The organism is Rhodococcus sp. IEGM 1318 (genome assembly GCF_033142465.1).
GTDB lineage: Bacteria > Actinomycetota > Actinomycetes > Mycobacteriales > Mycobacteriaceae > Rhodococcus_F > Rhodococcus_F qingshengii_B.
The window spans coordinates 1-57,426 of record NZ_JAWLSC010000007.1 but is presented as its reverse complement, the minus strand read 5'-3'; the positions used below and the strand labels follow the sequence as shown (position 1 = coordinate 57,426).

At 62.3% G+C, this 57,426-nt stretch carries 52 protein-coding genes (1 of these 52 only partly in view); 22 read left to right on the top strand and 30 right to left on the bottom strand.

Annotated elements, in window-relative coordinates; translation table 11 throughout:
* Positions 1-417, bottom strand: the 5' portion of a protein-coding gene (locus tag R4P65_RS17465) for a MarR family winged helix-turn-helix transcriptional regulator (protein WP_317827459.1). It extends 30 nt beyond the left edge of the window; 417 of the gene's 447 nt are visible here — the first part of the coding sequence; its start codon is at positions 415-417; the stop codon falls past the left edge of the window.
* Positions 418-560: 143 nt separating this feature from the next.
* Between R4P65_RS17465 and R4P65_RS17460 the strand changes: the two genes are divergently transcribed.
* Entirely contained in the window at positions 561-1,757 is a 1,197-nt protein-coding gene (locus R4P65_RS17460; protein WP_317827458.1) for an MFS transporter, read from the top strand.
* 16 nt (positions 1,758-1,773) lie between these two features.
* Here the strand turns inward: R4P65_RS17460 and R4P65_RS17455 are convergent, their stop codons facing one another.
* The 3 genes from R4P65_RS17455 to R4P65_RS17445 form a co-directional block, all read right to left on the bottom strand.
* Entirely contained in the window at positions 1,774-3,831 is a 2,058-nt protein-coding gene (locus R4P65_RS17455) for a neutral/alkaline ceramidase (protein WP_317827457.1), read from the bottom strand.
* Between the two features lie 95 nt (positions 3,832-3,926).
* Positions 3,927-4,655 (bottom strand): acetoacetate decarboxylase family protein, encoded by a 729-nt coding sequence (locus R4P65_RS17450; protein WP_007734116.1) that lies wholly within the window; start codon positions 4,653-4,655, stop codon positions 3,927-3,929.
* Positions 4,652-5,512 (bottom strand): SDR family oxidoreductase, encoded by an 861-nt coding sequence (locus tag R4P65_RS17445; protein WP_317827455.1) that lies wholly within the window; start codon positions 5,510-5,512, stop codon positions 4,652-4,654. The genes R4P65_RS17450 and R4P65_RS17445 overlap by 4 nt, the downstream gene beginning before the upstream one ends.
* Positions 5,513-5,651: 139 nt before the next feature.
* On the opposite strand from R4P65_RS17445, the gene R4P65_RS17440 reads away from it, so the two are divergent.
* Positions 5,652-6,857, top strand: a complete 1,206-nt coding sequence (locus R4P65_RS17440) for a cytochrome P450 (RefSeq protein ID WP_317827454.1) — start codon at positions 5,652-5,654, stop codon at positions 6,855-6,857.
* Here the strand turns inward: R4P65_RS17440 and R4P65_RS17435 are convergent.
* Complete coding sequence (locus R4P65_RS17435) at positions 6,846-7,280, bottom strand: cupin (RefSeq protein WP_317827453.1); 435 nt, start codon at positions 7,278-7,280, stop codon at positions 6,846-6,848. The genes R4P65_RS17440 and R4P65_RS17435 overlap by 12 nt on opposite strands.
* A 125-nt stretch (positions 7,281-7,405) precedes the next feature.
* Here R4P65_RS17435 and R4P65_RS17430 point away from each other — a divergent pair, with 125 nt between their 5' ends.
* Complete coding sequence (locus R4P65_RS17430) at positions 7,406-7,762, top strand: hypothetical protein (protein WP_317827452.1); 357 nt, start codon at positions 7,406-7,408, stop codon at positions 7,760-7,762.
* 17 nt (positions 7,763-7,779) lie between these two features.
* Here R4P65_RS17430 and R4P65_RS17425 read toward each other — a convergent pair whose 3' ends face one another.
* Positions 7,780-8,727 (bottom strand): alpha/beta hydrolase family protein, encoded by a 948-nt coding sequence (locus tag R4P65_RS17425; protein WP_317827451.1) that lies wholly within the window; start codon positions 8,725-8,727, stop codon positions 7,780-7,782.
* Between the two features lie 118 nt (positions 8,728-8,845).
* On the opposite strand from R4P65_RS17425, the gene R4P65_RS17420 reads away from it, so the two are divergent.
* On the top strand, positions 8,846-9,445 hold the full coding sequence (locus R4P65_RS17420; RefSeq protein WP_317827450.1) for a TetR/AcrR family transcriptional regulator: 600 nt from the start codon (positions 8,846-8,848) through the stop codon (positions 9,443-9,445).
* Positions 9,446-9,457: 12 nt separating this feature from the next.
* Here R4P65_RS17420 and R4P65_RS17415 read toward each other — a convergent pair whose 3' ends face one another.
* The 4 genes from R4P65_RS17415 to R4P65_RS17400 all read right to left on the bottom strand — a co-directional run bounded on the left by R4P65_RS17415 (position 9,458) and on the right by R4P65_RS17400 (position 13,073).
* Positions 9,458-10,540, bottom strand: a complete 1,083-nt coding sequence (locus tag R4P65_RS17415; RefSeq protein WP_317827449.1) for an ABC transporter substrate-binding protein — start codon at positions 10,538-10,540, stop codon at positions 9,458-9,460.
* Between the two features lie 78 nt (positions 10,541-10,618).
* The gene (locus R4P65_RS17410) at positions 10,619-11,416 is read right to left on the bottom strand and encodes an ABC transporter permease (protein WP_317827448.1); all 798 of its coding nucleotides are present in this window, start codon (positions 11,414-11,416) and stop codon (positions 10,619-10,621) included.
* Positions 11,413-12,243 (bottom strand): ABC transporter permease, encoded by an 831-nt coding sequence (locus R4P65_RS17405; protein ID WP_317827447.1) that lies wholly within the window; start codon positions 12,241-12,243, stop codon positions 11,413-11,415. Before R4P65_RS17405 ends, R4P65_RS17410 begins: the two co-directional genes overlap by 4 nt.
* Positions 12,240-13,073, bottom strand: a complete 834-nt coding sequence (locus R4P65_RS17400) for an ABC transporter ATP-binding protein (RefSeq protein WP_020906250.1) — start codon at positions 13,071-13,073, stop codon at positions 12,240-12,242. The genes R4P65_RS17405 and R4P65_RS17400 overlap by 4 nt, the downstream gene beginning before the upstream one ends.
* Positions 13,074-13,170: 97 nt before the next feature.
* Here R4P65_RS17400 and recC point away from each other — a divergent pair, with 97 nt between their 5' ends.
* Genes recC through recD form a run of 3 tightly spaced genes read left to right on the top strand, consistent with a single transcriptional unit; the run spans position 13,171 to position 21,638 of the window.
* Positions 13,171-16,452, top strand: a complete 3,282-nt coding sequence (gene recC / locus R4P65_RS17395) for an exodeoxyribonuclease V subunit gamma (RefSeq protein WP_317827446.1) — start codon at positions 13,171-13,173, stop codon at positions 16,450-16,452.
* A gap of 3 nt (positions 16,453-16,455) precedes the next feature.
* The gene (locus R4P65_RS17390) at positions 16,456-19,773 is read left to right on the top strand and encodes a UvrD-helicase domain-containing protein (RefSeq protein ID WP_317827445.1); all 3,318 of its coding nucleotides are present in this window, start codon (positions 16,456-16,458) and stop codon (positions 19,771-19,773) included.
* On the top strand, positions 19,770-21,638 hold the full coding sequence (gene recD / locus R4P65_RS17385) for an exodeoxyribonuclease V subunit alpha (protein WP_317827444.1): 1,869 nt from the start codon (positions 19,770-19,772) through the stop codon (positions 21,636-21,638). The genes R4P65_RS17390 and recD overlap by 4 nt, the downstream gene beginning before the upstream one ends.
* Positions 21,639-21,664: 26 nt before the next feature.
* Here the strand turns inward: recD and R4P65_RS17380 are convergent, their stop codons facing one another.
* Both R4P65_RS17380 and R4P65_RS17375 read right to left on the bottom strand, forming a co-directional pair.
* Complete coding sequence (locus R4P65_RS17380; RefSeq protein WP_317827443.1) at positions 21,665-22,033, bottom strand: cupin domain-containing protein; 369 nt, start codon at positions 22,031-22,033, stop codon at positions 21,665-21,667.
* 251 nt (positions 22,034-22,284) lie between these two features.
* Complete coding sequence (locus tag R4P65_RS17375) at positions 22,285-22,848, bottom strand: TetR/AcrR family transcriptional regulator (protein ID WP_317827442.1); 564 nt, start codon at positions 22,846-22,848, stop codon at positions 22,285-22,287.
* A 97-nt stretch (positions 22,849-22,945) separates the two neighbouring features.
* Between R4P65_RS17375 and R4P65_RS17370 the strand changes: the two genes are divergently transcribed.
* Together R4P65_RS17370 and R4P65_RS17365 are read left to right on the top strand one after the other, a co-directional pair.
* Entirely contained in the window at positions 22,946-24,172 is a 1,227-nt protein-coding gene (locus R4P65_RS17370; RefSeq protein WP_317827441.1) for an amidohydrolase family protein, read from the top strand.
* Positions 24,169-25,041: an alpha/beta hydrolase gene (locus R4P65_RS17365; RefSeq protein WP_317827440.1), complete on the top strand. Its 873-nt coding sequence runs from the start codon at positions 24,169-24,171 to the stop codon at positions 25,039-25,041. The genes R4P65_RS17370 and R4P65_RS17365 overlap by 4 nt, the downstream gene beginning before the upstream one ends.
* Positions 25,042-25,206: 165 nt before the next feature.
* Here R4P65_RS17365 and R4P65_RS17360 read toward each other — a convergent pair whose 3' ends face one another.
* Entirely contained in the window at positions 25,207-26,517 is a 1,311-nt protein-coding gene (locus tag R4P65_RS17360) for an FAD-dependent oxidoreductase (RefSeq protein WP_317827439.1), read from the bottom strand.
* A gap of 257 nt (positions 26,518-26,774) precedes the next feature.
* Positions 26,775-28,115 carry an MFS transporter gene (locus R4P65_RS17355; protein WP_317827438.1) on the bottom strand — a complete coding sequence of 447 codons (1,341 nt, stop codon included), beginning with the start codon at positions 28,113-28,115 and terminating at the stop codon, positions 26,775-26,777.
* Positions 28,116-28,539: 424 nt separating this feature from the next.
* Between R4P65_RS17355 and R4P65_RS17350 the strand changes: the two genes are divergently transcribed.
* Positions 28,540-29,757 carry a PucR family transcriptional regulator gene (locus tag R4P65_RS17350; RefSeq protein WP_317827437.1) on the top strand — a complete coding sequence of 406 codons (1,218 nt, stop codon included), beginning with the start codon at positions 28,540-28,542 and terminating at the stop codon, positions 29,755-29,757.
* 642 nt (positions 29,758-30,399) lie between these two features.
* Here the strand turns inward: R4P65_RS17350 and R4P65_RS17345 are convergent.
* Complete coding sequence (locus tag R4P65_RS17345; protein ID WP_230814815.1) at positions 30,400-31,824, bottom strand: PQQ-binding-like beta-propeller repeat protein; 1,425 nt, start codon at positions 31,822-31,824, stop codon at positions 30,400-30,402.
* Between the two features lie 251 nt (positions 31,825-32,075).
* On the opposite strand from R4P65_RS17345, the gene R4P65_RS17340 reads away from it, so the two are divergent.
* Positions 32,076-32,675 carry a sigma-70 family RNA polymerase sigma factor gene (locus tag R4P65_RS17340; RefSeq protein ID WP_317827436.1) on the top strand — a complete coding sequence of 200 codons (600 nt, stop codon included), beginning with the start codon at positions 32,076-32,078 and terminating at the stop codon, positions 32,673-32,675.
* The gene (locus R4P65_RS17335) at positions 32,675-33,796 is read left to right on the top strand and encodes a CU044_5270 family protein (RefSeq protein ID WP_317827435.1); all 1,122 of its coding nucleotides are present in this window, start codon (positions 32,675-32,677) and stop codon (positions 33,794-33,796) included. Before R4P65_RS17340 ends, R4P65_RS17335 begins: the two co-directional genes overlap by 1 nt.
* Positions 33,797-33,860: 64 nt before the next feature.
* Here R4P65_RS17335 and R4P65_RS17330 read toward each other — a convergent pair whose 3' ends face one another.
* Positions 33,861-35,162, bottom strand: coding sequence for a TrpB-like pyridoxal phosphate-dependent enzyme (locus R4P65_RS17330; protein WP_230814818.1), 1,302 nt, complete (start codon positions 35,160-35,162; stop codon positions 33,861-33,863).
* 257 nt (positions 35,163-35,419) lie between these two features.
* On the bottom strand, positions 35,420-35,878 hold the full coding sequence (locus R4P65_RS17325) for a PaaI family thioesterase (RefSeq protein ID WP_317827434.1): 459 nt from the start codon (positions 35,876-35,878) through the stop codon (positions 35,420-35,422).
* An 85-nt stretch (positions 35,879-35,963) separates the two neighbouring features.
* Between R4P65_RS17325 and R4P65_RS17320 the strand changes: the two genes are divergently transcribed.
* The 3 genes from R4P65_RS17320 to R4P65_RS17310 all read left to right on the top strand — a co-directional run bounded on the left by R4P65_RS17320 (position 35,964) and on the right by R4P65_RS17310 (position 38,397).
* The gene (locus tag R4P65_RS17320) at positions 35,964-36,539 is read left to right on the top strand and encodes a TetR/AcrR family transcriptional regulator (RefSeq protein WP_317827433.1); all 576 of its coding nucleotides are present in this window, start codon (positions 35,964-35,966) and stop codon (positions 36,537-36,539) included.
* A 72-nt stretch (positions 36,540-36,611) separates the two neighbouring features.
* A complete protein-coding gene (locus R4P65_RS17315) occupies positions 36,612-37,115 on the top strand; it encodes an SRPBCC family protein (RefSeq protein WP_317827432.1) in 504 nt (167 codons plus the stop codon).
* A 31-nt stretch (positions 37,116-37,146) separates the two neighbouring features.
* The gene (locus tag R4P65_RS17310; RefSeq protein WP_317827431.1) at positions 37,147-38,397 is read left to right on the top strand and encodes an NADH:flavin oxidoreductase/NADH oxidase family protein; all 1,251 of its coding nucleotides are present in this window, start codon (positions 37,147-37,149) and stop codon (positions 38,395-38,397) included.
* Here R4P65_RS17310 and R4P65_RS17305 read toward each other — a convergent pair whose 3' ends face one another.
* Together R4P65_RS17305 and ald are read right to left on the bottom strand one after the other, a co-directional pair.
* Positions 38,398-39,273, bottom strand: coding sequence for an aldo/keto reductase (locus R4P65_RS17305; protein WP_317827430.1), 876 nt, complete (start codon positions 39,271-39,273; stop codon positions 38,398-38,400).
* Positions 39,274-39,326: 53 nt separating this feature from the next.
* Positions 39,327-40,427 (bottom strand): alanine dehydrogenase, encoded by a 1,101-nt coding sequence (ald, locus tag R4P65_RS17300; protein WP_230814823.1) that lies wholly within the window; start codon positions 40,425-40,427, stop codon positions 39,327-39,329.
* A 109-nt stretch (positions 40,428-40,536) separates the two neighbouring features.
* On the opposite strand from ald, the gene R4P65_RS17295 reads away from it, so the two are divergent.
* Positions 40,537-41,058, top strand: a complete 522-nt coding sequence (locus R4P65_RS17295; RefSeq protein WP_230814824.1) for an Lrp/AsnC family transcriptional regulator — start codon at positions 40,537-40,539, stop codon at positions 41,056-41,058.
* A 7-nt stretch (positions 41,059-41,065) separates the two neighbouring features.
* Here the strand turns inward: R4P65_RS17295 and R4P65_RS17290 are convergent, their stop codons facing one another.
* From R4P65_RS17290 to R4P65_RS17280, 3 genes are read right to left on the bottom strand one after another with little or no spacing between them, the layout of a single operon-like run.
* Positions 41,066-42,130: a maleylacetate reductase gene (locus R4P65_RS17290; RefSeq protein ID WP_317827429.1), complete on the bottom strand. Its 1,065-nt coding sequence runs from the start codon at positions 42,128-42,130 to the stop codon at positions 41,066-41,068.
* Between the two features lies 1 nt (position 42,131).
* Entirely contained in the window at positions 42,132-42,920 is a 789-nt protein-coding gene (locus tag R4P65_RS17285) for a pirin family protein (RefSeq protein ID WP_317827428.1), read from the bottom strand.
* 37 nt (positions 42,921-42,957) lie between these two features.
* Positions 42,958-43,455 (bottom strand): VOC family protein, encoded by a 498-nt coding sequence (locus R4P65_RS17280; protein ID WP_317827427.1) that lies wholly within the window; start codon positions 43,453-43,455, stop codon positions 42,958-42,960.
* A gap of 111 nt (positions 43,456-43,566) precedes the next feature.
* On the opposite strand from R4P65_RS17280, the gene R4P65_RS17275 reads away from it, so the two are divergent.
* Both R4P65_RS17275 and R4P65_RS17270 read left to right on the top strand, forming a co-directional pair.
* The gene (locus R4P65_RS17275; protein ID WP_317827426.1) at positions 43,567-44,037 is read left to right on the top strand and encodes a MarR family winged helix-turn-helix transcriptional regulator; all 471 of its coding nucleotides are present in this window, start codon (positions 43,567-43,569) and stop codon (positions 44,035-44,037) included.
* A 62-nt stretch (positions 44,038-44,099) separates the two neighbouring features.
* Entirely contained in the window at positions 44,100-44,918 is an 819-nt protein-coding gene (locus R4P65_RS17270; RefSeq protein ID WP_317827425.1) for an HAD family hydrolase, read from the top strand.
* A gap of 1 nt (position 44,919) precedes the next feature.
* Here R4P65_RS17270 and R4P65_RS17265 read toward each other — a convergent pair whose 3' ends face one another.
* The 8 genes from R4P65_RS17265 to R4P65_RS17230 all read right to left on the bottom strand — a co-directional run bounded on the left by R4P65_RS17265 (position 44,920) and on the right by R4P65_RS17230 (position 53,312).
* Positions 44,920-45,807 (bottom strand): alpha/beta fold hydrolase, encoded by an 888-nt coding sequence (locus R4P65_RS17265; RefSeq protein WP_003945464.1) that lies wholly within the window; start codon positions 45,805-45,807, stop codon positions 44,920-44,922.
* Positions 45,808-46,032: 225 nt separating this feature from the next.
* On the bottom strand, positions 46,033-46,698 hold the full coding sequence (locus tag R4P65_RS17260) for a hypothetical protein (protein ID WP_317827424.1): 666 nt from the start codon (positions 46,696-46,698) through the stop codon (positions 46,033-46,035).
* A 122-nt stretch (positions 46,699-46,820) separates the two neighbouring features.
* Positions 46,821-47,585 carry an SDR family NAD(P)-dependent oxidoreductase gene (locus tag R4P65_RS17255; protein WP_003945543.1) on the bottom strand — a complete coding sequence of 255 codons (765 nt, stop codon included), beginning with the start codon at positions 47,583-47,585 and terminating at the stop codon, positions 46,821-46,823.
* Positions 47,586-47,730: 145 nt separating this feature from the next.
* Positions 47,731-48,783, bottom strand: coding sequence for an acyl-CoA dehydrogenase family protein (locus R4P65_RS17250; protein ID WP_317827423.1), 1,053 nt, complete (start codon positions 48,781-48,783; stop codon positions 47,731-47,733).
* Complete coding sequence (locus tag R4P65_RS17245; RefSeq protein ID WP_317827422.1) at positions 48,780-49,745, bottom strand: acyl-CoA dehydrogenase family protein; 966 nt, start codon at positions 49,743-49,745, stop codon at positions 48,780-48,782. Before R4P65_RS17245 ends, R4P65_RS17250 begins: the two co-directional genes overlap by 4 nt.
* Positions 49,742-50,902 (bottom strand): acyl-CoA dehydrogenase family protein, encoded by a 1,161-nt coding sequence (locus tag R4P65_RS17240; RefSeq protein ID WP_230814833.1) that lies wholly within the window; start codon positions 50,900-50,902, stop codon positions 49,742-49,744. The genes R4P65_RS17245 and R4P65_RS17240 overlap by 4 nt, the downstream gene beginning before the upstream one ends.
* A complete protein-coding gene (locus R4P65_RS17235) occupies positions 50,902-51,774 on the bottom strand; it encodes an enoyl-CoA hydratase (protein ID WP_317827421.1) in 873 nt (290 codons plus the stop codon). The genes R4P65_RS17240 and R4P65_RS17235 overlap by 1 nt, the downstream gene beginning before the upstream one ends.
* Positions 51,771-53,312 (bottom strand): FadD3 family acyl-CoA ligase, encoded by a 1,542-nt coding sequence (locus R4P65_RS17230; RefSeq protein WP_317827420.1) that lies wholly within the window; start codon positions 53,310-53,312, stop codon positions 51,771-51,773. Before R4P65_RS17230 ends, R4P65_RS17235 begins: the two co-directional genes overlap by 4 nt.
* A 55-nt stretch (positions 53,313-53,367) precedes the next feature.
* Between R4P65_RS17230 and R4P65_RS17225 the strand changes: the two genes are divergently transcribed.
* From R4P65_RS17225 to R4P65_RS17210, 4 genes are all read left to right on the top strand, one after another.
* Positions 53,368-54,597 (top strand): acyl-CoA dehydrogenase family protein, encoded by a 1,230-nt coding sequence (locus tag R4P65_RS17225; protein ID WP_317827419.1) that lies wholly within the window; start codon positions 53,368-53,370, stop codon positions 54,595-54,597.
* A complete protein-coding gene (locus tag R4P65_RS17220; RefSeq protein ID WP_317827418.1) occupies positions 54,597-55,409 on the top strand; it encodes an SDR family oxidoreductase in 813 nt (270 codons plus the stop codon). The genes R4P65_RS17225 and R4P65_RS17220 overlap by 1 nt, the downstream gene beginning before the upstream one ends.
* A 76-nt stretch (positions 55,410-55,485) precedes the next feature.
* Positions 55,486-56,157 (top strand): TetR/AcrR family transcriptional regulator, encoded by a 672-nt coding sequence (locus tag R4P65_RS17215; RefSeq protein WP_019746948.1) that lies wholly within the window; start codon positions 55,486-55,488, stop codon positions 56,155-56,157.
* Positions 56,158-56,168: 11 nt separating this feature from the next.
* A complete protein-coding gene (locus tag R4P65_RS17210; protein ID WP_084326860.1) occupies positions 56,169-57,317 on the top strand; it encodes an acetyl-CoA C-acetyltransferase in 1,149 nt (382 codons plus the stop codon).
* Positions 57,318-57,426 lie beyond the last annotated feature (109 nt).

Here is a 57,426-nt window from a genome sequence, read left to right as displayed (position 1 = left end):
CACCAACGGCGCGAGTTCGGGTGTCTTGCATGCCTCGTCGAGTGCGGCTTCGAGGGTGGCGTCGTGCGTCGGCCGGGCGTTTTCGAGAAGCTCGCGGCCGGCCGGCGTCAACTCCGTGTAGATGCCTCGACGGTCGTCGGCGCACAGGATGCGCGTCAGTAGCCCACGATCTTCGAGTCGATTGACCAAGCGCGTCGTGGCGCTGCTGCTCAGTGCGGCAGCGCGGGCCAACTGGGCCATGCGCATGTGCCAGCCGTCCTGGCGGCTCAGTGCGTCGAGCACGGTGTATTCGACGACGGACAATTTGTGCTCACGCTGGAGGGCGCGTTCCAGTTCGGTGTCGAGCGCGCCGTGCAGTGCTGCGAGCGTGCGCCACCCTTGCGAACGGATTTCGACGGCGTCGTCGGCGATCCCCATGTGATTCTCCTTGTCCGTTTCCTGCCGCTCAAGGTTACCAGCTTGCGCATGTAGCGCGCGCGTGCAACTATTTATAGCGCGCCTGCAACTACTGCATACGCCCGCTAACGGCTTGCGCGTTAATCTGTGAAAGGAACATCGAGATGCCATTGGGTCTCATTGCCCTCGCTATGGGCGGGTTCGGGATCGGCCTCACCGAATTTGTCATCATGGGCCTCCTGCCCGAGGTATCGGCCGACTTCGAGGTCACCGAGTCCGTCGCGGGCTACCTGATCTCGGGCTACGCACTGTCGGTGGCGATCGGCGCGATCCTCCTGACCGCTGCCGTCACCCGCTTCGAGCGCAAGAAGGTCCTTCTCTCGCTCATGGTGCTGTTCATCATCGGCAACCTGATGTCCGCGCTCGCGCCGTCGTACGAGGTCATGATGGGCGGACGCATCGTCGCGGCGCTGTGCCACGGTGCGTTCTTCGGAATCGGCTCGGTGGTTGCCGCCGACATGGTCGCGCCCAACAAGCGCGCCGGCGCCATCGCGATGATGTTCGCGGGCCTGACCATCGCCAATGTTCTCGGCGTTCCGTTCGGCACGCTGCTGGGCCAGCAACTCGGATGGCGCTCGACGTTCTGGGCTATCACCGTCATCGGCGTCATCGCTCTGATCGGAATTGCAGCACTCGTCCCGACGACGCCCGCAAGCACGACCGGCGGCGGATTGCGCGGAGAGTTGGGGGCGTTCCGCAACAAGCAGGTTTGGCTCTCGATTGCCATCACCATCCTCGGCTACGGCGGAATGTTCGGAGCCTTCACCTACATCGCCTTCACACTCACCGAGGTAACGGGATTCGCGACGTCCAGCGTTCCGTGGCTGCTCATCCTCTTCGGCTCGGGCCTGTTCGTCGGTAACTTCCTCGGTGCCAAGGCTGCCGACCGCTCGCTGACGAAGGCACTGGTCTGGATTCTCGCGATCCTGACCATCGTTCTGATCGTGTTCGCCGCTACCGCCGAAAGCAAGGTCATGACCGTGATCTCGCTGTTCTTCATGGGCGCCTTCGGTTTTGCGACGGTTCCCGGTCTGCAGATGCGGATCATGAACTACGCGTCGGCAGCACCGACCATGGCCTCAGGTGCCAACATCGCCGCCTTCAACGTCGGCAACGCGCTCGGGGCATGGCTGGGCGGAATCACCATCGCAGCGGGACTCGGCTTCACCTCCCCGATCTGGATGGGAGCGGCAGTCACCGTCGCCGGTCTGCTGGTCCTGATCGTCGCGGCGAAGATCGACCGCCCGGCAGCGTCAGAGCAGTCGACGTCGATCACCTCGCTACACCCGACCGCCGCCTGAACCTAGCCACTGCGAGTCAGGTGAGGCGGAATTCGGCGGTCACCCCGGAGAAGGGCGAGATCGCGCCGCTACCCCGAGCCTTCGACGCACCGAAGTGTTGGACTCGATACGTACCCGCCGGAGTATCGGCCGGAACATCCCACGTGATGCGCACGACGGAACCGTTGCTCCCGACCCGCCGCCAGTGCAGTTTGGTGGACCAGTCGTTGTCGTCTGCCACGCGCGTCCAGGATCCGCCGGTATTGCGCTGGATCTCGTAGAAGGTCCCGTTTCGGTGAGTGTCGTTCTTGGGGTGGCCGGTGACGAACTCGACGGCAACCTGCCCGCCCGGTGAGCTGTCGCCGGGCTGGACGGTTGCATCGCCGAATTGTGTTCCCGGCAAAGGCTCGTCGAAGTCGACGCCAGGTCCGAAGCTGGGTTGGAACCCGGATAGGTCGGCGGGCGCGGGGCCGCGAGGGGGTTCGGTGCCGTCGCGCATCGCGGCTGCAAGGGCGGCATACCCCTGCTGATAGGCCGGCAGCGTGTAACGGCCGAACATCGTCGAACCGCCCTCGTATTGCTGCGAATCGTATTCCTGTGGTGTGGTGCAGTAGCTCGAGTACGAGTTCGCGTATCCCTGGAAGATGACGTTCTCGAGGGGGACCCCAAGCTCCTCGGCGACGGTTCGACGCACCCGTAATCCGGAGACGATGGTGAATTCCGCAGGGCCACCGACGATGTAGAACTGGCCGATCCGCAGGATCTGGATCTTGAGTACGTTCGGCACCCATCCGCCCGGTGGCAGCAGGCCGACCGGAACGACTACGAGCTTGGGGGCCTGTGCGTCCTGAAGCCATTGAGGCACAGGAGCATCCATGCCGCCCAAGGCGTCGATCATGGGGTTTCGGGTGCCCTCGGGGAAGATCGGAATTGCCGGTCCGTCCTCGACGCTTCCGGCGCTCATTGCCGCGCCGATCGCGGCCGGTGCGGTGCGGTGTTCGCGCCCATTCGGGGTGAATCTTCCGCTCACCACCTGATTGGCCATGTCCAGGTACATGATCCGACTGTCCACGCCACCGGCCACGGTTTCGGAGGCCGAGTCGAAGGCAGTTTGAGCCGCCGCTACCTGGCGGAGCCCGATGATGCGTGCATTCTCGAATTCGTCGTCGGTCGGTCCGCGGCCCGGCTCGAGGAAGAGGTTGGGTGACATGTCGCCGCTGTTGGTCTGCGGAAAAGCGGCGATGAAACTGGCGTCGCCGTCGAGGTAGCGCACACCCTGGTCGTCGTGCTCCCAGAAGTACGCCGCGGCGCCCTTGTTGTCCCCGGAGATGAGATGGTTCTCGTTCGTGAGCGAGGCGCAGTGGGTCGCGAACCAGTTGATCGCTCCGATGTCCTTGCTGCCCCGGCTGATCCGCAGGACACGCATGTGATGATCGTTGCCGCCGGGGTAGTAGGCCTTGTCCTCTTCGGGATTGAGGTCGAATGCCACTCGCGAGCGGTTGACGCTGGCATCGGTGAGATCGGAACGGCCGAAGCGAACCGTGCCCGGCGCCAGGTTCTCGTGCGCAGCGCTGATCGCCTCGACCATGCCGTTGACCTCGGCTTCGAACACCTGCAATTCGAATCCGAGAACCGCGAGGTTGTACGCGTAGTTGTGCGATGCCCCACCACATGCCGCGTGTGAATGGATGGCCGTCAACATGACGTTGCGTTCGGTGTAGATGTCACCGAACTTCCCGGACAGTCGGCGCAGGACCTCGTCGTGAACGGACTGGAAGATCATGCAGTTGTCGACGCAGACATAGACGACCCGCGGCCCGCCGGACTCGAAGATGAAGGCGCGTGCGCGCATTCGCTGGTGCAGGCCTTCGGCGCGTTGGTCGAAGCTCGAGTAGCCCATCATGCCGACTTCGGCGACTGGTCCGGTTACATCGGAAATTCCGACGCCCACCTGCAGTGACGCCGACGACTTGTCGGTGCGTGCGGGTGAAACTGAGCGTGCCGGCGAAGCTGCGACGGCCTGGCTCGTCGACAGAGCGGCGAGCGCAGGTGCGGCGGCAGCGCCTGCCAGTACGGTGCGTCGGGTGATCTGCACGAGTGTCCTTTCGGGCGGTCTGACGCGAGTTGGTCAACCGTCCAGGAGTGTAGCCCGAGTCACACGTGACCGAAAGGGGTGCCGTCGGCCGACACTCAGATCGTTGTGGCCTCCCCGAACGTCATCGCCAGGTTTTTGATGGTCGTGGTCATCAGGGCCCGGCGGGGGAGTCCAAGTTTCCGAAGCTCTGCCGCCATCGGGTGACTGCCCAGTTGAACCTCGGCTCCACCAGGGCGCGATTTGACGCCGGTCGGTGCCATGTCCCACGACGTGCACCTGGTGGCGCCGTCGAGATGTGAGTACGCAGCCAACGACATGTTGGCTCCGCCGCCCGGCACGCTGACGCCGGATTTCACACTCAACTGTGTGATGAGTTTGCCGTCGCGAGAGACGGATCCGCGCTTGACCGAGCCGACGTGCTCGGTGTCGAACTCGGCGAGCACCTTCGGGAATCCCCAGATCTCCCGGCCGGCGGCCTTGGTGAACTCGCCGTCCACCGGCAACTCGTGAATGAGCGCCCCCGCAGTTCCGGCAGCGAGTGAACGTAGATCTCCCAGCACCGAGGTTTCGGGAGGCGCAGTGTGGCTGCGCACCATGTACGTCACTCCGAATTCGTTGTACGGCCCCAGATCCCCGTCGATGTAGTCGACAAAAACCAGGCCGCACAGCGCCCGGCCGGGGCGGTACTGGAGCACGGTCAAGCCGGTGTAATCGATGATCGACTGCGCGGTTGCGCTGGGTACGGAGTACAACGCCATGAAGGCGGACGCGGTGCGAACTTCGACGGGCATCTCGACCTTCTTGCCCAGAATCGTGTAGCTCATGGCGCGACCACCCCGCGGAGTCCGTCGGAGCCGTAGACGGGTTCGAGCATCGAGCGGAAATCCGGTCCGCGGCGCAGCATTTGGCCTCCGTCGACGTTGATGATCTGCCCGGTGATCCAGGTGGATTGAGGTCCGAGGAGGAAGGAGGCGAGTCCGGCGACGTCCTCGACCTCGCCGACGCGTTCGAGCGGCGTGTTGGCCAGGTAATCGTCCAGGATGGGACCACCGTCGGTGATGAGCGCGACCAGGTCCGTTCGGGTCAGCCCCGGGCGGATCGCGTTGACACGAATGTTGCTGGCGCCCAGTTCGTCTGCTGCCAACTGCACCAGGTGGTCCACGCCGGATTTCGAGACGCCGTACGCGCCGAACCAGCGATGTGTGTTGCTGCTGGCGATCGACGAGATCGCGACGATGGATCCGCCGCCGCCTGCCACCAGCGCCCGAGCGCCGTGCTTGATCGTCAGCATGGTCCCCGTGACGTTGAGGTCGACGGTGCGGCGCCACGCGTCGACGTCGAGTTGAGTGACCGGTGCGATGGTTTCGTTCCCACCGGCGCAGGCCACGACTCCGTCGAGCTTTCCGGTGACGGACACCGCCGCGGCGACAGCGGAGACGACGTCTGACTCGATCGTGACGTCGGCAGGCGAGACGCTGACCGATCCTGCCGGATTCGACTGCCGGATCGATTCGGCGGCAGCATCAAGTTTCTCCTTGTTGCGCCCGCAGATCGTGACGTGAGCGCCGGACGCAACAAGCGAACGCGCGATGCCCAGCCCGATGCCACTACCGCCGCCGGTCACCAGTATCGATGTACCGGCGAAAGTGGGTATGCCCGCTGAGGCGGTGTCGTCGTCCATGCGTGTCTCCTGGTCGTTGCTCCGGCGGGCTCGTGTGCTGATTCTGGAGGTTTTCCGGTTCGGCTTCGGTGAAAACGCCCCACGCTATATAGGAACAGGTTCTACTTATTGAGGCAAGGGTTGTGTGAGAGGCGGAGTGATGGCTACCAGACCGACCTTCGATTTGATCGACGGGCGCTTCTACAGCGGAGACCTCGGCAATGTGCGCGACGCGTACGCCTGGATGCGCGATCACGAGCCTGTGTACCGAGATGACGCCAACGGCATCACCGCGGCCGCGAGCTACGACGCCGTCGTTGCAGCCGAGCGGAATCCCGAACTGTTCTCCAACGCCGGCGGCATCCGCCCCGAAACAGGTCCGTTGCCGCAGATGATCGACATGGACGACCCGCAGCACCTCACGCGTCGACGCTTGGTCAACGCGGGTTTCACACGTAAGAAGGTCGAAGCCAAGGCCGGCCGTATCCGGGAGATCTGCGATCAACTGATCGACGCCGTCTGCGAAAAGGGAGAAGCCGACTTCGTCGCAGACCTGGCAGCACCGCTTCCCATGGCCGTCATCGGCGACATGTTGGGTGTCCGTCCCGAGGAACGCGCGTTGTTTCTGCGGTGGTCGGACGATCTGGTGAAGGCATTGGGAAGCAACGCTTCCCAGGAGCAACTGCATGCCATGATGACTGCGTATGTCGACTTCACCGCGTACATGATGCGAACCATCGCCGAGCGGAGGAGCGAGCCGGCCGACGATTTGGTGAGCACGTTGATTCACAGTGAGGTCGACGGCGAGGCCCTCTCCGATCAGGAAATCGTCAACGAATCCCTGCTGATCCTGATCGGCGGTGACGAGACCACACGGCACGTGCTCAGCGGCGGCATGGAACAGTTGCTGCGCCATCCGGACCAGCATCGAGCACTGGTCGACGATCCCGATGCCATTCCGTTGGCGATGGAGGAGATGCTGCGGTGGTCGTCGCCCATCAAGAACATGGCTCGAACCCTGACCCGTGATACCGATTTCTTCGGTGCGCAGCTGAAGGCCGGAGAGAAGATGCTGCTGCTCTTCGAATCGGCAAATTTCGACGAGTCCGTGTTCCTGAGCGCCGAACAGTTCGATATCGGCCGCACACCGAACCCACACGTGGCCTTCGGCTTCGGAACTCATTTCTGTCTGGGCAATCAGCTGGCCAGGTTGGAGGGACGGATCATGTTCGAGCAACTGTTCGCCAGGCTGCCGGACATGGAACTTGCCACCGACGCGCCGTTGCAGCGGCGTGCCGCCAACTTCGTGTCCGGACTCGAATCGATGCCGGTGCGGTTTACCTCTTCTACCCCGTCAGCCGGGTAGTTGGCAGTTGGGAGGCGCAGCATCCTCGGAGAGGGGGCTCCCCGTCGGATTGACGTAAATGACCTCGAGCACCAATGGTGTTGTCTGAGAGTTGTTTCCGATGTGCACATGATCAGAACCGCTGGGTTCGATCAATGTATTTCCCGCGCTGTAGATCCCGTCGACGGAGCAATCGGATCGGTAGTGGCTCAACGTGCCCTGCGCGATCAGCGCGTAGAGCGTCCCGTCGTGGAAGTGCCAACCGGTGGAACCGCCGGGGTCGATGGTGATCTGGCGCAGGATGTAATCCTTGCCGTCGAAAGTCACCTGCCCGAGGATTTCACCGTGTACTCCAGTGCTCGGTGTTGCCGACGCATTGATCGGCGTCAGCGACAGTCCGATCGCTGCGGACACTGCAAGCAGAACCTGATGACGTTTGCGCATGAGCGGTCCTCCCAGACGGATGTGCTCCTGAGTGTCCTCCGTCGGTGCCCGGTTTATCCCAGTTTTCGTGGATCCAGCACGGTGAAGGAACTGGCATGCCACTAATAGGCGGTTACGCTCGAGCCATGCAGCAAGTCGCGACGAGGCGCCGGAGCCAGCCGCCGCCTGCGCGCTTCATGTTCGAGGCATTGATCGATCCGTACCGCCAGCCCGCCCGGCACTGGCTGGAACTTCTCGAGAGCGAGATCGCACCGGAGATCGCCAGGGCTGTAGAACCGGAGCTGGTGATCTGGTCGTCGATCTGGCCGGACCGCCCCGACGCCGTCATCCGATTCGACATCGAGGCGGTCGGAAACGGCACGATGCTGCGTTGGACGCTCTTCCTCGAAGATCCGATACCGTCGGAGGCGGAGGTCGTGCGGATGCGAAAGCGGCTCAACACTTTGATAAATGCGAATCTCAGGTTCAACTTCGGCCAATAGGTTGGATCACTGCCGCATTACTTGGTGTCGACTCGGCCGATCGGGTCGGCGTTGTCGCTGAATGCGGCCCGGGCCGCTGGCCAGCTGGTCTCATCGATGCGCAACGCGGTCCGAAGGTAGGCAGTACTCATCCGTTGGATGGCGGCGACCCGCTCTGGGTTTTCGTCAGTGGTCTCGGCGACTTCGTATCCGACAATTCCGCCGAGTGTGTGCTCGGCACCGTAGAAGGTCAGGAGGTCGGTGGCTCCGGGGCTGTGCGTGAAGGCGTCGGTGAACCAGTCAGGTCCGCGGCTGGACATCTTGGACTGGTCGTGGTCGCCCGCGACGACGAGTGTCGGCGTTGTCAGTTCCTGGAACGAGGGGCGCATGAACGGGAAGTTCGCCTGCGCGAACGGATGTAGGTTCTCGCCGCCGAGACCGGTTGCTGCGAAAAGGATTCCCGCGGTGACGCGACTGTCGGACATGTCCTGGCCGACGACCTGGCCGGCTTCGTCGAAGATCCGTGCTCCGAGGAGTGACTGAGCGGTTTGTCCACCCCAGGAGTGACCCGTGGCGGCAACTCGACTGCGGTCGATGCGGCCGGCAAGTCCGGGCACGGCAAATTCGATGGTGTCGAGCTGATCGAGGATGCGTGTGAGATCCGCGATCCTCTCGGTCCAGATCGTCGGGAACACCGGGTGATCGAATCCGAAACCGTTCCGGCGCGAGTCCAGGTGTGTCGGCTGGATCACCACGAATCCGTGGGATGCCCAGAATGCCGTGAGTGGCGAGTATCCATCGAGGTTCCACCCGTTGCCGTGGGAGAACACCACAACGGGGAGGTTCGCGCCTGCCGCCGGAGCAGACACACGTACTTCCAGCGGGACTGGTCGATCGGGGGCGAACAACGCGACGGGGGTAACGGAGACGACCGGGGTGCCGGCGCCGATGATGCCGTTCAGCGTGTCGATCATTGATGTGGTCATGGCAAGTTCCTTGCTGAGGCTGCACCCTGCGATACTGGTTATCGGAGCGTCGCTCCGCAATATTACGGAACCGTGTTCCGTAATGCAAACATATGTCGTGAGTCAGCGAGGAGTGCACATGGCTGATGCCCAGGACGAGCAGTCGCGCGTCGTGTCGCCCAAGCAAGTCGGTCGCCCACGTCGAAGCGAGCAGGCGCTGCTCGACGCGGCGGCAGCGGTGTTCGTAGAGTCCGGGGTCGACGCTCCGGTGCGGGAGATTGCGGCGAAGGCCGGCGTCGGCATGGGGACGATCTACCGCCACTTCCCGACGCGCTCCGAGTTGGTGGTCGCCGTATACCGACACCAAGTCGAGGCGTGTGCGGACGCGGGCCCACAGATGCTCGCGGAGAGTGCAACGCCCGAGGCGGCTTTGCGGGCATGGGTGGCTTTGTTCGTGGAGTTCCTGGTAACCAAGCATGGGCTCGCCGGCGCACTGCAAGGAGACAGCGCCGGGTCCGACGCTCTGCACGCCTACTTCGTCGACCGCCTCGTCCCGGTATGTGGCTCCCTCCTGGAGGCAGCGCTCGAGTCTGTTGGCACTGCTTCGCGGGTCGATGCGTACAACGTGCTCAAAGGCATCGGGAACCTTTGTATTGGTGCTGGGTCCGATGCCCGGTACAAGGCCGAGGTCCTTGTACAACTATTCATCTCGGGCGTACTCGCGCGAGAGGTTCGCTGACGCTCGGCTCAGTCAGATCAACTCCGGATTCTCGGCGTACACCTCCTCGAGGATCGACATGTCGAACAGTTGTTCCGCCGTAATCTCCAGCCCCGCTTTCGACAGTGCCGCGATGTTCTGTTCGATCAGTTGGGGTGTCATCGTGAACAACCCGTTTGCTTTGGTATCTGCCGACACCACAAGATCGTTCTGTGCGGTGGCTTCCTTGATCTGCTCTTCGAGTTCCAGGTTCTGGTCCTTGCCGTAGACCTCGACGGCTAGGCGTGCCGACTCTGCTGGATCGGCGACCGCATCCTTCCATCCTTGGATTTCGGCCTTCAGGAATGCCTTGAGCTTGTCTCTCTCGTTGTCGATGGTGGACTGGAGAACCGTGAACGATTCGGCGACCAACGGCAGGTTGTAGTCCGCGAAGAGGAAGTGGGCGTTGGGGAAACCTTTGGCGGCCAGTGTGATCGGCTCGTTGGTCACGTAGGAGACCCAGCCGTCCACCTCGCCGTTTGCCAGGGGACTCGGATCGAACTGCGCGGGCACGATCGTCATCTGGCTTTCGGTCAGGCCGTTGGCTGCCAGGAGAGCTCCGAAGACGAGCTGATTGGAATCCTGGACGCCGATCTTCTTGCCGATCATGTCCTGTGGTGAGTTGATCGGTGCCGCAGCGGAACTGACAATCGCAAACGGGTTCTTCTGGAATGTCGCCCCGACGATCTTTGCCTCCAGTCCGTCGAGCACGGCGGGGGCTGTGAGCTGCGGTGCGGACATTCCGATCCACACCTTGCCGGTGTCCAAGCCGGCTTCGACGCCGGTGCCGGCTGCGCCGCCTGCCACCAGGTCGACATTTCCGAAGCCGGCATTCTTGTAGTAGCCCTTGTCGAGAGCGAAGTACTCACCGGCGAACTCGATGTTCTTGATCCAGGATAACTGCACTGCAACTGTTCCGAATTCGGAACCGTCGTCCGTGGTTCCGCCACTCGAACTGCTGGAGTCATTGCTGCACGCGAGCAATGATGCACTACCGGCGACTGCGATGCCGGTCAGCGCGGAGTAGCGGAAGAAGGCCCTGCGGTCCAGCTGGCGGACGGGCTTGAATGGCGTCATGAATCGGAACACTAGGGCCAGTCGGTTTCGTTCAGTTTGCTTGGGAGAGAGAGTTTGTTGAGGTCGTGTTAACAGATGTCACGACTTGCCCGCCGAAGGACCGAAACGAGACAGAGCGATGCTTTCGAAGATCCCGACGACGGCGTAGAGGACGATCGACACCACGGTGATCACCACGATAGATGCCCACAATTCGTTGTACTGGTAGCGCGGTATGGCTTTGATCATGCTCGAACCCAAACCTTGACCGCTACCGAGCCATTCGCCGATCAGTGCTCCGATCAAAGCGCCGGGCACTGACACCCTAGTGGCGGCGAACACCGCCGGAAGTGCGGACGGTACCGACACCATTCGCAATGCGGTCCAACGACTCCCGCCGTACGCAGCGATGAGGTCTTGTGCCTGAGCCGGAGCGGCGCGCAGACCGACCATGATCATGACAAGGGCAGGGAAGAACACCACAATCGCAACCATGACCGTCACGCCCACGATTCCGCGCCCGAATATCAGGACGATGATCGGGGTCATCGCAACGAGAGGAACAGATCGTAGAAGCATCGCAACGGGCATGAAAGTCTGTTCGACAGTGCGCGAAACGACAAAAATGGATGCGACCACGAGCGCAGCAGTCATTCCGACGGCAAAGCCGACACCGGCGTCGCGCAGAGTGATGAACAAGTTGTCGACGATGCCCGAACGAGCGTCGGCAGATTTCGGTCCGGAGAACAGATACTCCCAGACGTCGGCCGGCGTCTTTCCCACACGCGGACCCACCTGGGGGAAGGCGTTGAGAAAGACCACCCAGACGACAAGCAACAGCGCCGAGGCGATGGCAATCGGAGCGAGGAATCTCAATGTTCCTCGTACCGCGGTCATTTCTGTGCTCCCGGAGCGCTCGTCCACGGGGTGACGAGCCGGGCGATCGCTGCGACGACGGCGTATCCCAGGCCGGCGAGCACGGCGGCGGCGATGGCCATTCCCCACGTTCGCGGGACGTTGTACGACGTCTGGGCGGCCGTGAGTGCGACGCCGATCCCGCTGTCCACCCCGCCGAGATACTCACCGAGAATTGCACCCAGTACGGCCGAAGGTGCAGCAATCTTGAGGGCGGCAAAGGTGCTCGGAAGTGCGCTCACAAGTTGAACTTTGGTGAACTTCTGCCAACGCCCACCGCCGTAGGCGGCGACGAGATCGAGGCTCGTCTTGTCTGCCGATCTCAGGCCCGCAAGCGTGCCGACCATCGTGGTGAAGAAGCAGTACATCGCGGCGAGAAAGATCGTGGGGGTCCGGCCGCCGAAGACGACCAGGATGATCGGGCCGAGCGCCAACAGCGGTGTGCAGTAGCTCAGGATTGCCAATTGCGTGGCCAATCCCTCGATGGGCGGAATGAGAACGACAAGCACGGCAAGCGTGATCGCCAGCAGATTTCCCCAGAAAAAGCCCTGCAGCGCACCGGAAGCCGTGACGGTGAAATTGGGTCCGTACAGCGACCAACCGTCGTCGAACATCGTCGACACAACCACCCACGGCGTCGGAATCGTGCCTCCCGCAACACCGGCCGCCGCGAGAATCCACCAGAGAGCGATCAGTCCGCAGATGCCGACTGCACCGCCGAACCACGCCGGACGCTTCAATCGGATCCGGCGCGGCACAGATGGCTGCGCCGCAGCGGTCGCGACGTTCTCGATATCGGTAATTGTCATGCGACGCCTGCTTTTCCGAAGAGTAGTCCGGAGAGGTAGTCGTGGATCTCGTGGAACTCGGGTGTCCGCATCATCTCGGGTGTCCGCGGGCGCGGCAGGTCGATCGGCACGACTTCGAGGACGCGTCCGGGCCGCGGCGTCATTACGGCCACGACGTCGGAGAGGAACACGGCTTCGGCGATTCCGTGCGTCACCATCAACGTGGTCGCCGGCTTCTCGGTCCAGATTCTGAGCAATTCGATGTTGAGCCGTTGTCTGGTCATGTCGTCGAGCGCGCCGAACGGCTCGTCGAGTAGTAGGACGCTCGGCTTGACGACGAGTGATCGTGCGATCGACACACGCTGACGCATGCCGCCTGACAATTGAGCGGGCTTGGCCTTCTCGAATCCTTCGAGGCCGACGAGCGCGATCAGGTCGGCGATCTGGTCGGGGTCGGGATCGATGCCGGCCACCTGAAGCGGCAGTTTGATGTTGGAGGTCACCGTCCGCCACGGCAGCAAAGCCGAATCCTGGAACGCGATTCCGAGTTCGCGACGCTTGCGCAATTCGGCGGGGGACTGCCCGTTGACAAGGGCCGTTCCCGACGTCGGAGTATCGAGGCCCGCAAGAATGCGGAGAACGGTGGACTTCCCGCAACCGGACGGCCCGAGCAGAGACAGAAAGGAGCCTTCGCTGGTTTGGAGGGACACGTCGGTCAGCGCGGTCACCGACCGACGTCCCATCTCGAAGGTCTTGCCGAGGCCGGAGATGTCGAGACCGGTTCCAGCGGGGCGAGGTGTGGTGACGGGACTGGTCATTCCCGCACAGTACGAACGTCCGGTTGCGGTCATGTTGCCTGCGCGTCACCGCTGCGTGAGGCTGGTTCGGCGTCTCCTGTCACAGCGCCGTGGTGAGATGGACCTCTGGACGTAGTGAGGGGAGCGAAGATTGCTGAAGTTGTACCGGGCCGAGCGTTCGGACACGTTGGTCTCGGCGTTGGCCACGCTCCTCCGCACACCGTTGTCGGATCCATTCGCCCGCGAAACGGTCGCAGTGCCGGCCAAGGGCATCGAGCGTTGGCTCAATCAGCGGCTGTCCTCCCAGCTAGGCACGTGCGGGCCGTCAGCGGTGGACGGAATTTCTGCGAACATCGTGTTTCCTTCACCCGCGCGCCTGGTCGCGGAGTCCGTGGCCGCGGTCAGTGGTGTCACCGCAGACGACGATCCATGGTCGCCGATGCGATTGGTGTGGACGGTTCTCGATGTGATCGACGAGTCGCTGGGCGAGCCCTGGTGCGGAGTTCTGGCGAAGCATCTCGAAGGCCATCGTGAAGGTCGACGGTTTGCCTCCGCTACACACGTCACCGAACTCTTCCGCAGTTATGCCGCGCAACGCCCGCAGATGCTGATCGACTGGGCCGCCGGGCGGTTGACCGACGGACACGGTTTGACGCTGTCGGAGGATTTCGAATGGCAGGCACGTCTGTGGTGCATCGTCGCGGACAAGATCGACGTTCCGGGGCCGGCAGAGCGACTGGGGCAAGTGAGCAGCGCGCTGGTCGAGGACCCGGCCTTGGTCGACCTGCCGGAACGTCTGTCGGTCTTCGGGCCGACACGGCTGCCGGTCGATCAGCGAATGATCTTGAGCGCACTCAGCGCGAATCGGGACGTGCACGTCTGGCTCCCGCATCCCAGCCCCGCGCTGTGGTCCAAGATGAGCTCGCGCATGCCGCCTCGAAGTGAGAGCACGATCCGACGTTCGGAAGACGGGTCGGCGCTGATATCTGCCAATCCGTTGCTGTCGAGTCTTGCTCGCGACGTTCGTGAACTTCAGATCAGCCTCGGTACCGCCGAGTTCGAGTCGGTGCATCTTCCCGAACCAGCCGGCCCGAAATCCCTCCTGGCGACGGTCAAAGCCGACGTCATCGCAGATCGTGCTCCCAGCGTCTCAGCGGAACCGGATGGGACAGTTCAGGTCCACGCTTGCCACGGGCCGGCACGGCAGGTCGAGGTGCTCCGCGAATGTCTGCTCCGATTGTTCGAGGACGATCCGACATTGCAGCCGCGTGACGTACTCGTGATGTGCCCGGACGTCGAAACGTACGCACCCTTGGTTCGTGCTGCATTCGGGCAAGGCGTCCATGGCCACCCCGGGCATCTTCTTCGAGTAAGGCTGGCAGACCGCGGATTACGTCAGACCAATCCTGTCCTGGCCGTTCTCGGCTCTCTCCTCGAATTGGCCGACGGCAGGGCCACAGCCAGTGAGGTCCTCGACCTGGCCGCGACCGAGCCTGTCCGCACACGTTTTTCGTGGGGTGACGACGAATTGGAAAGACTGCGGGAATGGGCGACGGAAGCGGGTGCTCGCTGGGGAATCGGTAGTCGTCAGCGTGCCACGTTCGGTCTCGACTCATTTCCGCAGAACACCTTCAATACCGCCATGGACCGAATCTTGTTGGGGGTCAGTGCGGACGAGTCGGAAAATGCCTGGTTGGATCTCGCGCTGCCACTCGATGACGTAGACGGCACCGACATCGATCTGAGTGGACGTTTTGCAGAATTCGTCGATCGCCTGGCCGTCTCGCTTCGCGACCTTGCCGGCCCGCATTCGCCGGCCGAATGGCTTCGCGTGCTGATGCGGGCTCTGGATCTGCTGACCGACACAGCGCCCGCCGATTCCTGGCAGAGCGCGGGGGCCCACCGCGAACTAGTAGCTGCTGTCGAATTCGGCGGAGAGACGGTGTTACGTCTGGCCGATGTTCGCGCGATGCTCTCGCGCAGCCTCGCGGGCAGACCTACGCGTGCCAACTTCCGAACCGGCGAACTGACGGTGTGCACGATGGTTCCGATGCGTTCGGTGCCGCATCGCGTGGTCGTGCTGATCGGACTCGACGACGAGGTGTTCCCTCGAACCGGCGGAGTGGACGGTGACGACATCTTGTCCCGTGATCCCGTTGTGGGGGAGCGTGATCTGCGCAGTGAGGACCGGCAACTGCTTCTCGATGCCGTGATGTCTGCGGGCGAGCATCTGATTCTGTTGTATACCGGTGCCGATCCGGTCACCGGTGTCGTCAGACCGCCGGCGATCCCCCTCAGCGGTCTCCTCGACGTACTCAGCGTGACGGTGGGTTCCGACGCGATGAACGGAGTGCTGACACGACATCCGTTGCAGTCGTTCGACAATCGAAACTTCTCACCGGACAAGCCGTTCAGCTTCGACACGGCAGCGCTGGCCGGTGCGAGGGCTGCCGCCGGAACACCCGTCGAATTGCCGACAGTCTTGTCGACGGAGTTGCCTCTGGTAGAAACCAAGGAAGTGAACCTCGCGGATCTGGTGAACTTCCTCGTACATCCCGCGCGTGGTTTTCTGCGCCAACGCCTCGGCGTCCGGGTACCGGAACTCGACGACGACATCGCGGATTCGCTGGCAACCGAGCTCGATCCACTGTCCACCTGGGCTCTGGGTGACCGAATGCTTCTCTCGCGCTTGGCTGGACGCAGCTCCGCAGATTTCCGCGCAGCCGAGTGGCGCCGCGGTACTTTGCCGCCCTACAACTTGGGCGCCACGGTTCTGGGCAACGTCGAGTGGGTGGTAGACCAACTTGCCGGTCTTGCATTGCCTCACCTCGACGGCGACTCCGAGGCCGTCGACGTCGACATCGACCTCGATGACGGGCGTCGTCTCACCGGAACGGTAACCGGTGTGCACGGCAATTCAGTTGTGCGAGCGTCATATTCATCACTGGCGCCTAAACATCGGATGACGGCCTGGATCAACCTGCTCGCCTTGAAAGCACACGGACGACCCGGTGCGCTCGATGCAGTCTCCATCGGACGGGGTCGGGGAAAGATAGCAGCGGCACGGTCGGTGCTCGATGCGCCAGGCAATTCGGTCGAGATCCTGCAGCAACTGGTGGACCTACGCGAGCGGGGGTTGCAGCGTCCGTTGCCGATGTGGGCCGCTACCTCAGCCGAATATGCGCGCCGACGCTTTGGTGGCGAGTCGGTCGACGATGCGACAAACGGTGCAGACACCCAGTGGACCGGGCAGTACGGCGAGATGATCGATCCAAGCAACGCTTACGTTTTCGGAGAAGCTCGAACACTGGCGGAGTTGGCTGCGGATCCGCCGTCGGACGACGAAGTCGTCTGGGCCGAGGAACCAACTCGGTTCGGAGTTCTCGCCCGACGACTCTGGGATCCGCTGCTGGCCAACGAAAGAGCGGAGTAACCCGTGGACTTCGACCTTTTGGGGCCACTGCCTACCGGCACCACGGTGTTGGAGGCCAGTGCCGGAACAGGCAAGACCTACGCGATCGTCGGACTCGCGACCCGTTGTGTTGCCGAAGGCCTCGCTGACATTTCGCAAGTTCTGCTGGTGACATTCAGTAGGGCTGCCACTCAAGAACTTCGTGAGCGTGCCAGGGAGAGATTCGCCGGAGTGTCCGCAGCACTGGTTGACCCAGAGGCGGCACGGCGGTCGGAAGATGATCTGGTGGCATACCTCGCCACAGCTGACGACGAGGAGATCGGCGTGCGGCGTCGTCGACTCCTGCGTGCCCTCGCGGAGTTCGACGCCGGCACCATCACGACCACCCACAGTTTCTGCCAACGGATGCTCGACGGACTCGGCATCGCCGGGGAACGTGAGCCGGACACAAGTTTTGTGGAATCGGTCGACGACCTGATCAGTGAGGTCGTCTCGGATTTGTACCTCGGCCGCTACAGCCGGACGGACTCGTCTCCGCCGTTTTCCACGAAGGACGCGCTGGCCATTGCGCGAAGCGCGGTCGGCGATGGCCAGGCAATTCTCGAACCCGATGGCGAGGAGGAGACCGCACCCGGCCAGCGAGTTCTGTTCGCGGCTGCTGCTCGTGTCGAGGTCGAACGACGTAAGCGGACCAAAGGAATTCGCGACTTCAACGATCTCTTGACGCTGTTGCACGGCGTATTGACGGATCCGGAGCACGGCCCCGTCGCGTGCCGTCGGGTGCGCGAGAAATTCAAGGTCGTGCTGATCGACGAGTTCCAGGACACCGATCCCTTGCAGTGGGACATTCTGCGATTGGCCTTCCACGGGCACACCACCTTGGTCCTGGTCGGTGACCCCAAACAAGCTATCTATGCGTTCCGCGGGGCAGAAGTCCTGAGTTATCTCGATGCAGTCAATCAGGCGGACGAACACCAGGAGCTGACCACCAATTGGCGTAGCGACCCAGGGTTGTTGGCGGCACTCGAACACCTCTACGGCGGCGCCGCACTCGGTAACGAGGGCATCGTCGCGCATCCGGTGGAGGCGTCTCACAAGAAGTCTCGGTTGCCCGGGCCGGTTCCGATGCGTGTGCGCCATCTACCGCGAACCGGAGCCGGCCCGCTCAATCGTTCAGGATTTCCGGCCGTCGGCAGACTTCGCAGTCGCGTCGCCGACGACGTCGCAGCAGACGTGGTCGGTCAGCTGGGCAGCGATGCACGCTTGGCAGTCGACGGTGATCCGCGCCCGGTCGAGCCGGGAGACGTCGCGGTATTGGTGCGCACCCACAAGCAGGTGGCGATGATCCGCGATGCCCTCGATGCCGTAGGTGTACCGTCCGTATTGACTGGCGGTTCCAGTGTTTTCGCAACACCCAGTGCGACGCAGTGGTTATGGCTGCTGCAGGCGATCGAGCAGCCGCACCGGTCTGATCGCGTCCGGTTGACCGCCCTCTCACCGATTTTCGGGCGCACCTCCAAAGAACTGGATGCGGACGGCGACAACGTCGTCGCAGAACTTGCAGGTCAACTGCGCTCCTACTCCGGGCTGTTCGCGCGCGTCGGGTTCACGGCTGTGTTCGAAAGAATCTCCGCCGAAACAAATCTGGAGAAACGTGTACTCGCGGCCCCTTCCGGCGAACGAGATTTCACCGATCTACGGCACGTTGCACAACTTCTCGGTCGCGTCGCCACTGAGGAAGCGTTCGGGTTGAGCGCATTGGTTCGCTGGCTCTCCGATCGGATCAAGGACCCGACGTCAGGGAGTGCCACCGACCGAAGCCGTCGCCTCGACAGTGACGCTGCCGCAGTGCAAATCGCAACGGTGCACGCCACCAAAGGTCTCGAATTTCCGATCGTCTACGTCCCGTTCAGTTGGGAGAGCGTGGGCGGCTTCAACTCGCCGACGCAGTTGTTGCACGACCCGGAGGGACGCCGCATCCTCGACGTCGGTGGGCAGGAAGGCGCAGGGTATAACGCCAGAAAGACTGTTGCGGAGGCTGAAGAAGCGGGCGAAGAACTACGACTGCTGTACGTGGCGCTGACCCGGGCGCAGTGCCAACTCGTGCTCTGGTGGGCACCAAGCTACGGGACCTCGCGCTCGCCACTGCACCGGTTGATGCTCGGACGTACACCCGGCATCGCCGAACCCGCCCGGGTAGTGAAGGTGCTCGACGACGGTACAACCGCAGCACGTCTCGCAACCTGGCCGGCAGCAGCTTCCGGCGTGATCTCGGTGGAACCTGTTGGTCCGCATCCACCCTCGCCTGTCCAATGGTCCAGGGCGGCCGCGGACGTGTCCGAACTGGCCGCGGCGCGTTTCGATCGAGACCTGGACACTCTGTGGCGTCGTACGTCGTACTCGGCACTCACCGCCGGAGCTCACCACGCGGTCACGACCACCGACAGTGAGGTCGAGGATCCCGAAAAGGACGACGAGCCGGAGGATTCCGTAGATATCGGGACCGTCGCCTCTTCCCCGCTGGAAGCGTTGCCTTCACCGATGAACGGACTTCCGGCGGGCGCCGCATTCGGCACGCTGGTGCACGAGGTGCTCGAGGTGGTGGACACGGCTGCTTCAGACCTGAGAGCGGAACTCGGTATGCGCTGCGCGGAGGCGGTCTCGGTTCGGGCGGCCGAGGTCGACTCCGAAGCACTCGCGGATGCGTTGTTACTGGTGATGCAGACTCCACTGGGATTCGGAACCTTGGCAACGATCGCGCCGAAAGATCGCCTTCCCGAACTCGATTTCGAACTCCCACTGGCCGGTGGCGACGATCCGGTGTCGATGAGTGTCACACTTCGCGGAGTGTCGGAACTGTTGAGGCGCCACCTTCCCCCGGGCGACATTCTGGCGTCGTACGCCGACCATCTCGACCGCGTCGAGTCGTCACCGATGCGCGGGTTCCTGACGGGCAGTATCGACGCCGTCCTCCGGATCCCGGGCCCGTCGTTCGTGATCGTCGACTACAAGACCAACCGGCTCGGCCGCGGCGATCTGACGGCTGCCAACTACACGCGCGAACTCATGGCGACGGAGATGATGCGCTCGCACTATCCCTTGCAGGCTTTGCTGTATTCGGTTGCGCTGCATCGGTATCTGCGGTGGCGACTGCCTGACTACGATCCGCATCGCCATCTCGGAGGAGCGCAGTATCAATTCGTGCGTGGGATGCTCGGCCCGGACAGTCCGCCGGGATGTGGTGTATTCGAATGGAAACCGCCTGCTCAGCTGACGGTTGAACTATCGGATCTGCTGGCCGGTCTCGATGCGTCGAACACGGCAGGGGAGAAGGCCCGATGACCGAGGCGCAATTGGCGCAGCGCGCCAAAGGGATCGTGCGAATCTTCAACGAAGCTGGGGTTCTGCTTGCCGCTGACGTCCATGTCGCGACGCGGGTGTGCAGCCTTGGCGGTGAAACTTCCGAGGAAGTGATGCTGGCCGCGGCGTTGGCAGTTCGGGCCGTGCGATCAGGTTCGGTGTGCCTCGATCTCCGACGGATGCGTGATGTGAGCGTCGACAACGCGACGGAAGACGAACTTGCGTCGTTGCCGTGGCCCGAACCGTCGGAGATCGTTGCCGCCCTTCGGCTGAGCCCTCTGGTGATCGGCGGCAACGCCGGACCTCTCAGACCGCTCCGGTTGGTCGACACCGACGACGGTGAGCTTCTCTACCTCGATCGGTACTTTCTGCAGGAGCAGACGATTCGGCGAGTGCTCGACGAGCGTGCGTCCACGTGGCCGCCCGCCGACCTGAAAGCGGTCCGAACGCGCCTGGATTCGTTGTTCGTCGACGAGCACGGGCCGACCTCCGCCCCTGATCGTCAACGAATAGCCGCTGCTCTCGCCGCGACACAGTGGACCACGGTCATCGCCGGTGGGCCCGGAACCGGCAAGACCCATACGGTCGCACGTATTCTCGCTCTTCTGTCGGCAGAGCTGGGATCGAACGCCCGGATCGGACTGGCCGCGCCGACGGGTAAAGCTGCAGCACGGCTGCAGGAGTCCGTTCGTGAGCAGACCGCGAGCCTTGGCCTTCCCTCAGAACTCGCGGCCATGACGTTGCACCGGTTACTCGGTTGGCAGCGGGGGAGTTCGAGCCGCTTCAAATACAATGCCACCAACAGGCTTCCCTATGACGTGGTCGTCGTCGACGAGACGTCGATGGTTTCGCTCACCTTGATGGCGCGCCTGCTCGAGGCTGTTCGCCCTGATGCCCGACTACTTCTCGTCGGCGATCCCGATCAGTTGACCTCCGTCGACGCGGGCGCTGTTCTTGCTGATCTTGTCGCCCGCCCGGTAGAAGTCAGTGGAAATCCGGCGCTGACACAGTTGGTGGGTGACGATCTCGCGGCCGCCGGATCCGAAGAGGCACTGAGCGCGGACGAGCAGGATCGTCTGCGGGGCGGAATCATTCAACTCTCCCGTGGGCGCCGCTTCGACGGAACCATCGCACTGCTGGCCAGGGCAGTCCGAGCGGGAGATTCCGCTGAGGTTCTGCGTATCCTGCGCAGCGGTGATCCCGCCGTCTCCTTCCATTCTCCCGAGGACGTTGACGCATTGCGCGCCGACATCGTCGCGAGTTCAGAGGTGGTGACGGCGTCGGCCGAGGTGGGTGATGCGATCGGGGCACTGAAAGGCCTGGAATCACACCGCCTTCTGTGCGCCCATCGTGACGGACCGTACGGTGTCGGGCGGTGGGCGCAGCAAGCGATGGAGTGGGTCGGCACGGCATCAGGGCAATTCCTGGATCCGACGAGGTGGTATCCGGGCCAACCCCTGTTGGTGACGGCCAACGACTACGAGGCCAAGATCTACAACGGGGACGCCGGGGTGATCGTGCAGCGTGAGGATGGCGTTCCTATTGCCGCCTTCCAGCGGGGTAGTGATGCGTTTCTGCTTCACCCGAGCCAGCTCTCGTCAGTCCAAACCGTCTACGCGATGACGATTCACCGGAGCCAGGGCAGTCAGTACGACACGGTATCGGTGATGCTGCCGGCCGAAGCGTCGTCACTGCTGACTCGGGAGTTGTTGTACACGGCGATCACTCGCGCCAGAAACCATGTGAGAGTAATCGGCACCGAGGATTCCGTGATGGCGGGAGTGCAGCGTCAGGTGCTCAGGGCAAGTGGGCTGCGCCGTGAGATCCGTCCGTACGACGCGCCGTGAAAGTCGGATGTTGCGGATTCTCTTGGTCATACGTTGTATACGACGAACACCTTGCGTACGGTCTCGGTGACCGTCCACGTACCCTTCCATCCGATTGGGAAGATTGCACTCGTACCGGCAATGAGGTGTACGGGATCGCCGTCGTCCTCCTCCACGGTCATGGCGCCGGAGACGATGGTGATGATCTCGCCGCGGGTGAGGAACTCCCACCGTGACTTTCCCGGTTCGCTCTCCCAGACTCCGGATTGAATGCGGCCGTCGTCACTGGTGAACTCGACGTCTGCACGAGTGATGATGTCTCCGCCGAGTGGCTCTGCACTGGGTTGGCCGAGCAGTGCTTGCTGGAAGATCCCACTTGCGCTGTTCAACTCTGCGGCACGGAAGGTAATGGTCACAATTCAATCCTGACTTTCGAAACTCATATGAATCATCGGACTTGTCGATGATGTCGTGTGTCTACTGCGCCGGGATAGGTTCACTTGTCGCATCTTTCGGCAGTTCGCTCGTACAGATGTCGAAAGTGCGATCGTCCACCATTCAACCGAGATTCAGGGAACCATCTCACGCCGAAACAGGCCCGAGCCCATGGTGAAACGCCCCCGCGCCGGTGATCTCGAACGGGGGTGATCGGTTGTGTGTGAGGGGTTTACGTGGTGGACGCTGTCAACGAGGTGATGAAGCGCTCGGCTGCCGCGTCGACCTCCGCGTCGGGGGTGAGCAATTTCTGCAGCAACAGTCCTCGCAGACATGCGGTTGCGATGATGCTCTGCTGCTGTGCATCCACCACCGTGAATCCTTCGCGAAGGGCTGCCGCTTCGAGGAGGTTCGCCAAGTCGTCGAGGTCGGCGGCGAAATCTTGAAATGCTTTGTGCTCGTACACCGCAAGTCCGGCCAGGTGAAAAAAGGTGCGGCTTCGATCTTCATGCTCGGCGTTCGAGTAGAAGCTCCAGATCGCCCTGCACAGGGCTGCGAACCCGAGATCTTTGCCCATCGCGGCGATGACGAGGTTGTCACGGCGGCGCGCTTCCGACAGCACGGCGCTGAGGAGACCTGGTCGTGATCCGAAGTGATAGGTCAGCAGCGTGTGGTGCACTCCGAGTCGCTCCGCCACTTGGCGCATCGACAGCTTCGGACTTGGGCCGGTTTCACCGAACTCGTCGAACAGTGCCTGTAACAGTCGCTCTCGACCCTCCCCAACCGGCGATCTCACGCTACCTCCATTGACGGGTTCACCACTGTTGAGTACGGTACCGCATATCGAATTCACCAGTGTTTAGGAGAGTGGTTTCTAATGCTCGGGAGGTCCCTTGACTGACGTATGGTTTGCCGGCGGCATGGTCGCGGATGGATCGGGTACTGACCCGGTCGAAGTCGACGTGTGCGTGAGCGACGGCATTGTCACCGCGATCGGACAGGCGCCGTCGGGTTCGACGACAGTTGACTTGGACGGCATGCTTCTGACTCCGGGGCTCATCGATGCTCATGTCCACCTGGGTATTTCGAGTCCGATCCGAAGGCAATTCGGGTTTGAGCTCTCGGCAGCCGAACTGGCTGCGGGCATCTTCGCCACCGCAGGCCATGCCCTCGACGCGGGCTTCACCACGGTGCGAGACGTCGGTGGCATCGACGGCGGAGTCGTCGACGTTATTGCGAGCGGCAAGGTGCGTGGTCCGCGTGTCCTCTCGTGTGGTCCTGTGCAGTGCCAGACCGGCGGACACGGCTACTACGGGGCCGCATGGGAGCCGACCGAGCTGTGGAACATGCACCACATTCCAGGGCTCTGCGCCTTGTCCTTGATGTCGGGTAATGCCGACGAGCTTCGACGCAACGTGCGCGAGTCGTTCCGCCGAGGGGCAACATTTCTGAAACTGTGCGTCACCGGCGGTGTCGTCGGAGGCCATGACCGCCTCGCCGACACACAGTTCACCGTCGAGGAAATCTCCGTGGCAGTGGAAGAAGCAGCGTCGCGCGGCACCTACGTCACGGTCCACGCGCACAACAATGCGGGCATTCGCAACGCAGTGCGGGCCGGCGTCCGATGCGTGGAACACGGCACCGACATCGACGAAGAGACTGCCCAGCTGATGCGGGAGCATGACGTGGCACTTGTCCCCACCTTCGCCGTGGTCGAGCAGTTGACGGACACCGAAAGCATGGACCTGGACCCTGCAATACGAGAGCGTGCAGCCGGAGTACGTCAACGCATGGCCAGAGCGCTCGAGGCCTCTCGCGCAGCAGGCCTGAGGATCGGCCTGGGCTCGGACCTCATCGGGCCGCACCAAAAGCGCCGAGGTGAGGAGTTGCGCTTGCGCGCGGAGTTGGAGTCGCCGATGCATGCACTCGTTTCGGCCACCAGCGTCAATGCCGACATTCTCGGTATCGGGGAAACCGTCGGGACTATCCGCGTCGGTATGCAGGCGGACATGGTTGCCTGGCAGCAAGACCCACTCCGAGACGCAAAGGTGTTCGCCGATCCGGACATGGCTGTTCTCGTCGTGAAGTCCGGCAATATCGTCAAGGGAGACGTTCGATGAGCGAGATGCTGCACGGTTGCTTCGCAGACACGGAGTACTTCGAAATAACGGCGAAGTCGGGGCACAGCTACGGCGTCTGGGTGACCACACCCCCCGGCTACGCGGACTTCACGGATCCCTTACCGCTGATCTACGTGATGGACGGCAACTGGGCTGTAGGTCTTACCGCCCCGCTCATCGTCACGCCGGCAGACCCATATCTGACGATCGCCCCGTACATCCAGGTCAGCGTCGGTTATGCCGGTGAGGAAGCTGCCAACTGGGCACGGCTACGCAACCGCGATCTCGTGCCGCCTGGGGAACCGGTGGGCGACGAAATGATGGCTACTCTTGCCGCTGCTCGCGACTCGGGTGCAATGACCCAGGAGTATGTGGACGCCTACCTCGAGGAGCTGGCAGACACCCACGCGGACGTCTTCCTCGACTTCCTGACCAACGAACTCCACCCTCGCCTGTACTCATCGGAGCTACGTGTCAGCGAGTCCGGGCACGGACTCTTCGGGTACTCGTACGGAGGACTTTTCGCCCTCTACGCATGGCTGAGCGACGCGGCCCCATTCGCGACCTTCGGTGCGGGTAGTCCCGGAGTTGTGAACGCTGACAGCCAGATCCACACAATGGTCGAGGCCCGGCCGGAGCGCGGCGTGGGCTCAGTTGTGCCGCAATTGCACGTCACGCTGAACGAAGCCGAACTGACAGGGCCCATTCCGATCTATCGCGGACTGGCACGTAACGTTCTCGCTGTCGTGGAGCAGTTGCACGGCAAGGCGTGGTCGCAGGATGTTTCGACCGCGTTGTTGCACGAGACGCACGTCACCGGGCTGCAGGCATCGTTCCTGAGCTACTTGAAAAGATGCCATGCACGATAGCTGTTCGTCCCGGCGACGATGTGCACGCTGACACGTTCGATGGGCGATTTTGCGTAGACGCCGTTGAAGGAGAAGCCGGCTGTGGGTGTCCACCACGTGGTGGACACCCACAGTCATGTCTATTCAGTTGTCGCGGCTATCGATTCTCCAAGCCGGACAACACTTCTAACCCATGACCGTCCCGGTCGACTCGGCATTGGGTGCCCGAAGGCGGGAGAATGCGCCGAGGTCTATTTCGAGCCCGGTGTGCATCCCGACATAGGTCAGGGGCTCAGCGTCGTGATCGTGTCCAGCTTCCACCTGGTCGATGATCCTGGACATGAGGCGTCCAGCGATGGGCGCATTCTTGAATTGGTTCCCGCTGGTGCCCATCGCGACGTAGAAACCTTGCCTGTCTGTCTTGTCATAGATCGGGGTCCAGTCAGATGCTGCGTCGTACACGCCGGCAATACCTTTCGGTTGTGAAGGGACCTCCAGGGTGGGGAAACGCCTGGCGGCGCGGAAAACCTGCGCTTCGAACCGGGCAACAGTGCGATTCGGGTTGGCGGTATCAGGATCGTCGATCCACTCGAGCGGATCGCACTCCGGTTCGGTTCCGCCGACAAGGAAACCGTTTCCAGGTTCGGCGCGCATGTAGGTTCCGAGATCCAAATCGGCGATCATCGGGCCGAGGATCTCGTCGTCGTTGTACCCAGTGGGTGCGGTGACGTGATGGACTTCCTGACGCAAGGGCCGAACCGAAACCTTGAAGTCGGACCCGACATTCGACAGCTTGTTGAACGCTCCTGACCAGGGGCCGGCGGCGTTGACGACAATCTTGGATTTCACACTTTCCCCGTCGTCGAGCCCTAGCTGCCAGATGCCGTCAGGCAACTGCTCGACTGCCACTACACGCGTGTTGTATGCGAAAACCGCACCGTGCGAACGTGCTGCCGCAGCAAGATTCGCGGCGGCCAGTTGCGGGTCGTCGACGAACCCCGCCTGCGGTGTGTACAGCGCGCCGAGCGTGGTTTCCGCATCTGCGAAGAAGGACTCCGAGTCGACAGGCTTCGGTGGATAGTATTTACCTGCGTCGATACCGGGAATCTTTTCGACGAGTGTCGTTGCGTCCCACAGCTGGTAGTCGATTCCGATCTTCTCGAATAGTCCAATCGTGCGCGCGTGGGGTGCGACGTCGACGTCGAGAAGTGCCATCCCACATTGCCGAAACTTCGCAAGCGCGCCGTCGACTGTCGCGTTGAGATGCTCGTTCCAGTTTTGCCAGCAATGCAGCGACTCCCAAGCCGCAGCCATACCGTCGAATGTGGAGTAGTTGAACCGGATGACCGCACTGGATGCACTGGTCGAGCCGTAGCCCGGACCACCAGACTTGTCGATGACCAGGACTTCGTAGCCTCGAGCGGCCAGTTCGTAGGCGATGGAGCTGCCGATCACTCCAGCTCCGACCACAACTGCATCGGTCTTGTCGGTAGGCACTTTCGGCCCCTCTTTCTACTGATGGCTTCGCCGGATCGAAAGCACAGCTATTCGATCCGGCGAGCTTGGGTTCTGGTAATTCTGACGCCGTCGACTTCCTCTGGAGACCCGCATCCCGACTTCTCGGATTCGGCTCTGCCTTAATGGATTTGGTACCTGAAAGTCCAGAGGTGTCCGTCGTCCTCAACTCTCTCGTGGCGGCCATCGGAACGCTATCGACAGCTGCTCAAAAAATCACAGCCGTGGCGCGTCCGTTGTCAGAAACGTTTCGTCGAACTGCCCTGCGTGGCAGACCAGTCTTTCGATTCCGGAATCCCTCGCCACAGAATGGGAAGTGCGATCAAAGCGATGGCGGTTGCGTAGAAGGCCGGGGACAGATTGCTTCCTGTGGCATTGACCAACGACGCGCACACCAGCGGCGCAGTTCCTGCAAAGAGTGCATACGCAACGTTATAAGGGATTGCCGTGCCGGTGAATCTCGCGTGCGTCGGCATCATTTCGAGAATTACGAGCAACGCGGACGCGAGTAGGGAAAGCGCGATGACCAGAGCAGCCAGTGCAACGGCAATCGCGAAAATATTTCCGGTACCGATGAGCAGGTAGCTGGGCACCGAAACGAAAACTGACATCACCATGCCGATTCTGACGAGAGGTCTCCGGCCGATTCGGTCGACCGTGGCGCCGAAGAAGATGAACAGCGGGACTGCGAGAACCAAAGCGCCGGTTGTCATCAGCAGTGCCACCGTGCTCGAAACGTCGGCTGAAAGAATCAGAAATGTCGGCATGTAGCCGAGCAGCATATGAGTAACGACACCGAGCGAGGCGAAATACACGAAGGACGTGAGCAGAGTCCGCCAGTGATTGCGGAACAGATCTGTGAGAGGGCGGGTTGGAAGGGAATCGTTCTCTTGCATTTCCTTGAAAGCTGGAGTTTCCTCGACCGCAAGCCTCATGAACAGTCCCACCATGGCGACAACGCCTCCGATGATGAACGGCCAACGCCATCCCCCGTCGGCAAAGGACTCAGCGCCGACCAAGCTGAATGACAAGACTGTGACCGTGGCCAAGATGCTGCCGACGAACGACGAAGAGCTGATAATCCCTGCGTACAAGCCTCGGCGGTGAGACGGCGCATGCTCGACGACGAAGGTTGCCGCTCCGGTGTATTCGCCACCGGCTGAGAATCCTTGAACCAAGCGACAGAGCAGCAGCAACAGCGGTGCTGCGACACCGATCGAAGCATATGTCGGTAGGAGGCCGATAGCCGCTGTCGAGCAGCCCATGAGCGTAATTGCCAGGGACAGTGACCTCCGTCGGCCGAGGCGGTCACCCAGTCGTCCGAAGAATATGCCGCCAGCAGGTCTGGCCAAGAATGCGACTCCGTAAAGAGCGAAGGTGGCAAGCAGTGCGCCACTGCCGAACTCCGGAGGGAAGAACACTGTCGCGAGAACTGCGGCAGCGAAACCGTAGATCGTGAAATCGAACCATTCGACGATGTTGCCTGTCGCGCCGGCAATCAGGGCCCTACGGCGCGCCGATCGACGTCCGGGTGAAGTCTCGGTTAGATGCTCTACAGGAGCATTTGCTGTGCCGGTCATGATGATTCCTCTCGGGATATGCTGAATGGCAAAGGGTTTGCGACGTCAGGGCCACCGATGTCATTCGAGGTGTTCGAAATTGAAAGAGGTCGGTGGGATCCGACGTTGAACTGGCGAACGTAGGCCGTTATCGAATTCGGGCCAGAGGCGACCTTGCCTGAGGGAGATCGTGCCGTCCTGCCTCGGGCCTAGCTATGCAAATCTCACGGCTGCAACAGATCTCGTCGCTGGTGGATGTCCGACCTGTCGTTGTCACGTCTGCCGGGTTGCAGACCGAGTGAAGACGTTCCGGGTCTCGAGTGCTTCGGCATGTAGCGAGCTTATGGCGCGAAAGTTAGTTGCATCACTGTCATTCGTTCAAATTGTCGCGGACGAATTTAGTCATATGTTGCAAAACGGCGAGCGTGGCTCGTACAGTTCGACCATGGCCGGAGAACTACAGCATTTGGTGGATACTACCGGGCGCCGACTGGACCGTTCCGTTGCGATCGATGATGCACAGATCCGTCTACTCGCGTACAACTCGCATGACAGTGCCGTCGATTCAGTCAGGATGAATTCCGTTCTACAGCGGAATGTTTCACGCGAGATTGTAGACTTTATTTTCTCGAGTGGAGGCCGTGAAGCCCTCGATCTCTTCACTGTTCCCGTCAACGAAGAACTAGGGCTGACCCTTGGCCGGGTCGGGATGCCGATCCGGTACCGCAATGCGCTGCTGGGCTTCGTCTGGCTGTTGACTTCGGAGGGTGACGTTGACGAGGATCAAGCCGAGGTCTTGAGGCGCACGGCTGACGCGGCAGCAACGATCCTTCACCGCGAACAGTTACTGGACGAGTTGTCCCGAAGTCGGGAGCGGGAACTTACTCGTGACGTACTTTCCGGCGAGCGGTCGCTGCGCGAGGACGCGGCAAACAGGCTGGCCGAGGAGGGCTTGTTGGCTGCGGGTCCAGCAGTCGTGGTCACTATGCTGCTCCGTCCTGTCGACCAGTCGACATTGACCGAAAGAGATCGTCTGAGTGTTGCCGTCGGCGTCGATCAGCTTCGGCGGAGGCTCCCGCGGAACAGTGCAATCCAACTCGACCGCCCCGATCACAGTCTGCTGATCGTGTCGGTGGCCGAACGCTCGACGCATACCCATCTGGACTCGCTGATCGTTGCAGCCCAAAAGCGAATCTTGTCTGAAAGTGGGCGCCAGAACATCGAATGTTGGGTTGGTATCGGTGAATCGCGAACCTCGGTTGCTGACGTGCGCGAATCCTACGAAGAGTCCAGGCGTTCCGCAGATGTGGCCCAGGTCGTCAAGGTGCTCGGAAATGTTGTGCGGTATCGGGATCTCGGTGTCTACGGACTTCTTGCCGAACTGTCAGAGGATCGGCTCGAGAACAGTATTCATTCTGGGTTGCAGTCCTTGCTCAGCCATGAGGACACCAAGAGTGAGGCCCTTCTCGCGACGCTGGAGAGCTTTTTGGACAATGCCGGTGACGTAAAGCGAACGTCCGAGGCGCTCTGTGTGCATCGAGGGAGCTTGTACTATCGTTTGCGGCGAATTCAGGAGATAACACGCGCAGACCTGGCAAACGGCGACGACCGGTTGGCCTTGCATTTGAGTCTGAAAGTCGCGCGACTGTTAGATCTCCGATGATTCCGATCCGAGAAGAGGGGTCTGCGGAGGAATCCAGCGGCTCAACGTAGTTGGCTGCTTTCGATCGTCAAGCGGGATGGTTCTGGGGTGGGAAAGGAAGCGCGTCGTACATCGGCCGGAGTGAGTCGGCTTGACCTGCTGAGATGTTCACACGTTTGATCGGGCATCTTCTATTTTCTTGTCGGCAGATGCGGCGGAGTGCAACTTTTTCGGGCATTGAAAGCGCAGAATCGTCGAGATGGGTGTCGAGCTGTGTGAAGAACGCGCGCTTTTGCAAACCGAAATGACGACGAATTTGCTCTGAGTTCGGTCCCCCGGCACGCAGATGTTTGCGAGCAAACTGGACTATTTGTTGCCGACTGCAAACAGAGGATTTCGCGTCCATTCCCGTTGGCTCCCTTTACGGTTGGATTGGATCAGGTACCTGAGTCGGCGCGATTTATACGCACCCCTTCACTGCAGGTCTGGTCTGATCTTTCCGATGTTGGAGTCGCAGAGATATGTGTAGTTGTTCGAGATCGTTTCCCCGAAATTGAACAAACGCGGCAGACTGGATTGTGGCCATTGATGCTGCACGTCTATCCATTTGCTCGTTGCTGAGCTGGCTGGTCAGTACGGCACGGTATCGGTGATGTTGCCGGCCTATCGCCAAACGGTGAAATGGTTTTGCCAGGAGAACGACACGTTCTTGCCGGCATTCGAGACGACGACCCCGCGCGGATCGACCTCTGGCGGAAGGGGGACCGACCACATCATCTTTCCGTCGCGAGCCCGGATCGAATGCATTCCGGTGTAGTCGCTGAAGACGAAGTGGTCGCCATCGGTCGCTCCGTTTCGAATCCAGTACGCGTCTTGCCAGGGTGTCTGCCATAGCTGTCGACCACTCTCGACGTCGAGACCCGAGATTGTGCGGGTCTCCGGTGACGTGACCAGGATTGTTTTACCTACCACTGCGGCAATGGCGCTTCCCGTCCCGGCCATCTCGGTATTGATGATTTGTGAGCTGCGCCAAAGTTCGTCACCGGATTCCGGGTCGTAGGCGCCGTCGCCGAGAAACATCGGCACCGCTGTCGAGGGCTTACTCGGGTAGGACGACGATGAGGAAGAGGGAATCGGTATCGCACGAATCGTGGATCCGTCGGTAGCCAAAAGATTTTGGGTTCCTACATAGCCTGATCTGCCGCCGACACTGGTGAGGAACAATCCGTTCCCGGCAGGGACAAGCGAATCACCCTCGAATCTGAATCGTTCTGCGCCGGAATCCAGATCGTAGATTCGATAGCGGTACTGTGGGTCCCCGCCATCGCCCTGTTCCATTGCAATGACAGTGTTGGTGCTCGGGATCGTGTAGACCGATCCGAACTTTTCACTTGGTTCGAAGGTACGAACGAAGTTGGCCGTCACATTGGTGGTGTTGCCGCTGGCAAGAATTCGTGTGCGAACGGTTCCGTCCACTCTCTCACCGGACGTGTACACAGTGTCTCCGGTGATGGCGGCACCACTGAGATCGAAGTCGGTTCCGAGGTCGGACAACAGAGTTCCGGTCGCGGTATCGACAAAGATCATCCGTCGATCGCCCCAGCACGCGATGATCGTGGATTCGTTCTGCTGGCTGCACTGGCCGATGACTCCGCCGATTCGCGTTTTCCACAGAGGACTTCCGTCGTCGGGATTCACACCGACCAGTGAAACGGCACCGACTCCCTGACTCGACGAAGACTCATCGGTTTTGGGCAGGGGATAAGCAGTCGCGGCCACCAGCACGTCACCGACCTGGTACGTGTTTCCGTAGCCGTAGTAGCGATCGAGGCCGGAAGGCATCGACAGCAGCACGTCGCCGGAGTTATCCGTGAGCGTTCGAACATCGAGTTCCCAGGCTTGTTGCGGAGGGCCGGAGAGGTCCACGTCGACAATGCCCTGCTCGACGATCGGACCGCCTAACTTCTGCTTCGGCGAAGCCGCCTCACTGGAGTCGGAGAGCACCGATACCACGATGAACGCGATCGCCACGATCAACGCCAGTCCGAGGGCGACCAGTTTCCAGTGTTCCTTCAACCGAAGCTGCATCGAAAGACCGTAACCGATCGAGCAAACTGAACGGTTCGTTTCGCCTCCTGTCGGGCTTGATCCTTGCCGCGAGATCGTTCCCACGGCTTACCTAGCGTCAGTGCCGGGTAGCGTTTGGTCTCCGACCAAGAGACTGAGGACCGACTGCTGCGCATGGTGAATGCTTGGGGGAAAGTGCGGATCGTGTGTCGCTATCGCTACCCGCTGCGGCAGCCCGGGGACGCTAGGGGCCGCACCGACCAAGTATCACCGTGACATCTTCGAGCCCGCCCGGTGATCGCGGCACACCGGATCCGGACCTGCACGGCCCGTGCGTGGCGGAGGTCTTCGCTCAGCTCTTCGACGCCCATGCTGCCGATCTTCGCCGGTACGTTTGCGCTCGAGCAGGCGAACATCATGCCGACGACCTCGTCGCCGAGGCTTTTGCCGTCGCGATCGATCGTCGATCCACCTATGACCCTAGCCGGGCTCCCGTTCGCGCTTGGCTGTTCGGCATTACCCACACCCTGCTCCGGGCACACTTTCGTTCCCAGGATCGCGCCGAACGCGCACTCGCGCGGGTACATGGCGAACGCGTCGTGTCCGAGACAGCGCCGGAAGACCTTGTCACGGCTCGGGTGGACGCGTCCCGTCGCCTCGAGGTGATCGCGTCGGCACTCGCCGAGCTGACGGAGGACGAACGCGACGTGCTGCTCCTCTCGTCCTGGGCCCATCTCGAGCCGACCGAGATCGCGGAGATCCTGTCCGTGCCGGCCAGCACCGTCCGGTCCAGGCTGCACCGCACGCGCACTCGCCTGCGGACTTTGCTGCTCGACTCCGAAAACCTCCAACAAGCCTCGGGAGAGAACTGATGCCGAATCCTCGGACCGATCCCCTGGACGACACGTTGCTCGAACTCCGCGATGCGCTCGACAAGCCGGACGTCGACGCCTTGGCAGCGATTCGGAATCGGGTACTCGCCGACGCGAAAGCGGCCGAAAGTTCTCCGCCGGTACCCAGTCGCAGGTTCGCTCTGCGGCGCGTGCCCGCTTCGGTCTACGCCGGTGCCGCGGTGCTCATGGCGGTCTGCCTGGCCGCGGTGCTGGTGCAGCTCACACCTTCAGAGCAGACAGGCAGTACGGGTGGTGTGTCGCTGCCGGTGCCATCCATCGAACTCGCCTCCGCCGAACACGTCCTACAGCAAGCCGCGCGTTCGCTCGAATCGGTCGAGATGATCTCCGCTCGACAGGGACCGTTTCGACTCGTCGAGGAGCACGCGTGGGTCCAACAGGGGATGGAGTACGGATCTCCTTACGAAGCAGGTCCCGACGCTCCACGCAACGGCTACACCTACCTGCTCGAAACCCGTTCGCAGCTATGGATTCCGGCAGACGAAACACAAGAATGGCTCGAGCGGCGGTCAACCGGCCAGTCGCGGTGGCTCGGCGGCACGACGCCGGAGAGTGAATCAGCTCTGTACATCGACGAAACCCGAAACGGGGAATGGCGCGCCCGCTGCGGCCGATTCTTCGACGACAATCGCGACAACTTCAACTGCGTTCCGGACGACTGGGACGATCCCAACTTCTATCGGTCGCTGCCCGCTGACCCCGAGGGGTTGCTTCGATGGCTGCGCGACTACACGGCGCCGCGCGGTTCGACGCCGGAAGCGATGTTCCACATCGCGATTGAAGTACTGAGAGCCGGCATGATGCCGTCAGACCTCAAAGCACAGTGGTATCGCGCGATCGCCGGAATCGATGGTGTGGAGACCGTGGAACAGACCACGCTTGACGGTCGGGTCGGAATCGCACTCGGGCTCAGCGGTGTTCACGAGCGTCGCGACTTGATCATCGATCCGGGTACCGGTGAGTTCATCGGCGAACGACGGGTCGCGGGCGCCGTTCCGGAAGATCCTTGGATAGCCCCCGGCACCGTGTTGGGGACAAGTTCGATCACCGTCCGTTCCGTCGACGAACTGGGATACGAATAGAGAACGTGCTCGGTGTGACGAAGTGTGGTGGCCTCGTACACTCGAGACCACCACACCGCCGGAGTCAGACGTAGGGCGAGTACGCCGGGAGATCCAACTGACCGTTGCCTGAAAGCCCGATTACGATCACCTCGGGTTCGGTGACGGCACGAGCGTGAGCGATGGCGCCGGCAACCGCGTGGGTCGATTCCGGAGCCGGGATGATTCCTTCGGCGCGCGCGAAGATCAGACCGGCCTGGAGAGCGTCGTCCTGATCGACGGCAATCGCATCCATGAGTCCGAGGTTGACCGCATGCGAGACCATCGGCGACATGCCGTGGTAGCGAAGGCCACCGGCATGGATGGCCGGCGGAACGAAGTCCTTGCCAAGAGTGTGCATCTTGAGCAGCGGGGTGAGGCCGGCGACGTCACCGAAGTCGTAGCGGTACTCGCCCTGGGTGAGGGACGGGCATGCCGAAGGCTCACAGGCGACCAGGCGAGTCTTGGTGCCTTCGCGAAGGTTTCGTCCCAGGAACGGGAAGGTGAGTCCGGCGAGGTTTGAACCGCCACCCGCGCAACCGAACACGGTGTCGGGGACGGCGTCGCCGGCTTCTTCGAGCTGAACCATTGCTTCCTGACCGATCACGGTCTGGTGCAGCATGACGTGGTTCAGCACGCTACCGAGTGAGTAGTGTGTGTTCGGATCCTGCGCGGCGACCTCGACGGCCTCACTGATCGCCATACCCAGCGAGCCGGTGGTGTCGGGATGCGACTTCAGCAGTGCGCGTCCGGCTTCCGTGAGATCGGAAGGCGATGGGTGACAGATTCCGCCGTACGCCTCCATCTGGATGCGGCGGTACGGCTTCGAATCGAAGGACGAGCGAACCTGCCATACCTCGACCTCGAGTCCGAGCAGCGCGCCCGCGAACGACAGCGACGCACCCCACTGGCCTGCACCGGTTTCGGTGGTGAGCTTGGTGGTTCCCTCGATTGCGTTGTAGTAAGCCTGCGCGACAGCAGTATTCGGCTTGTGCGAACCGACCGGGCTGACGCCTTCGTACTTGTAGTAGATGCGGGCGGGTGTGCCCAGAGCGCGCTCGAGTCGGTGTGCGCGGAACAGGGGAGAGGGCCTCCACATGCCGTAGATCTCGCGAACCGTCTCCGGGATCTCGATGTAGCGCTCGGTTGCGACTTCCTGCGCAATGAGGTTCATCGGGAACAGCGGCGCCAAGTCCTCGGGGCCGAGCGGCTCACGAGTGCCCGGATGCAGGTGCGGGGGAACAGGCTCGGGGAGGTCGGCCGCCAGGTTGTACCAGTGCGTCGGCACTTTCGACGGGATGGAGACGCCCAAAGGCTCGAGCGAACGGTTGAGTGGGGTGGTGGTCAACTAACTCTCCTTCGTGGATTCGGTACCTGATCTTGGCGGTCGTAGCGACGACGCGTACGGCATTTGCCGGATCGGGGATCCTGAGAGGAGCCTGCTGGACCACCCGATGTCGGTCCGGGCAGCACGCAGTTGCGGCTGACCGTCAGCGGTCGGGCCACCAGAGGTGCGCAGTGAGCAGGGTCACGAGCCGATCGTACATCGGCACTCGCGCCCTGCTCACGTCAGGCACAGTTGCGTTCTCGCCATCCTTCGTCGGCTCAGCGGAAAATCATGCACGTCGTAGTTCCGTGCGCCACCAACTTGCCGTTCTTGTCCAAGACCTTGCCCTCCGCGGTCGCGGTACGCCCACCCACATGAATGACACTGCCGTGGGCGGTCAGTTCGTCACCGTCGAGAGGCACAGTGCGGATGTAGTTGAGCTTGAGTTCGAGGGTCGTGTAGCCGACGCCGGCCGGAAGCGTCGTGTGTACCGCGCAGCCCATGACCGAATCGAGCAGCGTTGCGCAGATTCCGCCGTGCACGGTGCCGAGCGGGTTGCTGAAATCGGCGCGCGGGGTCAGGGCGAAGCTCACGGATCCCTCGTTGACCTCGCGCATCTCCATGCCGAGGAGGCGTCCAATGCTGGGTCGGTCGTTGACCTGCGTTCCCATCCAGCGCAGAAGTTCGAGGCCTGTCATCTGCGCCGGATCGACGGTTGCGGTTGTCTCGTCACTCATTGTTTCATCCCATCACTATGTCGGTCGTCATACATAACGTAGCGTATGAGTTGACAGGTGTACCGACGGCCGAAGGATCTGTGACATGGCAGAGCTGAGCTCACGTGATCGCATGATTCGCAGTGCGGTCGAACTGATCAGCCGCAACGGCGTCGATGCGACATCCTTCAGTGACGTCATCAAACACAGTGGCGCACCCCGTGGGTCGATCTACCATCACTTTCCAGGCGGTAAGACCGAATTGATGGTCGAAGCCGTGCGCGCGGCCGGTGCGATCATCACCAGACGAATCAGCTCGGCTGCGGCTACCGGTTCCACTGCCGACGTGATCGAAGCGGTCGGAGACATCTGGCGACTCAATCTCACGCGTTCGGACTTCGCGATCGGCTGCCCGGTGATTGCCGGCGGGTTGGCACGCGCCAGTGAGCCAGAAGTCGCGGAAGTATCGGCTGAGGTCATGCTGGGATGGCAGAAGTTGATCGAATCGCAACTCGAAACGGCGGGTTATCCTGCGGCGCAGGCAATATCGATGGCAAACCTGACGATCACGTCGGTCGAAGGTGCAGTGGCGGTGTGCCAGACGACTCGAAGTATCGAGCCGCTCGAACAGGTCATCGCTTCGCTGCAGGGGCTCTCGCGCTCTGAAGCTCGGTCCAACTGAGCATTCGGGGGTTGACTTCGGTCGTCAAGTATCCGTAACTTCATGTAACGGCTAATTGGGCAGGAGTAGGCGATGACACATTGGTTCGACCTCGAGCCGGTCGGTGCCGATTTTTTCGACACGGCACCGCATATCTTCACGTATTCGATCGACCTCACCGCCCAACCGGATGACGTCTGGGCTGGTCTGACCGCGGACGAACCGTTGTCGTGGTGCCGGATGCTCACCAAAGTTCACTACACCTCGCCTCGCCCGTACGGTGTCGGCACGCGACGAATCGCGGAGGTGGGCGGCGGTGCAATGCAGATGCGCGAAAAGTTCATCACCTGGGACGACGAAACGCGTCGGCACTCGTTTTACGTCGAACAATCGAATGTGCCGCTGTTCCAATCCTTCGCGGAGGACTACCGCGTCGACGAGCTCGCAGTGGGTTCGAGATTGCAGTGGAATTTTGCATTCTCGCCGCGTCCGAAGCTGTCGCTCGCGGTGCGCGGCGGGCTACCGGTCAACTCACTGATCTTCTCGAGCTTCGTGCGCGATACCAAGCGGCACTTCGGTTCTGCGCCCCGCCGTTGACCTTCTTCCCCCATTTACGCGAGAGGCATTCATGACCACGCTCGGAGAATCGCTGACTTTGCCCTGCGGGCAGATACTGCGAAATCGGACCATGAAAGCTGCGCTCAGTGAGGCTCTAGGGGACCGGGCACATGGACCGTCAGCCCGACTGGAGACTTTGTACGGTCGTTGGGGCAATGGCGGGTTCGGGTTGCTGATCACCGGAAATGTCATGGTCGATCGATCTCAGATCGCCGAACCGGGCAACGTCGTGGTCGACGACGATCGTGATGCCGAAGCACTGACTGCCTGGGCCAAGACTGCCAAAAACGGCGGCGCCGAGATCTGGATGCAGCTGAACCACCCAGGGCGGCAATCCAACCCGATTGCCAGCAGAGGTAGACCGGTCGCCCCGAGCGCGATCGCGCTGAAGATTCCGGGAATGGCGACGCCGCGAGAACTCTCGACTGCTGAGATCGACGAGATCATCAACAAGTTCGCGGAAACCGCTCGCGTCGCCGAGTCCTCCGGATTTGGTGGCGTGCAGATACACGCAGCGCACGGTTATCTTGTTGCGCAGTTCCTTTCGCCCTTGTCCAATCAGCGGACGGACGAGTGGGGTGGAGATCCTGAGCGTCGACGACGCTTTCTGATCGAAATCGTTCGGCGCATACGCTCTACCGTTGCTCCGGGATTCGCGGTGTCGGTCAAACTCAACTCGGCTGATTTCCAACGAGGTGGATTCTCGGAAGACGAGTCGCGAGAAGTAGTGCGCGCGTTGACCGAAGAGTCGGTGGATCTCATCGAGATCAGCGGTGGCAGTTATGAATCGCCGGCCATGATGGGTAAAGCGCAGAAGCAGAGCACTCGCGATCGAGAGGCATATTTCCTCGAGTATGCCGAGACAGTCCGAGCGATTGCCGGCGACATTCCCTTGGCGGTCACCGGCGGCTTCCGCTCGCGATCGGCGATGGTCGAGGCACTCGCTTCCGGCGCGTGCGATGTTATCGGTCTCGGCCGGCCGACGATCACGATTCCCGACGCGGCAACCGTTCTCCTGGAATCGGATCGGGAACGATTGAACGTCCCGACTGTGGAGTTCGGAGCGCGGAAGTTGTTGGGGAAGGTTGCCGACATCTCGATGCTCGACGGTGCACTCGACCTGCAGTGGCACACCGATCAATTGCACCGAATGGGCGACGGAAGCGAGCCGGATCCGGCTCGGCCGTGGTGGAAGACCCTCGGAACGATGGTGAGGCGAAACGGATTCGATGCGCTTCGCCCCACCAAGCGAGCGGCTTGATCAGCTCGGCGCACCGATATTGAGTTCATCGGGATGCGCGCCGACGCGGGTACCGTCGTCGAGCGTGTCGATTTCGCTCAGATCGAGATCAGTGAGTTCGAAGTCGAATACGTCGATGTTCTGAGCGATCCGAGCATCGTGTACGGATTTCGGGATGACGATCAGGCCGTTCTGAAGGTGCCAGCGGATCAGGACCTGAGCGGCAGTCTTGCTGTGGCGGTCACCGATTCGCGTGATGATCGGATCGGTGAGCAGCGTGTTGGGCTTCGACGCCTTACCCCAACCTGCGTTGCTGGTGCCGCCGAGTGGGCTCCACGATTCGACCTTGATCCCGTGCTCGGCGGCCTTGCCCCGGATCGCGTGCTGCGTGAGGTGCGGATGCAGTTCCACCTGATCGACGGCGGGCAACATTCCGCCGCGATCGACGAGGAGCTGCAGATGATGCGGCTCGAAGTTGCACACCCCGATTGCCTTGGCGCGGCCCGATTCCGCGATCTTTTCGAGTGCTTCCCAAGTGCGGAGAAGACGGTCGTTGTCCTGCAGCGGCCAGTGGATCAGGTAGAGATCGACGTAGTCGACGCCCAGCTTGTCGATACTGGTGTCGAAAGCCCTCAACGCCGGCTCGTAGCCCTGATCTGCATTCCACAGCTTCGTGGTGAGGAAGATGTCCTCTCGCGCGACGGACGAGTTGGCGATACCTCGTCCGACGCCCTCTTCGTTTCCGTATGCGGCGGCGGTGTCGATGTGCCTGTAGCCGGCCTCGTCGAGCGCAAACCGCACTGCATGCTCGGTTTCGTCGTTGGTGGCCTGCCAGACTCCGAGGCCGAGTTGCGGGATCGTGGTTCCGGAATTCAGCGTAATGTCAGGATTGCTCATGGATCAAGGCTAGCGATCTCGAGCTTTCCTTGCCTGGGTCAGAGCCGCCTGGGTCAGAGAGTCGTAGCCGAGTACCCGTGTGCCGCTGCAACACTGTCGGACAGGAGCAGACCGTCGTGTGTGCTCAGTCCTGACCCCAGGCCGGGAACTGTCGCGACCGCGTCCTTCCATCCCTTGTCGGCCAATGCGACGACGTACGGAAGCGTCGCGTTGGTGAGCGCGTACGTCGAGGTACGGGGGACGGCTCCGGGCATGTTCGCAACGCAGTAGAAGACCGAACCGTGAACCTGGTACGTCGGATCGGCGTGCGTGGTCGCGTGCGAATCCTCGAAGCAGCCGCCCTGATCGATGGCGATGTCGACCAGGACAGAACCCGGCTTCATGCGCGCCACCAGGCTGTTGGACACGAGTGTCGGAGCCTTCGCCCCGGGGACCAGCACGGCGCCGATGACAAGGTCGGCGTCGAGCACTGCCTGTTCCAGTTCGAGGCTGTTGGACGTGATGGTCTTGACCTGGCCGTGGTACAGCTCGTCGATTTCCCGCAAGCGCGCGATCGACAGATCGAGAACGGTGACGTCGGCCTGCATGCCGTAGGCCACGGCGATGGCATTCTTGCCGGACACTCCCGCACCGATCACCACGACCTTGGCGGGGCGCACTCCGGGAACGCCGCCCATCAGAACTCCGCGTCCGCCGCCGTGACGCATCAAGTGGTAGGCGCCGGCCTGCGGTGCCAGGCGTCCGGCTACTTCGCTCATCGGGGCGAGGAGGGGCAGTGAACCGTCGGAACCGACAACGGTTTCGTAGGCGATGGAGGTGGTCTTCGACGTCAGGAGCGCGTCGGTGCATTCCTTCGACGCCGCCAGGTGAAGGTAGGTGAAGAGCACCTGATCCTTGCGGAGCCGCAAATACTCCTCTGCAATAGGTTCTTTGACCTTGAGGAGCAGATCTGCGTCCGCCCAGACCTGATCGGCGGACCCGAGGATCTGCGCGCCTGCGGCCTTGAAATCCTCGTCACTGAACGAGGAGCCGATGCCTGCACCCGTTTCGATGACGACCTCGTGCCCTCGGCCGACCAGTTCGTGGACGCCTGCTGGGCTGATGGCCACGCGGTACTCGTGGTTTTTGATTTCGCGGGGGATTCCGACCTTCATGACACGGCTCCGAACTGAGTCTGTTGTTTCCTCGAATGGCAGGTGCCAAGCATGAAGTTTCGTCGCCAGATAGTGAAGAGAAGTGAAGATAATTCTCTATGCTGGATGCATGGTGCGTGAAAGTTCAAAAATTGGTATTCAGACGGCTGCCTCGCCGAAGCATGTTCGGGCAGCAATGAAGTTGGACGAGATCGACCGGGTTCTGCTCGAAGAGCTGGCGAAGGACGCGAGGATTCCGAACAATGCGCTGGCTGCGATTGCGGGAATTGCGCCGTCGACATGCCTCGGACGTGTGCGCGCCTTGGTGGACAACGGCGTGATCAGGGGATTCCATGCGGACATCGACCCCGCCGCTCTCGGAATGGATCTGCAGGCGATGATCGCAGTTCGACTGCAGGCCAACGCGCGGTCGCATCTCAACCGACTCGGTGACGACTTCGCCAAGCTGGACTCCGTACTCAACGTGTATTTCGTGGCCGGTGTCGACGATTACATGTTGCACGTCGCAATGACGGATTCGGCGCAGTTGCGCGACTTCGTCGTCAACAATCTCTCGGCGCATCCGGCGGTTGCTGCGACCGAGACGATTCTGATCTTCGAACATGTCAGGCCTCGAGGCGGTACTGCCTGATTCGTTCTCACCTGATGGCGGGTCGACGCCCGGACCAGGCGTTCTCGAGGAGTTCGCTCAGGCCTGTCGGGGTGATCTCACGCGGGTTCGGATAAGCGGCCGCGGTCGCGAGTTCGATTGCACGGCCGATCTGATCGTGACTCATTCCCAGTTCTCGCAGAGAGATCGGTCCGCCGCACGAGGTGACGAGGTCGAAAACGCCGGTGGCGGCGTCGGATACACCCAAGGCAGTCGCTATTCGCGACATGACTTCCGGCACGGCAGGCGCGTTGAACGCCATTGCCTGGGGGAGGACAACAGTGTGGGTGGGAGCGTGCGGCAAACCGAAGCTGCCACCGAGGGTGTGGCACAACTTGTGATGAAGCCCCATACCGACTGTGCCCAAGCAGGTTCCGGCCAACCAGGCCGATTGCAGCAGATCTGCCCGGCCTTCCACATTTCTCGGATCGCCGACGATGATCGGCAATGCCCGAGCGATTCCGGAGAGTGCCTCGATTGCCATCGAGTCGGTGATCGGATTGGACTCGGCGGAATACAACGCTTCAACCGCGTGCGCCATCGCGTTGACAGCACTGGTGACCGTGGTGTCCAGCGGCAGATCGAGAGTGAAGTTGACGTCGTAGACCACGGTTTCGGGTCTGATGTGGGGCGACGAGCGAGTTGTCTTGCGTCCGTTCTCTGTTTCACCCAACACCGGAGTGGCTTCTGAACCCGCATACGTCGTCGGAACGATGATCTGATCGAACCCCGCTCGTAGTGCCAGTGCCTTGGACAACCCGGTTGCCGAACCGCCGCCGATCGCGACGACGGTGTCCACGTGATGGGTCTCGGCAAGCTTCAGCGCGGCTGTCGTGACTTCGGTTGGAGTGTGCATCACGGCGCCGTCGAAGCGGACGACGGCCATGTCGCCGAGAGATTCGGTGACGTCGGCGGCAAGCGCGTCCAGTCGACGGCTTGCCAGCACCATCACTCGGCTACGGCCGAGCCGTCTGACTTCTTCGGCGATCTCGCGGATCGTCCCTTGGCCGAAGACAATTCGAGCCGGTGAAGCGTCGTACGAGAAGGACTTCATGTCATCCCTGCGAAACGGTGGCGTGCATTTCCCAGACGATGACCTCGGCGCCGGTATCGGAACTGACCTGCTGGCCTCCGCCGCCGGACACGCGTACCGCGTCACCTTGTTCGAGCACGCCGACGCTTTCCATGGCGGCCTGACCGTCGGCGACAAAAACATGCAGGAACGGTGCATCCGGCAGGGTCACGGGCTGTCCGGGTTGCAGACGTGCGACGTGCATCGCGGCGTACTTGTTCTTGATCCGGATTGCCGAGTGATCGGCGTACGCGTCCATGCCGGACGCGACGGGAACCAGTCCACCGGCAAGCAATTCGGCGTCGATCTCCAACTGTTCGTAGCCGGGCGTGATTCCGGCTTCGTCGGGGACAACCCACATCTGGATGAAGTGAACCGGGTCGCTGTGCTTGTCGGAATGCACGCCGGCCATGTCACCGAGCCGCCACGAGTCGTTCTTCTCGGAATGCAGGATGCCAGTTCCGGCGCTCATCCGCTGGGCGAGACCGGGGTAGATGACACCCGAATGACCCATCGAATCCTGATGCACGAGAGAACCTCTCAGAACCCAGGTGATGATCTCCATGTCCTGGTGCGGGTGGGTGTCGAATCCCATTCCCGGCGTGACGATGTCGTCGTTGTTGACTAGGAGAAGACCGTGGTGAGTGTTCTTCGGGTCGTAGTGATTGCTGAACGAGAAGGAGTGCTTCGAGTCCAGCCAGCCGGCATTGGACTTGAAGCGATCGCCCGATCGACGGACGTCGAGGTTCGGCTGCGACAGAGTGGAGGTCATGGGGTGCCTTCCGAATGGTATGGGGGAGAGCAAGTTTTCAGAGGACGTGATTGCCGTACATCTCGCCGAGTGGGTCGGCGATCAGTTCGAGTCGAGCGCCGTCGGGATCGCGGAAGTACAACGAAACCTCGCTGTGCTCGATCAGTTCGATGTTGGCCTCGGTCAGTCTGGTGCGCAGCTTCGCCCACTTGGCAGGTTCGACGCTGATCGCGATGTGGTGGAGACCGCCGAGTACTTCTTGGTACGGGCCCACGTCGAGGCCCGGGAAATCGAAGAAGGCCAGGAGATTGCCGTTGCCGATGTCGAAGAAGAAGTGCGACGACCCGGGGTAGTCACGGTTCTCGATCAACTCGGTGAGGGGGAAGCCGAGGAGATCCTGATAGAACTTCACGGTTCGCTCGACGTCACTGCTGATCAGGGCCGTATGGTGCAGCCCGCGTGCCATCGATGATGGTCGTTTGTCGGCGGGGATCAGATGCCGATCCCTTATCTCGGCACGGCGTTCCTCGAACTGCACTGCGTTGTTGTCGCTCATGGCGCCCGCCTCTCGGTTGAACCTTCTCTTCGAACAAGTAGTTGACTGATCAACTATATTGAGAATAGCTCATTTGATTTCGTTGTCAACTACTTCGGATATGCTGGCGTTATGGAATCAACGCGATGGTTGACCGACTCGGAGCAAACGGCCTGGCGGGCTTACCTGGACTCGACCCGCCTGCTTCAGCGCGTCCTCGATCAACAGTTAGTGCACGACTCCGATATTTCCTTCACGGATTTCGAACTGCTGGTCGCGCTGGCCGAGGCGCCCGGGCGGCAACTGCGCATGAGTGAGCTCGCCGACGCTGTTATGGCTACACGAAGTGGTGTGACCAGGGCCGTCAATCGCCTCGTCGGTGCCGGGTGGGTGCAAAGGGTCGAGTGTGTCGACGACAAGAGGGGCGCTAATGCGGAGCTGACCGACTTGGGTGCCGAGAAACTGGCGTCGGCAAGCCCGTCGCACGTGGCCGCTGTACGGGAGAGCATGTTCGACCTGCTGAGCCCGCGAGATGTCGAGCGGCTGGGTGTGGTCTTCGGTGAGATGCGTCGGCACCTTCTCGAGGCCCAAGCAAGTAATTGACAGAGCAACGGCCCATGCCACGTAGTTGGTGAGGGCTGCGAACGGACTGCCATCATTGTCTGGTGACCCGTATTCGTATGTTCGCAACCGACCTCGACGGCACCCTGCTGCGCTCCGACCGAACGATTTCGGCGCGCACCGCACAAGCCATGGAGAACGCGCGGCTGGCGGGTATCGAAGTTGTGTGGGCGACGGCCCGCGCTCGACATTCGGTACACACGTTGGCGAGCTCGTGCGGATTTCGCGGCAAGGCTGTGTGTGCCAATGGTGCTGTCATTCTCGATCTCGCCGACGGGACTCCGCGGATCGTCGACACAGTTTCGATCGAAATGTCCTTGGCGGCAACGGCTATGGAGCAAGTACGCGCACTGGTCCCAGGCGTCGTGTTCGCGAATGTCGGACCCACTCAGTTCTTTGCCGAGCCGGAGTATGCCGCTCTGTGTGAGTTCGCGGACCATCACCGGCACCTGCACGAGATGGTGCTGGCGGACACCTTGCCGCTCGATGTTGAGCCGATGGTCAAGATCGTGGCCCGGCATGCGGAAGTTCCCAGCGCCGACCTGTATCGAACTGCGGTCGCTGCGGGCATCGAGGGTGTGGAGTTGACCCACTCCGGGGCGCCGTACATGGAAATGGCTGCAGCGGGCGTTTCGAAGGCCAGCGCTCTCGCGCAGTTGTGCGCGATCGACGGCATCGATGCGTCGGAAGTGGCCGCAGCCGGTGACGCCTTCAACGACGTTGCCATGTTGACCTGGGTCGGAACGGCTCTGGCGCCGGCCAACGCCAGAACCGAGGTCATCGAGCTCGCCGACCGAATTTTGCCCACGAACGACGAGGACGGCGTGGCGAGCTACCTCGAAGAGCTGGTTGAGGGGAGCTAGTTCAGCTGCTGACGGCCTTGGGTCCGGTGCCGATACCGACGCCGCAGTCCGTCATGAATTCGGAGAAGACACGGTCGAAGCGATCCGGGTAGTCCAGGTGGGGGAAGTGTCCGGCGCGCTTGAAGATCTCGACCCGCCCGAGCGGTAGCTCGGCGCGAGCGTTCTCGGTGTGGGCGTTGGGGATGATGGTGTCTTCCTCGCCCCACACCAGTAGTGCCTGCAGGTTCTTGAAGTTGGCGAAATGCGGCGTGGCATTGACGGTTTGGCCGTTGTAATTGATGACCGATCGTGCCGTCGCCAGAAATGCCTGACGTGTCGACGCGTCCGATACCGAAGCAAAGCTTTTACGGGCCTCACTCGCGCTGGCGCCGAGCTTGAACAGGCCGATCTTGTTGAAAAGTCCGAGCGCTTTGTCGGTCACGTCGGTCAGCGTCCTGGACGCGAGGACGGGAAGTACCAGTTCGCTGCCGGGCAGAGTCGCTGCGCGCAGGAGTGGGCTCACCTCGGGGCCGAGTCCGCCGCTGGCCACCAGGCACAGTCGTTCCACGCGGTCGGGGAACAGGTACAGCGTCTGCATCGCGATCCCACCACCGAGGGAGTGACCGACGAGGGTGGCCGACGGAATATCGAGGGCTTCGAGGAGGTCACGAACGGTGGCGGCGTGAGCACTGAGTGAGTAGTCGCCGGCAGGCTTGTCCGACGCGCCGTGTCCGAATAGATCAGGAGCGATGACGCGGTAGTGGCGTGAGAGCGTCTCGATCTGCGGCTCCCAGTTGGAGTGCGCGCCCAGTAGGCCGTGAATGAGCACCACAACGGGGCCACTGCCTTGGTCGACGTATTTGAGCTGGTCGCCGTGCAATACAACCGTCTGCAATTGGTCGGTTGCCATGATTGAACCTTTCGGAGCTGCCAGTATCTGTGGCTGCTCGCGTGTTGTCGGACCGCACCCGCCCCGACGCGGATCCACGGGTATTTGTGACCGGGAGTAACCCCAGTTCCCTCAGTATGCCCATCGAGGGGGCCGATGTCGTGGCCATCGGGCGTGTTGTGACGAACCGTGAGCCGTCGGCTGAGGGGAGACGTACAACTCACCGCCGCGTGTCGGTGCCGTTGATCAGGCGAAATCAACCAGCTTGCCGAAGGTGAGGTTGATGTCCCACGGAGTGACGCCCCACGTCTCGATGGCTGATACCGCGAAGATTCCGGCAGCCTCGATGGTGTCCTGTGAAGCTGGTGCCGAAACCGAAACACCGGCTTGTCCGTGTGGAACCTCCGGCCAGACGCCTGTGCCCACGGGTGCGGGGGTGGCTTCCATGACTGCGTTGGCCAGTCCCGATTCGTCGACGGTCGTGAAGAGGCAGTTCGGTTCGTGGGGAGAATCCCACCCGCCGAGTTCCGCGAGCCAGAATTCGCCGCGACCGGCAGCGGAGATCGCGATGGAGGCGAGTGCCGCCTCGAGATCTTCCCAAGCGTCGGCGGCCGGGGCCGACGCCTCGGTGAGCTTGAACGGTGCGGCGAGGGCAGTGCTGTCCGGGGAAGCGAAGCGCGGCTGCACAGTGAGGGTCTGCATCTGGGCGTCGAAAAATGCAACTTCTCGGAACTTGTTGTCCGGCAGAGCAGTACGGGCCACGAGGCCCCGACCTAGCAGTGTGCCGAGCTCCTCGGGATAGTCGACGCTCCACAAGCGGGTCTCGTCCTCGGACCACGTGCGAATCATTCCGTCGACTACGGGACTGATCAGCACGGGCTCGAGGTTCGTACTGCCTGTTGACTCGCTCACCGCTGGCTCCCCACCGCACTTCGTACCGCCGGACCGGTTCCGGGCGACCAGACAAGTATGCCGCCTTGCTGCTGTGCGCCTCTATTAACCGCCGGCGGTTAATAAAGGCGCACAGCAGGTGGTCACATATGCGTGCCGCCGTCGATGCGGATTTCCGTTCCGGTGACAAATGAGCCGTCCTCGGAAGCGAGCATCGCGATCACACCGGCGACCGCGGACGGGGGAGCGAAACCCTCACCGATCGCCGGGGCCAGCTTGCCGAGCAGCGTGAAGTCGATGTCGGCCGGGAATCCGGGATCGGACGTCATGCCCGAAGCGATGCTGCCGGGTGCGACGGCCACGGCGCGAAGGCCCTGCTTGCTGTACTCGAGAGCGAGTGCGTGCGTGAAGGATTGGATTCCACCCTTCGACGCTGCATACGCCGTCATGTAGGGGTGGGCAAACGTCGCCGAGGTGGAACTGAAATTGACCACGACGCCTGCCCCGCTTTCGAGCAGAGCAGGCAGGGACTCCCTCGTCATTAGGAAGGTTCCGGTCAGGTTGACCCCGATGACGGTGTTCCAGAAATCGAGTGTCATCTCGTGGGTATGCGCGGAGCGCAGAATGCCCGCCGCATTGACCAGCACGTCGAGGCCGCCCAGAGCCTTGATCGCAGCGCCGACCTGTTCGCGAACAGACTCTTCGCTGGAGATGTCGACCTTCACCGTGGTGAGGCGATCGGAATGGCCGGCGTCCTTCGCGGCGTTCAGCGTCTGTTCGAGGCCGGTCTCGGAAATGTCGGCGGCGACGACGGTGCCACCTTCTGCCAGGATGCGGGCAACGGTGGCTTGGCCGATGCCGGATCCTGCGCCGCTGATGAGGACGCGCTTGTCGTCGAATCGATTCACGAGAAAACTCCGGTCTGTGGGATGGACAGCTGTCTGGTGACCGATTCTGCGTGATCCAGCCACATAAATCTGCGGATCATTCCACTGACTGGGCAGCATCGGTGCTTGTTCGCCCGGGACTACGAGCGAACAAGCACCGTCGTGTCTACAAACCCGCTGCCTGCGCGAGGCTCGGAAGGTAGGTGCTCGGCTGACCGAAAAGCTGAGCGCTGCCGTGTGCACGCTTGAAGTACAGCTGAGCGTCGTGCTCCCAGGTGATCGCGATTCCGCCGTGCAACTGAACCGCTTCGGAGGTGATCTGCCGCAATGCTTCCGAGCAGTAGATCTTCGCCACCGCTGCGTCGTCGGCCGACTGCGTCGCCACTGCGGCGTAGGTCATCGACCGTGCCGTCTCGACCAACGTGTACATGTCGGCCATCCGGTGCTTGAGGGCCTGGAAAGAACCGATCGCGCGACCGAACTGCTTGCGCGACTTGGTGTATTCGACGGTCTGTTCGACGATCGCTGCGGCTGCTCCGACCTGCTCCGCAGACAACGCGATCAGGACGACGGTTCGGATTCGATCGACTAGATCTTCGGACCACTCCAGTGGCCGACCGCGAACACCGGAGAACGTGACCTCCGCCAGCGTTCGCGTCGGATCCATGGTGGGGACGCGTCGGCGGGAGACGCCCTCGGCCGCGGGATCCACTTCATAGAACCCGTCGGCGGTCAGAACGAGCAGGGTGTCTGCAACGTGCCCGTCGAGGACGTACGACGCCGTCCCGTTCAACGCATCCTCGGTTGCCTCGACGCCGAAGGTACTCCAACCAGCGGCGCTCGCCCAGCACAGTGCGAGCGTGCTCTCGCCGGCCGCGACACCGGGCAGCAGTCGCGAGCATGCGTCGTTGTCACCGGAAAGCAGCAGTGCCTGTGCGGCAAGAATTGCGGAACCCAACATCGGTGAAGGTGTCAGTGTGCGGCCCAGTTCCTCCTGGACCACGTGTACCTCACCCAAACCTGCTCCGACGCCGTCGAACTCCTCGGGAATCGCCAGCGCGGCGACGCCGATCTGCTCACACAGCTTGCTCCACAACGCCGCGTCATAGCCGATCTCTGTGGTGATCGCGGCGCGGACGGCAGCGGAGTCGGAATGCTTACTCAGGAGATCGCGTACCGACGCGCGCAATGCTGCCTGGTCTTCGGTGTCGATGCTCATGACGCAACCAGAGCTTCGACGACGCGTGCGCGGTGCTCGGACGGCGTGCCCCATGCGGTGAGTAGCGCCCGCACCTTGGTGAGCCACAGGGAGAGATCATGTTCCATCGTGTAGCCGATGGCGCCGTGAACCTGGAGCCCGACGCGGGCGGCTTTGTAGGCGGCATCGCCACACGCGACCTTGGCGGCTGAAATGTCGCGCGAGGCGTCGGCCGACTGATCGCGAACCGACAGTGCGGCACCGTGCAGCAGGGGGCGAGCCATTTCGAGGGAGACGGCAACCTCGGCCAGGTGGTGCTTCATGGCCTGGAACTGTCCGATGACCTTGCCGAACTGCTTGCGCTGCTTCGCGTATTCGGTGGTGACCTCGAGCAGTGTCTGGCCGAGACCCTGCAACTGCGCGGCAGTGGCAAGAGCGCCCATGTCGAATGCTGCCGAGAAGTCGGCGGAGCCCAGCGATTCGCCGGCAGAAACCTCGTAGAGCTTGCGGGAGAGATCCACCGACGCCTTGGCCTCGCCGGGGACGCCGAGTGAGACGGCACCGTCCTGCGCAAGTAGCACCAGGTCCACTGCATCGGCGTCGAGCGCAAACGGTGTGTGCGGGGGAGCGGCGACGGATGCCAGTGACCCCTCGGCGAGAGCAGAGAGACGTTCCGGTGCAACGGAAGCCAGGAGCGTCGGTGCCACGGCGATCGTTTCGACGACCGGTCCGGGTACTGCATGGCGACCGAGCTGTTCGAGCGCAATGACCAGGTCGACGGCGTCGGCGCCGAGTCCGTCGTGCTCTTCGGCGATGACGAGGCCGTTGACGCCGGTCTCGGCAAGGCGCTGCCAGAGCTTCTTGCCTGGCTCGGTGTCACCGTCGTTCCACGAACGGATGACGGCGGGCATGTCGGACTTGGTCAGCAGTGCATCGATGCTTGCAGCGAAGTCCTGGTGGGAGGAGTCGAGCGCGAATCTCATCGGTCCGCCTTCGGTAGGCCGAGCAGACGCTCAGCGATGACGTTTTTCTGAATTTCGTTGGTGCCTGCGTAGATCGGGCCGGACAGTGAGAACAGGTATCCGTCCATCCAGTTGTCGGCCAACTCGGCTTCAGGGCCCTGAAGTTCGAGAGCAGTCTCGTGGGTGGCGATATCCCACTCGGACCAGAAGACCTTGTTGATCGAGGACTCGGCGCCGAGCTGTCCACCGTCGGCCAGACGGGTGACGGTGCCGAATGTGTTGAGTTGGTAAGCGCGAGCGCCGATCCAGGCGTCGGCGACTTGGTTGCGCAGAGCGCTGTCGTCAGTGCGTCCGCTGGACTTGTACAGCTCGAGCAGGCGGTCGACTGTCGCGAGAAAGCGGCCGGGGCTGCGCAGCGAGAGGCCACGCTCGTTGCTTGCGGTGCTCATCGCGACGCGCCAACCTTCGTTGACGTTGCCGATCACACCGGACTCACCGGGGTTGGCCGGGTCGTCCGGAACGAAGACGTCCTCGAGGAAGATCTCGGCGAAGCCGGGCTCGCCGTCGAGCTGATCGATCGGGCGAACGGTGACGCCCTTCGAGCGGAGGTCGAACATGAAGTACGTGATGCCCTTGTGGCGCTGCGCATCTGGATCGGAGCGGAACAAGCCGAAGCCCCAGTCTGCGTAGCTGGCCCGCGAACTCCACGTCTTCTGACCGTTGAGCAGCCAGCCGCCGTCGACCTTCTTCGCGCTCGACCGCAGGCTCGCGAGGTCGGAACCGGACTCGGGCTCGGACCAGGCCTGTGCCCAGATGTCGTCAGCACGAGCCATGCGCGGCATGATGCGAGCCAACTGCTCGGCATGTGCATGCTCGAACAGTGTGGGAGCCAAGAGGAAGATGCCGTTCTGGCTTACGCGACCGGGCGCACCCGAGCGGTAGTACTCCTCCTCGAAGACGACCCATTCGAGCAGGGACGCGTCGCGGCCACCGAGTTCCTTGGGCCAGGAGACGACGGCGTAACCGGCGTCGGCGAGGGTGTGTTCCCACTGCCGGTGTTCTTCGAAGCCCTCGGCGGTGTCCATGGACTTCAGCGGAGTAGCGGGGACGTTCGCCTCCAGGAACGAGCGGACCTCGTCACGGAATGCGGTTGTGGCGTCGTCGAATACGAGATCCACTAGTTTGTTCCTTCCTGCGGTGTGCGAGCACTGGCAGCCATAGCTTTGGCATCGAGACCACCAAGCGAGTCTTTGCCTACCTCGGCGTTGTGAGCGTGAGCGAAGTGATGCAGACCGAAGACGGAATCGATGCCGTTACGCATCCCCATCTGGTCCTCGCACTGATTGACGGCCTTCTTGGTCAAAGCCAGTCCGAAGCGCGGCATCTCGGCGATACGTCCGGCGAGCTCGAACGTCTCCTTCTCGAGATCCTTGCGGGCGACGACGCGATTGACCATGCCGATTTCGTAGGCGCGTTGCGCGGTGAAGCGATCGCCGGTGAAGAGCATTTCCTTCGCGAAACGTGAACCGACCATCCACGGGTGCGCGAAGTATTCGACGCCGGGGATGCCCATGCGGACAACGGGATCGGAGAAGAAGGCGTCGTCGGCCGCGACGATCATGTCGCAGACCCAGGCGAGCATGAGCCCACCGGCAATGCAGGCGCCTTGCACCATCGCGATGGTGGGCTTGGGGATCTCCCGCCAACGGCGGCACATACCCAGGTAGACCTCCATCTCGCGCGCGAAACGCTGGTCACCGCCGGGCTTGTCGACGTGATCCCACCACATGGTGGCCTTGTTCTCGTACTCGACGTGATGATCGCGTCCCGGAGTTCCCAGATCGTGTCCGGCGCTGAAGTGAGGTCCGTTGCCTGCCAGGACGATCACTTTCACGTCGTCGTCCTCGACGGCGCGCTGGAATGCCGCGTCGAGGGCGTACGTCACGACCGAGTTCTGGGCGTTGCGGTAGTCGGGGCGATTCAACGTCACGACGGCGACCGAGTCACGAACCTCGTAGGTCACGACGTCGGCTTCAAAAGGAACGGTCATGACTGTTCCTCGCGCAGAACCGTTTTGAGGACCTTGCCCGAGGGGTTACGGGGCAGGTGATCGACGAAGCGTACTTCGCGGGGCACCTTGAAGCCGGCGATCTTCTCCTTGAGGAAGGCGATCACCGACTCTTCGGTGAGGCCGGCACCGCCGAGTTGGGCGATGTAGACGCGGCCCACCTCTCCCATCCGGTGATCGGGGATGCCGATGGCAGCCGATTCATGGACGCCGGGCAGCCGAGCCAACATACCCTCGATCTCGGCGGGGTAGACGTTGAATCCGCCGCTGACGTACATGTCCTTGAGGCGGTCGGTGATGTCGAGATATCCGCGTTCGTCGAGGGTTCCGATGTCTCCGGTGTGCAGCCAGCCGTCGGCGTCGATTGCCTTGGCGGTGGATTCCGGGTCGTCGAGGTACCCGAGCATGACGTTCGGTCCACGAAGCAGGATCTCGCCCTGGTCGCCGATCTTGACCTCGAAATCGGCTGTCGCGCGGCCGGAACTGGTGGAGACGGTGACCGGATCGTCGTCGGTGCGGCACATGGTCGCAACGACTGCCTCGGTCAGGCCGTATGCCGTGAGGACGGCGTCGAAAAGCTCTGCCTGCATGCGCTCGACGAGAGCAACCGGCACGGGTGCGGCGCCGGTGATCGCGATGCGGAGCGAGGACAGGTCGTATTCGCTGCGGCGGGGGTGGTCGAGGATGGTCTGATAGATCGTCGGGGCGCCAGGCAGGATGCTGATCTTCTCGCTGTTGACCAGCGCGAGGGTGTCGTCGATGTTGAAGACGGACACCGGCACGATCGTCGCACCGTTCAACAGACAGACCAGGATTCCGGCCTTGTACCCGAAGGTGTGGAAGAACGGGCTGATGATGAGGAAGTTGTCGTCAGCGGTGACCTCGGCGCATTCGCCCCACGACTTGGCAACGGCGATGGACTGACGGTGCGCGGTGATCGCGCCCTTGCTGCGTCCCGTGGTGCCGGAGGTGAAGAGGATGTCGCTGACGTCGTCGGGCTGCACCTTCGCAGCGCGGGCATCGGCTTCGGTGCGGGCGGCGTCGGTGGCGAGCGCGAGGAAGTCCTCGAACTCGATGACGCCGTCACGGTCGTCGTTCCCGTCGATCGGTACCTGGATGACGGTGGGGATCGACAGGCTCGGGTTGGCGTCGAGCAACTGCTGGTACCGATCGGCCTTGAGGAACGTGCCGACGACCACCAGAGCAGCGGCGTCGACGCGCTCGATGATGTCGAGAGCTTCGGTGCCGGTGTATCGAGTGTTGATCGGAATGATGGCCGCGCCGGCGTACTGAGCGCCGAGCAGGGCGATCACCCAGTGGTACGTGTTGGGCGCCCAGATGACGACGCGGTCGCCTGCCTTCACCCCACGGTTGATCAGTGCGCCGGCGAAATCGCGGACACGCTGGTGTAGCTGTGCGAAGGTCAGTCGGGTGTCGCCATCGGCGATAGCCGCGCGCTCACCGAACTCCTCGGCGGCCCGGATGAGGGCTGATGGGATGGTTCTCGGTTGTTCGGTCACTGGACTCCTACCTGACACGCTACCTAGCAAGTGCTTGGTAGGTTATCTTACATATGTGGACCAGAGCGAGAGCCCGGACGGGCAGATGACGGACGACGAGTTTGCGACCACGGTCGCGCAGTGGTTGGCCGAGAACTTGACGGGCAAATTCGCCCAGCTCAAGGGTAAGGGCGGCCCCGGCAGCGAGCACGAGTTCTTCGAGCAACGACTGGAGTGGGACAAGCACCTCGCAGCCGCGGGATGGACGTGCCTCGGGTGGCCGAAGGAGTTCGGCGGGCGGGGAGCAAGCATCGCTCAGCAGGTCATCTTCCATCAGGAGTACGCGAAGGCCGGTGCGCCCGCTCGCGTCAGCCACATCGGTGAAGAGTTGCTCGGCCCGACGCTGATCGCCTACGGAACGGACGAGCAGAAGCGCCGGTTCCTTCCGGGCATCAACACGGTCAGTGAACTGTGGTCGCAGGGCTACTCCGAGCCCGGCGCCGGTTCCGACCTCGCGAACGTCTCCACCACCGCACGCCTCGAAGACGGCAAGTGGATTATCAACGGCCAGAAGGTGTGGACCTCACTGGCTCACGTCGCGCAGTGGTGCTTCGTGGTCTGCCGCACCGAGGTGGGCTCCAAGCGTCACCAGGGGTTGAGCTTCCTGCTGGTCCCGTTGGATCAACCCGGCGTGACAGTTCGGCCCATTCAGCAGCTCACCGGCACATCGGAGTTCAACGAGGTCTTCTTCGACGACGCCGTCACCGACGCCGATCTGGTGGTCGGGGAACCCGGCGAGGGCTGGAAGATTGCGATGGGGCTGCTCACCTTCGAGCGCGGTGTATCCACGCTCGGACAGCAGATCGGATTTGCCCGCGAGCTCCAAGGCGTCGTCGACCTGGCGAAAGCCAATGGCAGTGACCAGGATCCGAACATCCGCGAAAAGATCGCGCGCGCCTGGGTCGGTCTGCGCGTGATGCGCGCCCACGCGATGCGTACTCTCGACGCGGTCGACGCCGGAACCGGTGGCGGAGAAGCGTCCGTCGCAAAACTGTTGTGGGCCAACTGGCATCGTGATCTGGGACAGCTGGCGATGGACGTGCAAGGAGCGTCGTCGTTGGTTGCACCGTGGGCGGATTCCGAAGGCAATGCCTCGGACATCACCGATCCCGAGCATCTCGAGCTCGACGAGTGGCAGCGCCTCTTCCTCTTCACCCGCGCCGACACGATTTACGGCGGCTCCAACGAAATTCAGCGCAACATCATTTCCGAGCGCGTGCTCGGTCTTCCCCGAGAGGCCCGTTAATGTCTGACACCAAAGCCGCGTCCCCGCTTTCCGTTGCGCCAGAGGAAACCCCGGGCCACGGACTGCTCGCGGGCAAGAAGGCAATCATCACCGCCGCAGCCGGAACCGGCATCGGCTTCTCTACTGCGCGCCGGGTGCTTCTCGAGGGCGGCGACGTTCTCGTCTCCGACTTCCACGAGCGTCGACTCGGCGAGACGGTGGAGAATTTGAAGGCCGAATTCCCCGGTCAGCAGGTCGAGTCGATCATCTGTGACGTGTCCAGCACCGAGCAGGTCGACGCGTTGTTCGTCGGAGCGGCCGAGAAGTTGGGACGTATCGACATCGTCGTCAACAACGCGGGCCTTGGCGGCGAAACTCCCGTCGTCGACATGACGGACGATCAGTGGGATCGCGTTCTCGACATCACCCTCAACAGCACTTTCCGCTCGACGCGCGCCGCGCTGCGGTACTTCAAGAGCGTTCCCCACGGCGGTGTTCTGGTGAACAACGCGTCCGTCCTCGGTTGGCGGGCGCAGCATTCCCAGGCGCACTACGCCGCAGCCAAGGCTGGCGTCATGGCGCTGACTCGGTGCAGCGCAATCGAAGCAGCGGAGTACGGAGTCCGTATCAACGCGGTCTCGCCCTCCATTGCGCGTCACGCGTTCCTGGCGAAGGTCACCAGTGAGGAACTGCTCGACCAGTTGGCTTCCGGTGAGGCCTACGGACGCGCGGCGGAGGTCTGGGAGATCGCAACGGTCATCGCGATGCTCGCCAGCGATTACTCCACCTACATGACCGGCGAGATCGTCTCCGTTTCTTCGCAGAGGGCCTAGCGTCCCCGTGCGCGGTTGAGGAGTCCCTGGACTCGCTGACCGCGCACAGGGGAAGGCCCTGGATAGGATTGAATACATGACGCCACCTCGAAATTCCGACGAATCAAACGGCAAGTCCGGGCGCCGCGACGAGCTGCTCGAGATCGCGGCGGGGCTGTTCGCCGATCGCGGAGTGCGCGCGACGACCGTCCGCGACATCGCCGACGCCGCCGGGATACTGTCCGGCAGCCTGTATCACCATTTCGATTCGAAGGAGTCGATGGTCGACGAGATCCTGCACCAGTTCCTCGACGAACTCTTCGGAAAATACCGCGAGATCGTCGCGGCGGGGTTGGACAGTCGCGCGACGCTCGAAGCGCTGGTCGTGACGTCGTACGAGGCCATCGACGCCTCACATTCGGCTGTGGCGATCTACCAGGACGAGGTCAAGCACCTCGTCGGGAACGAGCGCTTCGCTTACCTGGCCGAGCGCAACACCGAGTTCCGGGACCTGTGGGTCGGCGTCCTCGAAGCCGGCGTCGAGGACGGGACCTTCCGTTCCGACATCGACGTCGAATTAGTATTCCGATTCATGCGCGACACCGTGTGGGTCGCGGTTCGCTGGTACCGCCCGGGTGGATCCCTCTCGGCTCACGCCGTCGCGGCTCAATATCTCGCGATCGTGCTCGACGGGCTCTCCGATCCGGCCACAACTTCAGACGCTATTGCTGAATCAACTTCAAGAACTATTGCTGCACAACGAAACTAGGAGCTAACGCTATGTCCGAGGTTTACATCGTCGACGCCATTCGCACACCGATCGGCAAGAGAGGCGGCGCGCTGTCCGGCGTGCACCCCATCGATCTCGGTGCGCACGTCGTCAAGGCACTGGTCGAGCGCACCGGTATCGACCCCAGTGACGTCGACGACGTGATCTTCGGTTGCGTCGACGCCATCGGCGGCCAGGCCGGCAACATCGCCCGTATGTCCTGGCTCGCAGCGGGATTCCCGGAGCACGTTCCCGGTGTGACGGTCGATCGTCAGTGTGGTTCGAGCCAGCAGGCAGTGCACTTCGGCGCTCAGGCCATCCTGTCGGGCACCGCAGATCTGATCGTTGCCGGCGGCGTTCAGAACATGAGCCAGATTCCGATCTCGGCAGCGATGATCGTCGGTCAGCAGTACGGATTCGACACGCCGACTTCGGGTTCGGTCGGTTGGACCGAGCGTTACGGTGACCAGGAAGTCTCGCAGTTCAAGGGCGCCGAAATGATCGCCGAGAAGTGGGACGTCAGCCGCGAAGAGCTCGAGAAGTGGGCCCTGCAGAGCCATGAGCGCGCCAAGGCTGCAATCGCCGCGGGTCGTTTCGACAACGAGATCGTCGCCATGGGTGACGCGACCGTCGACGAAGGACCCCGCGAGACCAGCCTCGAAAAGATGGCGACGCTCAAGGTGCTCGTCGAAGACGGGCGCATGACCGCAGCAGTGGCCAGCCAGATCTCCGACGGCGCGAGTGCGCTGCTGCTGGCGTCGGCGGAAGCGGTGGAGAAGTACAACCTCAAGCCCCGCGCCCGGATTCATCACCTCAGCGCTCGCGGCGACGACCCGATCTTCATGCTCAGTGCACCGATCCCGGCCACGAAGCATGCTCTCGCGAAGGCCGGTCTGAGCATCGAGGACATCGACATCGTCGAGATCAACGAAGCTTTTGCGCCGGTCGTCCTGGCCTGGATCAAGGAGATCGGCGCAGATCCGGCCAAGGTCAACGTCAATGGCGGCGCGATCGCACTCGGCCACCCGCTCGGCGCGACCGGCACCAAGTTGATGGCAACGCTGCTCAACGAACTCGAGCGCACCGGTGGCCGTTACGGCCTGCTGACCATCTGTGAAGGTGGCGGCACCGCAAACGCGACGATTATCGAGCGTCTCTGACGTCTTGCTGTGGGGCCGGTTTTAACCCCCGGCGGGGAAACAACAGCCCCCCCACGGGCTGGTGGGGCCCAAAGCCCCCCGCTTGTGTGACTTTGGGCGATAAAACCCC

What these genes read in the sequence shown, in the direction of transcription:
- R4P65_RS17280 (WP_317827427.1), bottom strand. Translation starts at nt 43,455, where the DNA reads ATGAGCGACAACAACGCAGTGCAGTTCGAGGAACGCCGTGCCGAGATA.
- R4P65_RS17435 (WP_317827453.1), bottom strand. Translation starts at nt 7,280, where the DNA reads ATGCGCAAACGTCATCAGGTTCTGCTTGCAGTGTCCGCAGCGATCGGA.
- R4P65_RS17265 (WP_003945464.1), bottom strand. Translation starts at nt 45,807, where the DNA reads ATGGCAACCGACCAATTGCAGACGGTTGTATTGCACGGCGACCAGCTC.
- R4P65_RS17345 (WP_230814815.1), bottom strand. Translation starts at nt 31,824, where the DNA reads ATGCAGCTTCGGTTGAAGGAACACTGGAAACTGGTCGCCCTCGGACTG.
- R4P65_RS17325 (WP_317827434.1), bottom strand. Translation starts at nt 35,878, where the DNA reads ATGAGTGACGAGACAACCGCAACCGTCGATCCGGCGCAGATGACAGGC.
- R4P65_RS17210 (WP_084326860.1), top strand. Translation starts at nt 56,169, where the DNA reads ATGTCCGAGGTTTACATCGTCGACGCCATTCGCACACCGATCGGCAAG.
- R4P65_RS17405 (WP_317827447.1), bottom strand. Translation starts at nt 12,243, where the DNA reads ATGACAATTACCGATATCGAGAACGTCGCGACCGCTGCGGCGCAGCCA.
- R4P65_RS17315 (WP_317827432.1), top strand. Translation starts at nt 36,612, where the DNA reads ATGACACATTGGTTCGACCTCGAGCCGGTCGGTGCCGATTTTTTCGAC.
- R4P65_RS17440 (WP_317827454.1), top strand. Translation starts at nt 5,652, where the DNA reads ATGGCTACCAGACCGACCTTCGATTTGATCGACGGGCGCTTCTACAGC.
- R4P65_RS17400 (WP_020906250.1), bottom strand. Translation starts at nt 13,073, where the DNA reads ATGACCGCAACCGGACGTTCGTACTGTGCGGGAATGACCAGTCCCGTC.
- R4P65_RS17285 (WP_317827428.1), bottom strand. Translation starts at nt 42,920, where the DNA reads ATGACCTCCACTCTGTCGCAGCCGAACCTCGACGTCCGTCGATCGGGC.
- R4P65_RS17235 (WP_317827421.1), bottom strand. Translation starts at nt 51,774, where the DNA reads ATGACCGTTCCTTTTGAAGCCGACGTCGTGACCTACGAGGTTCGTGAC.
- R4P65_RS17420 (WP_317827450.1), top strand. Translation starts at nt 8,846, where the DNA reads ATGGCTGATGCCCAGGACGAGCAGTCGCGCGTCGTGTCGCCCAAGCAA.
- R4P65_RS17430 (WP_317827452.1), top strand. Translation starts at nt 7,406, where the DNA reads ATGCAGCAAGTCGCGACGAGGCGCCGGAGCCAGCCGCCGCCTGCGCGC.
- R4P65_RS17320 (WP_317827433.1), top strand. Translation starts at nt 35,964, where the DNA reads ATGGCAGAGCTGAGCTCACGTGATCGCATGATTCGCAGTGCGGTCGAA.
- R4P65_RS17410 (WP_317827448.1), bottom strand. Translation starts at nt 11,416, where the DNA reads ATGACCGCGGTACGAGGAACATTGAGATTCCTCGCTCCGATTGCCATC.
- R4P65_RS17335 (WP_317827435.1), top strand. Translation starts at nt 32,675, where the DNA reads ATGCCGAATCCTCGGACCGATCCCCTGGACGACACGTTGCTCGAACTC.
- R4P65_RS17245 (WP_317827422.1), bottom strand. Translation starts at nt 49,745, where the DNA reads ATGAGATTCGCGCTCGACTCCTCCCACCAGGACTTCGCTGCAAGCATC.
- R4P65_RS17215 (WP_019746948.1), top strand. Translation starts at nt 55,486, where the DNA reads ATGACGCCACCTCGAAATTCCGACGAATCAAACGGCAAGTCCGGGCGC.
- R4P65_RS17365 (WP_317827440.1), top strand. Translation starts at nt 24,169, where the DNA reads ATGAGCGAGATGCTGCACGGTTGCTTCGCAGACACGGAGTACTTCGAA.
- R4P65_RS17460 (WP_317827458.1), top strand. Translation starts at nt 561, where the DNA reads ATGCCATTGGGTCTCATTGCCCTCGCTATGGGCGGGTTCGGGATCGGC.
- R4P65_RS17305 (WP_317827430.1), bottom strand. Translation starts at nt 39,273, where the DNA reads ATGAGCAATCCTGACATTACGCTGAATTCCGGAACCACGATCCCGCAA.
- R4P65_RS17425 (WP_317827451.1), bottom strand. Translation starts at nt 8,727, where the DNA reads ATGACCACATCAATGATCGACACGCTGAACGGCATCATCGGCGCCGGC.
- R4P65_RS17220 (WP_317827418.1), top strand. Translation starts at nt 54,597, where the DNA reads ATGTCTGACACCAAAGCCGCGTCCCCGCTTTCCGTTGCGCCAGAGGAA.
- R4P65_RS17295 (WP_230814824.1), top strand. Translation starts at nt 40,537, where the DNA reads ATGGTGCGTGAAAGTTCAAAAATTGGTATTCAGACGGCTGCCTCGCCG.
- R4P65_RS17290 (WP_317827429.1), bottom strand. Translation starts at nt 42,130, where the DNA reads ATGAAGTCCTTCTCGTACGACGCTTCACCGGCTCGAATTGTCTTCGGC.
- recD (WP_317827444.1), top strand. Translation starts at nt 19,770, where the DNA reads ATGACCGAGGCGCAATTGGCGCAGCGCGCCAAAGGGATCGTGCGAATC.
- R4P65_RS17275 (WP_317827426.1), top strand. Translation starts at nt 43,567, where the DNA reads ATGGAATCAACGCGATGGTTGACCGACTCGGAGCAAACGGCCTGGCGG.
- R4P65_RS17355 (WP_317827438.1), bottom strand. Translation starts at nt 28,115, where the DNA reads ATGACCGGCACAGCAAATGCTCCTGTAGAGCATCTAACCGAGACTTCA.
- R4P65_RS17445 (WP_317827455.1), bottom strand. Translation starts at nt 5,512, where the DNA reads ATGGACGACGACACCGCCTCAGCGGGCATACCCACTTTCGCCGGTACA.
- R4P65_RS17450 (WP_007734116.1), bottom strand. Translation starts at nt 4,655, where the DNA reads ATGAGCTACACGATTCTGGGCAAGAAGGTCGAGATGCCCGTCGAAGTT.
- R4P65_RS17350 (WP_317827437.1), top strand. Translation starts at nt 28,540, where the DNA reads ATGGCCGGAGAACTACAGCATTTGGTGGATACTACCGGGCGCCGACTG.
- R4P65_RS17310 (WP_317827431.1), top strand. Translation starts at nt 37,147, where the DNA reads ATGACCACGCTCGGAGAATCGCTGACTTTGCCCTGCGGGCAGATACTG.
- R4P65_RS17250 (WP_317827423.1), bottom strand. Translation starts at nt 48,783, where the DNA reads ATGAGCATCGACACCGAAGACCAGGCAGCATTGCGCGCGTCGGTACGC.
- R4P65_RS17415 (WP_317827449.1), bottom strand. Translation starts at nt 10,540, where the DNA reads ATGACGCCATTCAAGCCCGTCCGCCAGCTGGACCGCAGGGCCTTCTTC.
- ald (WP_230814823.1), bottom strand. Translation starts at nt 40,427, where the DNA reads ATGAAGGTCGGAATCCCCCGCGAAATCAAAAACCACGAGTACCGCGTG.